This is a genomic window from Methylomonas sp. Uni0011 (genome assembly GCF_056850255.1).
This window is the reverse complement of the sequence record NZ_JBVVNO010000012.1, coordinates 1-57,671: the sequence shown is the minus strand read 5'-3', so window position 1 is coordinate 57,671 and position 57,671 is coordinate 1. Positions and strand designations below refer to the sequence as shown.

50 protein-coding genes and 1 CRISPR repeat array (1 of these 51 running past the window's edge) are annotated in these 57,671 nt (G+C 57.0%); of the genes, 23 read left to right on the top strand and 27 right to left on the bottom strand.

Annotated elements, in window-relative coordinates; translation table 11 throughout:
* The 4 genes from AC0IM9_RS14015 to AC0IM9_RS14000 all read right to left on the bottom strand — a co-directional run.
* On the bottom strand, positions 1–1,927 hold the 5' portion of the coding sequence (locus tag AC0IM9_RS14015; protein ID WP_482804422.1) for a hybrid sensor histidine kinase/response regulator. It extends 1,445 nt beyond the left edge of the window; only the first 1,927 of its 3,372 coding nucleotides appear in the window; its start codon is at positions 1,925–1,927; its stop codon lies off the left edge, out of view.
* Between the two features lie 349 nt (positions 1,928–2,276).
* A complete protein-coding gene (locus AC0IM9_RS14010) occupies positions 2,277–2,816 on the bottom strand; it encodes an REP-associated tyrosine transposase (protein ID WP_482804421.1) in 540 nt (179 codons plus the stop codon).
* A gap of 83 nt (positions 2,817–2,899) precedes the next feature.
* The gene (locus tag AC0IM9_RS14005; RefSeq protein WP_482804420.1) at positions 2,900–3,415 is read right to left on the bottom strand and encodes a hypothetical protein; all 516 of its coding nucleotides are present in this window, start codon (positions 3,413–3,415) and stop codon (positions 2,900–2,902) included.
* A 522-nt stretch (positions 3,416–3,937) separates the two neighbouring features.
* On the bottom strand, positions 3,938–4,657 hold the full coding sequence (locus AC0IM9_RS14000) for a hypothetical protein (protein WP_140912143.1): 720 nt from the start codon (positions 4,655–4,657) through the stop codon (positions 3,938–3,940).
* Between the two features lie 185 nt (positions 4,658–4,842).
* On the opposite strand from AC0IM9_RS14000, the gene AC0IM9_RS13995 reads away from it, so the two are divergent.
* The 3 genes from AC0IM9_RS13995 (at position 4,843) to urtB (ending at position 9,492) form a co-directional block, all read left to right on the top strand.
* Positions 4,843–6,090, top strand: a complete 1,248-nt coding sequence (locus tag AC0IM9_RS13995; RefSeq protein ID WP_505331666.1) for a putative porin — start codon at positions 4,843–4,845, stop codon at positions 6,088–6,090.
* Positions 6,091–6,261: 171 nt separating this feature from the next.
* Positions 6,262–7,563 carry an urea ABC transporter substrate-binding protein gene (gene urtA, locus AC0IM9_RS13990; protein ID WP_278212642.1) on the top strand — a complete coding sequence of 434 codons (1,302 nt, stop codon included), beginning with the start codon at positions 6,262–6,264 and terminating at the stop codon, positions 7,561–7,563.
* Positions 7,564–7,899: 336 nt separating this feature from the next.
* A complete protein-coding gene (gene urtB, locus AC0IM9_RS13985) occupies positions 7,900–9,492 on the top strand; it encodes an urea ABC transporter permease subunit UrtB (protein WP_505331665.1) in 1,593 nt (530 codons plus the stop codon).
* A gap of 678 nt (positions 9,493–10,170) precedes the next feature.
* Here the strand turns inward: urtB and AC0IM9_RS13980 are convergent.
* A complete protein-coding gene (locus tag AC0IM9_RS13980) occupies positions 10,171–10,434 on the bottom strand; it encodes a hypothetical protein (RefSeq protein WP_482804449.1) in 264 nt (87 codons plus the stop codon).
* Between AC0IM9_RS13980 and urtC the strand changes: the two genes are divergently transcribed.
* From urtC to AC0IM9_RS13940, 8 genes are all read left to right on the top strand, one after another.
* Entirely contained in the window at positions 10,411–11,529 is a 1,119-nt protein-coding gene (urtC, locus tag AC0IM9_RS13975; RefSeq protein WP_482804418.1) for an urea ABC transporter permease subunit UrtC, read from the top strand. The two genes, AC0IM9_RS13980 and urtC, sit on opposite strands and share 24 nt — an antisense overlap.
* On the top strand, positions 11,526–12,335 hold the full coding sequence (gene urtD, locus AC0IM9_RS13970) for an urea ABC transporter ATP-binding protein UrtD (RefSeq protein WP_482804417.1): 810 nt from the start codon (positions 11,526–11,528) through the stop codon (positions 12,333–12,335). The genes urtC and urtD overlap by 4 nt, the downstream gene beginning before the upstream one ends.
* Positions 12,335–13,108, top strand: a complete 774-nt coding sequence (locus AC0IM9_RS13965) for an ABC transporter ATP-binding protein (RefSeq protein ID WP_278212864.1) — start codon at positions 12,335–12,337, stop codon at positions 13,106–13,108. Before urtD ends, AC0IM9_RS13965 begins: the two co-directional genes overlap by 1 nt.
* 90 nt (positions 13,109–13,198) lie before the next feature.
* Positions 13,199–13,501 (top strand): hypothetical protein, encoded by a 303-nt coding sequence (locus tag AC0IM9_RS13960; protein ID WP_482804416.1) that lies wholly within the window; start codon positions 13,199–13,201, stop codon positions 13,499–13,501.
* A gap of 18 nt (positions 13,502–13,519) precedes the next feature.
* On the top strand, positions 13,520–14,371 hold the full coding sequence (locus AC0IM9_RS13955; RefSeq protein ID WP_505331664.1) for an urease accessory protein UreD: 852 nt from the start codon (positions 13,520–13,522) through the stop codon (positions 14,369–14,371).
* Positions 14,372–14,434: 63 nt separating this feature from the next.
* Positions 14,435–14,629 (top strand): RelB antitoxin-like protein, encoded by a 195-nt coding sequence (locus tag AC0IM9_RS13950; RefSeq protein ID WP_482804414.1) that lies wholly within the window; start codon positions 14,435–14,437, stop codon positions 14,627–14,629.
* The gene (locus AC0IM9_RS13945) at positions 14,629–14,895 is read left to right on the top strand and encodes a type II toxin-antitoxin system RelE family toxin (protein WP_482804413.1); all 267 of its coding nucleotides are present in this window, start codon (positions 14,629–14,631) and stop codon (positions 14,893–14,895) included. Before AC0IM9_RS13950 ends, AC0IM9_RS13945 begins: the two co-directional genes overlap by 1 nt.
* Positions 14,896–15,187: 292 nt before the next feature.
* Positions 15,188–15,718, top strand: coding sequence for an REP-associated tyrosine transposase (locus AC0IM9_RS13940; RefSeq protein WP_482804412.1), 531 nt, complete (start codon positions 15,188–15,190; stop codon positions 15,716–15,718).
* A 405-nt stretch (positions 15,719–16,123) separates the two neighbouring features.
* Here the strand turns inward: AC0IM9_RS13940 and AC0IM9_RS13935 are convergent, their stop codons facing one another.
* The gene (locus AC0IM9_RS13935) at positions 16,124–16,384 is read right to left on the bottom strand and encodes a Txe/YoeB family addiction module toxin (RefSeq protein ID WP_064028910.1); all 261 of its coding nucleotides are present in this window, start codon (positions 16,382–16,384) and stop codon (positions 16,124–16,126) included.
* Complete coding sequence (locus tag AC0IM9_RS13930) at positions 16,381–16,632, bottom strand: type II toxin-antitoxin system Phd/YefM family antitoxin (RefSeq protein ID WP_071155240.1); 252 nt, start codon at positions 16,630–16,632, stop codon at positions 16,381–16,383. Before AC0IM9_RS13930 ends, AC0IM9_RS13935 begins: the two co-directional genes overlap by 4 nt.
* A 129-nt stretch (positions 16,633–16,761) precedes the next feature.
* Here AC0IM9_RS13930 and ureA point away from each other — a divergent pair, with 129 nt between their 5' ends.
* The 6 genes from ureA to ureG all read left to right on the top strand — a co-directional run bounded on the left by ureA (position 16,762) and on the right by ureG (position 21,199).
* Positions 16,762–17,064 (top strand): urease subunit gamma, encoded by a 303-nt coding sequence (gene ureA, locus AC0IM9_RS13925; protein WP_278212652.1) that lies wholly within the window; start codon positions 16,762–16,764, stop codon positions 17,062–17,064.
* Between the two features lie 129 nt (positions 17,065–17,193).
* A complete protein-coding gene (locus AC0IM9_RS13920; RefSeq protein ID WP_140914403.1) occupies positions 17,194–17,511 on the top strand; it encodes an urease subunit beta in 318 nt (105 codons plus the stop codon).
* Positions 17,508–19,211: an urease subunit alpha gene (gene ureC, locus AC0IM9_RS13915; RefSeq protein ID WP_482804411.1), complete on the top strand. Its 1,704-nt coding sequence runs from the start codon at positions 17,508–17,510 to the stop codon at positions 19,209–19,211. Before AC0IM9_RS13920 ends, ureC begins: the two co-directional genes overlap by 4 nt.
* A gap of 186 nt (positions 19,212–19,397) precedes the next feature.
* The gene (gene ureE / locus AC0IM9_RS13910) at positions 19,398–19,829 is read left to right on the top strand and encodes an urease accessory protein UreE (RefSeq protein WP_482804410.1); all 432 of its coding nucleotides are present in this window, start codon (positions 19,398–19,400) and stop codon (positions 19,827–19,829) included.
* Entirely contained in the window at positions 19,819–20,493 is a 675-nt protein-coding gene (locus AC0IM9_RS13905) for an urease accessory protein UreF (protein ID WP_482804409.1), read from the top strand. Before ureE ends, AC0IM9_RS13905 begins: the two co-directional genes overlap by 11 nt.
* 88 nt (positions 20,494–20,581) lie before the next feature.
* Positions 20,582–21,199, top strand: coding sequence for an urease accessory protein UreG (ureG, locus tag AC0IM9_RS13900; RefSeq protein WP_140914399.1), 618 nt, complete (start codon positions 20,582–20,584; stop codon positions 21,197–21,199).
* A 27-nt stretch (positions 21,200–21,226) separates the two neighbouring features.
* Here ureG and AC0IM9_RS13895 read toward each other — a convergent pair whose 3' ends face one another.
* The 18 genes from AC0IM9_RS13895 to cas3 all read right to left on the bottom strand — a co-directional run bounded on the left by AC0IM9_RS13895 (position 21,227) and on the right by cas3 (position 45,153).
* Positions 21,227–22,693: an N-acetylmuramoyl-L-alanine amidase gene (locus AC0IM9_RS13895; protein ID WP_482804408.1), complete on the bottom strand. Its 1,467-nt coding sequence runs from the start codon at positions 22,691–22,693 to the stop codon at positions 21,227–21,229.
* A 10-nt stretch (positions 22,694–22,703) separates the two neighbouring features.
* Complete coding sequence (locus AC0IM9_RS13890) at positions 22,704–24,068, bottom strand: hypothetical protein (protein ID WP_482804407.1); 1,365 nt, start codon at positions 24,066–24,068, stop codon at positions 22,704–22,706.
* 115 nt (positions 24,069–24,183) lie between these two features.
* Positions 24,184–25,221, bottom strand: a complete 1,038-nt coding sequence (locus AC0IM9_RS13885) for a M14 family metallopeptidase (protein ID WP_482804406.1) — start codon at positions 25,219–25,221, stop codon at positions 24,184–24,186.
* 89 nt (positions 25,222–25,310) lie between these two features.
* Positions 25,311–26,744 carry a glutamate-cysteine ligase family protein gene (locus tag AC0IM9_RS13880; protein WP_140914395.1) on the bottom strand — a complete coding sequence of 478 codons (1,434 nt, stop codon included), beginning with the start codon at positions 26,742–26,744 and terminating at the stop codon, positions 25,311–25,313.
* Positions 26,745–27,041: 297 nt separating this feature from the next.
* Entirely contained in the window at positions 27,042–27,269 is a 228-nt protein-coding gene (locus tag AC0IM9_RS13875; RefSeq protein WP_482804405.1) for a hypothetical protein, read from the bottom strand.
* 287 nt (positions 27,270–27,556) lie between these two features.
* Complete coding sequence (locus tag AC0IM9_RS13870; RefSeq protein ID WP_482804404.1) at positions 27,557–27,796, bottom strand: PBECR2 nuclease fold domain-containing protein; 240 nt, start codon at positions 27,794–27,796, stop codon at positions 27,557–27,559.
* A 413-nt stretch (positions 27,797–28,209) separates the two neighbouring features.
* Positions 28,210–34,712: direct repeats of the CRISPR family, unit length 29 nt; unit sequence CGGTTCATCCCCGCGGGTGCGGGGAACGC.
* 304 nt (positions 34,713–35,016) lie between these two features.
* Positions 35,017–35,316 carry a type I-E CRISPR-associated endoribonuclease Cas2e gene (cas2e, locus tag AC0IM9_RS13865; protein ID WP_482804403.1) on the bottom strand — a complete coding sequence of 100 codons (300 nt, stop codon included), beginning with the start codon at positions 35,314–35,316 and terminating at the stop codon, positions 35,017–35,019.
* Positions 35,297–36,208: a type I-E CRISPR-associated endonuclease Cas1e gene (cas1e, locus tag AC0IM9_RS13860; protein WP_482804401.1), complete on the bottom strand. Its 912-nt coding sequence runs from the start codon at positions 36,206–36,208 to the stop codon at positions 35,297–35,299. Before cas1e ends, cas2e begins: the two co-directional genes overlap by 20 nt.
* A 10-nt stretch (positions 36,209–36,218) precedes the next feature.
* A complete protein-coding gene (locus tag AC0IM9_RS13855) occupies positions 36,219–36,515 on the bottom strand; it encodes a type II toxin-antitoxin system RelE/ParE family toxin (RefSeq protein WP_482804400.1) in 297 nt (98 codons plus the stop codon).
* A complete protein-coding gene (locus AC0IM9_RS13850; RefSeq protein ID WP_140914270.1) occupies positions 36,516–36,785 on the bottom strand; it encodes a type II toxin-antitoxin system Phd/YefM family antitoxin in 270 nt (89 codons plus the stop codon).
* A 219-nt stretch (positions 36,786–37,004) separates the two neighbouring features.
* Positions 37,005–37,280 carry a type II toxin-antitoxin system Phd/YefM family antitoxin gene (locus tag AC0IM9_RS13845; RefSeq protein WP_482804399.1) on the bottom strand — a complete coding sequence of 92 codons (276 nt, stop codon included), beginning with the start codon at positions 37,278–37,280 and terminating at the stop codon, positions 37,005–37,007.
* A gap of 467 nt (positions 37,281–37,747) precedes the next feature.
* Complete coding sequence (cas6e, locus tag AC0IM9_RS13840) at positions 37,748–38,053, bottom strand: type I-E CRISPR-associated protein Cas6/Cse3/CasE (protein WP_482804398.1); 306 nt, start codon at positions 38,051–38,053, stop codon at positions 37,748–37,750.
* 7 nt (positions 38,054–38,060) lie between these two features.
* Positions 38,061–38,678, bottom strand: coding sequence for a type I-E CRISPR-associated protein Cas6/Cse3/CasE (gene cas6e / locus AC0IM9_RS13835; protein ID WP_482804397.1), 618 nt, complete (start codon positions 38,676–38,678; stop codon positions 38,061–38,063).
* Entirely contained in the window at positions 38,665–39,318 is a 654-nt protein-coding gene (gene cas5e, locus AC0IM9_RS13830; protein WP_482804396.1) for a type I-E CRISPR-associated protein Cas5/CasD, read from the bottom strand. Before cas5e ends, cas6e (AC0IM9_RS13835) begins: the two co-directional genes overlap by 14 nt.
* 5 nt (positions 39,319–39,323) lie before the next feature.
* On the bottom strand, positions 39,324–40,451 hold the full coding sequence (gene cas7e / locus AC0IM9_RS13825; RefSeq protein WP_482804395.1) for a type I-E CRISPR-associated protein Cas7/Cse4/CasC: 1,128 nt from the start codon (positions 40,449–40,451) through the stop codon (positions 39,324–39,326).
* Positions 40,452–40,469: 18 nt separating this feature from the next.
* Positions 40,470–40,928 (bottom strand): type I-E CRISPR-associated protein Cse2/CasB, encoded by a 459-nt coding sequence (gene casB / locus AC0IM9_RS13820; protein WP_482804394.1) that lies wholly within the window; start codon positions 40,926–40,928, stop codon positions 40,470–40,472.
* A complete protein-coding gene (gene casA / locus AC0IM9_RS13815; RefSeq protein ID WP_482804393.1) occupies positions 40,925–42,415 on the bottom strand; it encodes a type I-E CRISPR-associated protein Cse1/CasA in 1,491 nt (496 codons plus the stop codon). The genes casB and casA overlap by 4 nt, the downstream gene beginning before the upstream one ends.
* Positions 42,412–45,153, bottom strand: coding sequence for a CRISPR-associated helicase/endonuclease Cas3 (gene cas3 / locus AC0IM9_RS13810; protein ID WP_482804392.1), 2,742 nt, complete (start codon positions 45,151–45,153; stop codon positions 42,412–42,414). The genes casA and cas3 overlap by 4 nt, the downstream gene beginning before the upstream one ends.
* 138 nt (positions 45,154–45,291) lie before the next feature.
* On the opposite strand from cas3, the gene AC0IM9_RS13805 reads away from it, so the two are divergent.
* Complete coding sequence (locus AC0IM9_RS13805) at positions 45,292–46,164, top strand: BrxR family helix-turn-helix transcriptional regulator (RefSeq protein WP_482804391.1); 873 nt, start codon at positions 45,292–45,294, stop codon at positions 46,162–46,164.
* Positions 46,165–46,287: 123 nt separating this feature from the next.
* Here the strand turns inward: AC0IM9_RS13805 and AC0IM9_RS13800 are convergent, their stop codons facing one another.
* Positions 46,288–47,706: an esterase-like activity of phytase family protein gene (locus tag AC0IM9_RS13800; RefSeq protein ID WP_482804390.1), complete on the bottom strand. Its 1,419-nt coding sequence runs from the start codon at positions 47,704–47,706 to the stop codon at positions 46,288–46,290.
* Positions 47,707–47,821: 115 nt separating this feature from the next.
* Positions 47,822–49,429 carry a methyl-accepting chemotaxis protein gene (locus AC0IM9_RS13795; RefSeq protein ID WP_482804389.1) on the bottom strand — a complete coding sequence of 536 codons (1,608 nt, stop codon included), beginning with the start codon at positions 49,427–49,429 and terminating at the stop codon, positions 47,822–47,824.
* 325 nt (positions 49,430–49,754) lie between these two features.
* On the opposite strand from AC0IM9_RS13795, the gene AC0IM9_RS13790 reads away from it, so the two are divergent.
* From AC0IM9_RS13790 to AC0IM9_RS13770, 5 genes are all read left to right on the top strand, one after another.
* Entirely contained in the window at positions 49,755–52,268 is a 2,514-nt protein-coding gene (locus tag AC0IM9_RS13790) for a DUF2339 domain-containing protein (protein WP_482804388.1), read from the top strand.
* Positions 52,265–53,623 (top strand): hypothetical protein, encoded by a 1,359-nt coding sequence (locus AC0IM9_RS13785; RefSeq protein WP_482804387.1) that lies wholly within the window; start codon positions 52,265–52,267, stop codon positions 53,621–53,623. Before AC0IM9_RS13790 ends, AC0IM9_RS13785 begins: the two co-directional genes overlap by 4 nt.
* Positions 53,624–53,658: 35 nt before the next feature.
* A complete protein-coding gene (locus AC0IM9_RS13780) occupies positions 53,659–55,002 on the top strand; it encodes a peptide MFS transporter (RefSeq protein ID WP_482804386.1) in 1,344 nt (447 codons plus the stop codon).
* Between the two features lie 501 nt (positions 55,003–55,503).
* The gene (locus tag AC0IM9_RS13775; protein ID WP_482804385.1) at positions 55,504–56,730 is read left to right on the top strand and encodes a PepSY-associated TM helix domain-containing protein; all 1,227 of its coding nucleotides are present in this window, start codon (positions 55,504–55,506) and stop codon (positions 56,728–56,730) included.
* A 208-nt stretch (positions 56,731–56,938) separates the two neighbouring features.
* Positions 56,939–57,547 (top strand): TonB-dependent receptor plug domain-containing protein, encoded by a 609-nt coding sequence (locus AC0IM9_RS13770; RefSeq protein ID WP_482804384.1) that lies wholly within the window; start codon positions 56,939–56,941, stop codon positions 57,545–57,547.
* The last annotated feature ends 124 nt before the right edge of the window (positions 57,548–57,671 follow it).

Below are 57,671 nucleotides of genomic sequence, written 5' to 3'. Positions count from 1 at the left end.
GTTTCGCAGTCTCCTCGTGGGCGACGCGCCGGCTTTCGCCGTTCAAAATCAGCCACCAGGTGCACAGGCCGATGAAGACCAACAGTGAGGCGTAGATCTTCAGAAAATTATGCAGCAGCAATTGAAACGCACCGGCGTCGCGGCGGATGCTGAGCAAATCCTGGTAATAAATGATGCTGATGAAAATGCCGGTCAGCACCGCCAGAAAGCCGAATAACAAACCGAAACGCAACAAACGCATCCGCGCATGCAGACTCAGAAATTCGGGCAGGCCGTATTTGGCCATCCGTTCCAGGTAATCGTCGAAGCGGAATCCGACCTTGCAGCTATCCAGGCAGCGGGCGTCCAGCGTGCAGCACAGCGAACAGATACTGCCGCCGTAAGCCGGGCAATAAGCCACGTCGTCGTGCTCGAACTCGTTCTCGCAAATCGAACAGGTGTTACGGGCGTAGCGGTTGCGCTCGTCGCGGTCGCGCGCCAGATAATGCTTGCCCTGGCTGAACCAAGCCAGCGCCGGCGCCAGCGCAAAGGCCAAGCCCAGCGCGATCAAAGCCGAGAAGGCTTTGGGCCACTCGCCGAACAGACCGACATAAGCCAGAATCGATACCAGCGACGCGACGAAAGTCGAGACCATACCGACCGGATTCAAATCGGACAGATAAGCCCGTTTGAACTCGATTTCCTTCGGACTCAAGCCCAAGGGCTTGTTGATCATCAATTCGGCGGCGACGGTGCTGATCCAGGCGATCGACATATTCGAAAACAAACCCAGCACCTTCTCCAGCGCGCCGAACACGCCGAATTCCATCAACAGCAGCGCAATCAGCACGTTGAACAACAACCATACCACCCGCCCCGGATGGCTGTGAGTCAGGCGCGAGAAAAAATTGGACCAGGCCAGCGAGCCGGCATAGGCGTTGGTGACGTTGATCTTGAGCTGGCTCAGCACCACAAACAAGGTAGTGGCAGCCAACGCCCATTCCGGATTGTCGAATAGCTCGTTGTAAGCCACCAGATACATCTGGGTCGGCTCGTGGGCATGCTCGGCGGGGATACCGTGGCGGATCGCCAAGTGCGCCAACAACGCCCCCAACAACTGCCGCACCACGCCGAACACCACCCAACCCGGTCCGGCCGCCAACATCGCCGCCCACCAGCGCCATTTGTTTTGCTCGGTTTTATCCGGCAAGAAGCGCAGAAAATCGACCTGCTCGCCGATCTGTGCCACCATCGAACAGGCCACCGTCGCCGCGCTGCCGAACAGCAACCAATCGAAACCCTGGCCGCTGCCGGCGATCCAGAAATAGGTTTCCAGCGTCATCAACGCCTCCGGCTCGGCCCGCGCCACCGCGATATACGGCGCGATCAACAACAATAGCCAGACCGGCTGGGTCCACAGTTGCATCCGGCTGATGGTAGTGATACCGAAGGTGACCAGCGGCACCACGATGACCGCGCTGACCACATGGGCGTAAGCCAACGGAATCTGAAAATACAATTCCAGCGCCAGCGACATGATCGACGCTTCCAACGCAAACAGCGTGAAGGTGAACGAAGCGTAAATCAGCGAGGTAACGGTGGAGCCGATGTAGCCGAAACCGGCGGCACGGGTCAACAGATCGATGTCGATATGAAACCGGGCGGCGTAATAGCTGATCGGCAACGAGGTGATGAAAATGACGATGCCGACGGCGATGATGGCCCAGAAAGCGTTGGTAAAGCCGTAGTTGATCGACAAAAACCCGCCGATGGCTTCAAGAACTAAAAACGAGGTCGAGCCAAACGCAGTATTGGCGACCTGGAATTCAGACCATTTGCGAAAGCTGCGCGGCGCATAGCGTAACGCGTAGTCTTCCAGGGTTTCGTTGGCGACCAGGGCGTTGTAGTCGCGGCGGATTTTGGTGATGTTTTGGTGAATGGTTTTCATGTTTTGGTGTCGCTGCCGCGACGGGGTTTGTTTGAAGTCGGGTCTCGGCCCGACAGCCGAGTGACTTTTCTTTGCTTGGCCAAAGAAAAGTCACCAAAAGAAAGGCCACCCGACATTCCGCCTTAATCCTGCGCTTCTCGCTTTTGGTGAGGGTTTTCGGAAGGGCCATCCTTGGCCCTCCGAAAACGAGCGGCATCCCTGCCGCTCCCCTATCGGGCTATTCTCACCAAAAGCTGCGATGCTCGGGGCGGAATAACGGGACGAAAACCGTCGCGCTATCAAAACGGCTTGGGTTAGACCAAGATTCGTAGGGTGGGCACGGCTTTTTGTGCCCACGCGGACAAACCGTTCACTCCCCCACAACCAATTCATCAACGCCATCACCCCAATCAACCGAATAAACGCCGTCCTTAACATAGCGATGAAACGTCGAATAAGGCCATTCGCTTACCCGCTGGCAATACCCGTGCTTCACCGGGTTGTAATGAATGTAATCCATATGTCGGGCAAAATCGGCTTCATCGCGAATTTGATGCTCCCAATACCGGCGTTGCCATAAGGTTGATTCCCGATGTTTTTGCTTCGACGCATTGATCCATTCGGCCCGCCGATATGCGTCACCACATGCCACGCTCACCTGCCGTTTTATCACGCTCCAACGGGTTGAATAATCCGCGTCGTCGCCCGGCAAGGTCCAGATAGTATGCAAATGATCCGGCAACAGAACCCAGGCATCTATGTTAAACGGTCGTTTGGCGCGAGTTGTTGCAATCGCCGTGCGCAAAGCTTCCCGTATCGGTTCATCACATAAAATCGCTTGCCGCCGATACGTCACCACCGTGAAAAAATACGTTGCACCGGGATTTTGCGAGCGGCGGTAACGGGACATTTCGGTCGTTAATTTTTGATGGTTAAATCAGGGTTTGTGGTTTTCCCCGCGTGGGCACAAAAAGCCGTGCCCACCCTACGCAGCTACGTTGAACATTTGTTGCGATAATTATTACTCAAGCGCACGACAAAATAAAAAAACACAGCGACGAAAAAAAACATAGGCCAAACATAAATATAAGCCTCCTTACTTTTGATATATTTACTTCGTTGATCTAAATAATCAATTACTAGCTTTCCATCAACCTCCAGCTGAAGGAGCCGATTTTCAGTAAAAAATCCATTGATTCTTGCCTCATACCACCATGCTTTCGCTTTTTTGCCTTTAAATTGATTTTTATCTTCGGTAGCGAAGCAATCTTTCACCCCAACACTTGTTATCCAGCAGTTCAATTCGATAGATTTACCTTTGTCGTTAAGCATTAATGAACTACCTCTGCTTAGCGGCGTAAGGTTAAATAATATCGTCCCATCGCCAGTTTCTAATTGATTAAACTCTGGAATTTTTAATAAAAATATATCGAGATCGAATAACGACAATATAAATGTTAATAAAACAAAGAATAAAGCAGTGTTAGCTAAATTTGATTTATTTTTCATAAATGCCTGAAAATCTATTCCGATGGATGTGCCGAACGGAGTGAAGCCCATCGATCGCGAACGATGCTCCTCCTTTCGTCGGCAGCATCCTACAACACAATCAAAATCCTAGCTTTCAAAATCATCTAATAACCTTTCATCTCGCGACGGGGTCGTTCCCGTTATTCCGCCCCGAGCATCGCAGCTTTTGGCGAGATTAGCCCGATAGGGGCGCGGCAGGGACGCCGCGCGTTTTCGGAGGGCCAGGGATGGCCCTTCCGAAAACCCTCGGCAAAAGCGAGAAGCGCAGGATTAAGGCGGAATGTCGGGTGGCCTTTTCTTTGGATACTTTCTTTTGGCCAAGCAAAAGAAAGTATCTCGGCTGTCGGGCCGAAACCCGACTTTAAAACCAGCCGTCGCGCCAGCGACACCTCAATTGATTCTCCGCTCACGGTTCGACAAGCCTCTCGGCACCTGCTCCTGCGTTGCTCTACCTCCTGTATCCATGCAGTCGACCACGCACGGAATCAACACCAAAGCACATCACTTCCTCTCATACCCAAACTGAAAAATCACCGGATTGCCCTGGTTATGAATAATCACCTCCTTCTTCGGCTCGTCGCCTATCGCCGCCGGTTGCGCTGCAGTACTCGCCCCCGCCGCAGCCGGAATCTCCCGAACCTCCACCCGCACGTCCGGCATCCATTTCGGTTTGAACAACTCGGTTCTGACTCGGCCGGGTTGCTTCGGCAGCGGTGCTTGCTCCAGCACGTCCAGGCAGGCGGTGCCGATTTGGTCGACCAGTTTGTCGGCGATCCGCGCCGGGGCAACGTCTTTGTCTAAAGCATGGGCGCTGAAAGTCGATTCGCGTTCGACCAAAACCGCCTGATTGCCGGCATCGCGCAAACTGCAGGTCACCGGCAATACGTCGGCTTTTTGGAAATCGACGGCGCGCGGGTCGGAGTTGCCGGAGGAAAAGGAAAAGCCGACCGGGGTTTCCCGCCGCGCCACTTTACCCAGCCTGGCCTGCAACCGGTGGCTGAACGGCCCGCTGGCGCTGAGCGGAAACTGCCATTCCGCCAGATTGTTCCGTACCCGCTCAGCCAGATTCGCCGGGTCCAATCCAATGCCGAACTGGCTCAGATTATCGTCGGCCAGTTCGAATGCAACCGCTTGTAGCGGCTTGACCGGTTCCGGCTCGGCCGCGCCTGCCGCACCGGCAAAACCCAGTGCGGCGACAGCCAAAACAAAAAAGTTTTTCATAGTCTTCTCTCTCCCAAGTTGCTTGCCACTCTACGGACGCCGCGAGTTGCCGGCCATACGTCAAATGACTGATGAGTCATTCGCCCGATTGTGGCAGGACCGCGCAAAATTTAAAAATTTCCCCGAAGTTTACGAGCGCCACGGCCGCCGGCTCTGGCAAGTTTTAACTAGATAGGGGAATGCAAATGACGGGTTTCAATCGACAAAAAACCGGCAGCCGGGCCATCGGCTTGCTGAGCGGTATGGCCTTGGGTGCCATCGGCCTGAGCCAAGCGCCGGAAGCGACAGCCGGCGCCACCTTCAAGATCGACGACACCAAATGGGTCAGCGTCGGCGCCGGTTTGCGCACCAGTTTCCGCGCCCAGGAAAGCGCCGCCGGTGCCGGCGCGGAAAAATGGAGCAACGATTTCAACCTGGACAACATCCGTTTGTATATCAACGGCCAGATCCATAAATACCTGAAAGTGGAATTCAACACCGACTGCCAAACCTGCGGCAACGGCGGCGAAGTACGGGTGCTGGATGCGATCGGCAAATTCGAGGTCAACCCTTACGCCAACCTGTGGGTGGGCCGGATGCTGGTGCCGGCCGAACGCCGCGAAATGAACGGTCCGTTCTACAGCGCCGTTTATAACATCTTCTCCGCCGGTACCCCGTTCGAACCCTCGGATTACAACTTGACGATCGGACCGGACGGCAACTCGGCCGGCTCCTTCGGCCGCGACGACGGTGTCACCTTCTGGGGTGCGGCATTCGACGGTCGCTTGCAATACGCCGCCGGTTTTTTCCGCGGCTTACGCGGCGGCGCCAACGCCGACCACAACATTCTCTATGGTCAACGCGTCGCTTATAACTTTTGGGAAGTCGAGAAAAACCCAGGTTATTACACCTCCGGCACCTATTACGGCAAAGGCGGCGATATCCTGACCGTCGGCGTGTCCAACCAATACCAGGAAGACGGTGCCGGCACCACGGCTAATCCGGCCAACTTCCGCGGCACCACCGCCGATATCTTGCTGGAAAAAGTGCTGCCGGGCGGCGGCGTGGTGACCTTCAACGGCGAGTACAAGAACTACGGCCTGTCAAACGGCTTTGGTCAGGCTCAGCGCGACGCCGTGACTTCTTTTGCGTCGGGCGTGTTCGACATGTTCGAAGGCAATGCTTACGATGTCAGCGGCATGTACCTGTTTCCGCAAAAGATCGGTATCGGCCAGTTCCAGCCGTTCCTGCGCTACGTCAACGTCTCCCCCAGCACCAGTTCCACCCGCGAGGTGTATGAAGCCGGCGTCAACTACATCATCGACGGCCACAACGCCAAAATTTTCGCTAGCTACCAATACGGCGACCTGTTAACCAAGGGCATCAACTACAAATCCACCGCCACCGGCGACGACGTCAGCCAGATGATGGTCGGCTTCCAGTGGCAAATTTAATGACGGTGGCATACCAACATTTACGCCAACCTGACAAACCGTAGGGTGGGCACCGAATAGGTGCCCACGCGAAGCAGAAGCCTTCACGCGTGGGCACTGTCTGCCCACCCTACCTAGCGAGCAAACGGGCCACGATCGCCCACGATTTCTTCCTGACATAGGACTACTACAATGAAAAGACTGAGCATTTCCTTCCGCAAACTGGCGACCGCCGCAGCGCTCTCCACCGCGCTGTTCGGCGCTGCCGGCTCGGCCCAGGCCGAAGACACCATCAAGGTCGGCGTACTGCATTCGCTGTCCGGCACGATGGCGATCTCGGAAACCACGCTGAAAGACACCATGCTGATGCTGATCGACGAGCAGAATAAAAAAGGCGGTCTGCTCGGTAAGAAACTGGAAGCGGTGGTAGTCGACCCGGCCTCCAACTGGCCTTTGTTTGCTGAAAAAGCCCGCGAGCTGATCACCAAGGACAAAGTCTCGGCCATCTTCGGCTGCTGGACCTCCGTTTCCCGGAAATCGGTATTGCCGGTGATCGAAGAGCTGAACAGCATCCTGTTCTATCCGGTGCAATACGAGGGCGAAGAGTCTTCCAAAAACGTGTTCTACACCGGCGCCGCGCCTAACCAACAAGCGATTCCGGCGGTCGATTACTTGATGAACGATCTGAAAGTGCAACGTTGGGTGTTGGCCGGTACCGACTACGTCTATCCGCGCACCACCAACAAAATCCTGGAAGCGTACTTGAAAGCCAAAGGCGTTAAACCGGCGGACATCATGATCAACTACACCCCATTCGGTCATTCCGACTGGCAAAGCATCGTCGCCGACATCAAAAAATTCGGCTCAGCCGGCAAGAAAACCGCCGTGGTTTCGACCATCAACGGCGACGCTAACGTGCCGTTCTATAAAGAGTTGGGCAACCAGGGCATTAAAGCCGAAGACATTCCGGTCGTCGCGTTCTCGGTCGGCGAAGAGGAACTGTCCGGCATGGATACCAAACCGCTGGTCGGCCACTTGGCAGCCTGGAACTACTTCATGAGCGTAGACACCACCAAAAACGCCGCCTTCATCCAGCAATGGAAGGACTACATCAAGAATCCGAAACGCGTGACCAACGACCCGATGGAAGCGCATTACATCGGCTTCAACATGTGGGTGAAAGCGGTCGAGAAAGCCGGCACCACCGATCCCGACGCGGTGCAAAAAGCCATCATCGGCGTCGAATTCCCCAACCTGACCGGCGGCACCGCGAAAATGCTGCCCAACCACCACATCAGCAAACCGGTGCTGATCGGCGAAATCCAGGAAGACGGCCAATTCGCCACGGTCTGGCAAACCAACAAAGTCGTCGACGGCGACGCTTGGTCCGACTTCCTGCCGGACAGCAAACCGATCATCGCCGACTGGACCGCACCGATCAATTGCGGCAACTACAACACCAAAACCAAGAAGTGTTCAGGACAGAACTACTAACAGCGGATGTTATCCCCGCGAGGCGCGCGACACGGAAGTCGCGGGCTTCGCCCCCCGACAGGAATTACGATGCAAAGCCACCGTTTTAGAACCCGTTTAAAAACGCCGCCCGGTTTACGCCCGGCCGACCGTTCCCCCAAAAACAGCCTCTTGAGCATGATGACTACTACTTCTACTCAGACCGGAATCGAAACCCGCGGCGTTTTTAAACGGCTTTTCGAACTCGTTTTTTTAAATACCGCCCGTCCTGAACCTGTCGCCGGCCTTTCCGCCCAGCCCGGCTCGAACGGAACCACTGCAGTAGATCGATCCGGCTGGCTAATCAGAACCGGACTCGTGCTGCTGATTGCTGCGGCGGCGATGGCCGCCCGGCCGGCACTGGCCGACGAAACCGGCAACCCGCTGGACTTGCTGCGCCAAGGCAGCATGTCCGAGCGGGAGCAAGCGGTGGAACAATTGGCTACCGACAGCGCCAATCTGAAACTGCTGCAGGCCTTGCAGGACGGCAAGCTGTTCGAACTAAAAGCCGAAGCCAAGCTGGCCATCGGCCAGGAAACCCAAACCGGCTACAGCCTGACCGACCCGATCAGCGGCGCCAGCCTCGGCGAACTCGAGCGCGGCGCGGTCGGCAAGATCAATCTGAACAATAAACTGCGTACACTGCTGCGCAAAGCCATCGGCCAGTTGCAACTGAACCACGCCGATCCGGCCGTGCGCCTCGGCGCCGTGCAAGCCATGGCCAAAAACGTCGACGACAAGGCCTTGGCGCTGTTGAAGGACCACCTGGACCACGAAGCCGACGCCGAAATCGTCGCCGCGATCCGCGCCGTATTATTGCTGCAGGACATCAACAGCCCGGACAAAAGCCAGCGCATCAATGCAATCACGACCCTGAAGGAATTGGATAGCCAGGACGCCGTCAACAAGCTGCAAGCCTTGACCGAAAAAGACGCCGACGGCAATTTCGTCGAAGCCGACAGCGACATCCGCAATCTGGCCGAAGCGGCGCTAATCAAAATCCGCGGCCGGATGCAAGCTTACGCCGCCATCGAAACCGTGTTCTTCGGCCTGAGCCTGGGCGCGGTGCTGGTGCTGGCAGCCATCGGTTTGGCGATTACCTTTGGCGTGATGGGCATCATCAACATGGCCCACGGCGAACTGATGATGTTGGGCGCTTACACCACTTACGTGATGCAGCAACTGCTGCCGAATAACCTGGGTACCGCTTTGATTCTGTCGATTCCGATGGCGTTTTTGGTCGCGGCCTTGGTGGGCATTGCCATCGAACGCGGCATCATCCGCTTCCTTTACGGCCGGCCGTTGGAAACCCTGCTGGCGACTTTCGGCGTCAGCCTGTTCCTGCAACAAGCGGTGCGCTCGATCTTCTCGCCGCTGAACCGCAGCGTCTCCACTCCGGAATGGATGAGCGGATCGTGGCAGATCAATGACTTTCTGTCGCTGACCTGGAACCGCTTCTACATCCTGATCTTCTGTCTGCTGGTATTTACCGCGCTGCTGCAAATCTTGAAACGCACCAAACTCGGTCTGGAAGTCCGGGCCGTGGCACAAAACCGCGGCATGGCCCGGGCGATGGGCATTCCCACCTCCAGAGTCGATGCTATGACCTTCGGCTTGGGTTCCGGCATCGCCGGGGTGGCGGGCGTGGCCTTGAGCCAGATCACCAACGTCGGGCCGAATTTGGGACAGGCTTACATCGTCGATTCGTTCATGGTCGTGGTGTTTGGCGGGGTCGGCAATTTGTTCGGCACCTTGGTGGCCGGGTTTTCGTTGGGGATTGCCAATAAGGTATTGGAGCCTTATGCCGGGGCGGTGTTGGCGAAGATTTTAGTGCTGGTATTTATTATTTTGTTTATTCAGAAGAAGCCTAGGGGGTTGTTTCCTCAGAAAGGGAGAGCTGCCGAGTCTTAATGTGACTCGCGTAGGTTGGGTTAGCGAAGCGTAACCCAACACGAAGGCTTTTGGATTATTTGATGGCTTTGGTTTTTGTTGTGTCGCTACCGCGACGGGTTGTTTAGAAGTCGGGTTCACGAAACACATCCATGTGTTTCGCCCTGCGGGTGCTATGCATGCAAATCGGCAATCCTGCCGATTTGTCGGCCCGACAACCGAGATACTTTCTTTTGTTTGGCCAAAAGAAAGTATCCAAAGAAAAGGCCACCCGACATTCCGCCTTAATCCTGGCTTTTACGAAAACCATCCATGGTTTTCGCCCTGCGGGCCAGCCTATCGGCTGTTCAAATTTGCTCCAGGCAAATTTGTCGCTTTTGGCGAGGGTTTTCGGAAGGGGCTTCCCAGCCCCTCCGAAAACGAGCGGCATCCCTGCCGCTCCCCTGCGGGCTGATCTCGCCAAATACCCACGGGGCACAAGAGCTGCGATGCTCGGGGCGAAATAACGGGACTAACCCCGCCACGAAAATTAAGGTGGTCGGCCCATCCTTTCCGACTAGCTTGAGACTCAGTCGTAGGGTGGGCACGATTAAGTGCCCACGCGGAATAGCAGCCAACGGTGGGCAAAGTTGCCCACCCTACGCACATTTGGGCGGCTGATGGTTTTAACCCCGTATGCCGCGCCGAGCACCGAAGTTTTTATCGAGAATAGCCTGAAGGGGTGCGGCAGGGATGCCGCACGGCGGCGGAGGGGCTGGGAAGCCCCTTCTGCCGACCCTCGATAAAAACTTCGGCGCGCAGGATATAAGCGGCATCCGGGCCGCCTTTCTTTTGGACACTTTTCTTTGGCGGAGCAAAGAAAAGTGTCTCGGCTGTCGGTCCGAGAACCGACATCAAAATTAAGTCGTCGCGATAGCGACACCAAACAACGGTAGTCAAATGAATATAAGCAATCTGACTCAAGACAAAACCTACAGCACCGTCCTAACCGCTTTAGCATCGGTTACCCTATTAATCCCCCTCTGTAACCTAATCTTCCCCGAAGATTCTGCTTTGCATTTCTCGGCTTACTCAGTCTCCCTAATCGGCAAATATCTAACCTTCGCCCTCCTCGGCTTATCGCTCGATATGGTCTGGGGCTACGCCGGGATTCTAGTCCTGGGCCAAGGCGCGTTTTTCGCGCTAGGTGGCTACGCGATGGGCATGTATCTGATGCGGCAGATCGGCACCCGCGGCGTCTATGGCAACGCCGAACTGCCGGACTTCATGGTGTTCCTGAACTGGACCGAACTGCCCTGGTACTGGTACGGCTTCGAGAACTTCGGTTTCGCGATGTTGATGGTATTCCTCGCCCCTGGCCTGCTGGCTTTCGTGTTTGGTTGGCTGGCGTTTCGGTCGCGGGTGACCGGTGTTTACTTATCCATCATCACCCAAGCGTTGACTTACGCGCTGTTACTGGCTTTCTTCCGCAACGAAATGGGTTTCGGCGGCAATAATGGACTGACGGATTTCAAAGACATCCTGGGCTTCAATATCCAATCCGAAGCCGTCCGTTCGATGTTGTTACTAATGACCGGCCTGAGCCTGATCGGTGCCCTGCTGCTCTGTCGCTGGATCGTGAATAGCAAATTGGGCCGGGTGGTCACGGCGATTCGCGACCAGGAATCGCGGGTGCGCTTTCTGGGTTACCGGGTGGAATTGTTCAAACTGTGGGTGTTCGTGTTTGCCGCCATGTTGGCCGGGCTGGCCGGCGCGCTGTATGTGCCGCAGGTCGGCATCATCAATCCCAGCGAATTCTCGCCGCTCAACTCGCTGGAAATCGTCATCTGGGTCGCGGTCGGCGGTCGCGGCACCTTGTACGGCGCCATCATCGGCGCGGTACTGGTCAACTACGCCAAAACCGTATTGACCGGATTGATGCCCGACGCCTGGCTGTTTTGCCTGGGCGGCGCCTTCATTTTGGTGACCCTATTAATGCCGGACGGCATCGTCGGCCTGTTGCGCCGGCGGATTAAACCCAAACCCACTCTCAACGCTACCGGAGGACAACCGGCATGATGATCTCGGCTGCAACCACCACCGAAGGCGGCGCCAGCCTGCCGCTGGTCGGGGAAATCGACGCCCGCCACGGCCCGATTCTGTATATGGAAGACGTCAGCGTCAGCTTCGACGGCTTCCGGGCGCTGAACCATTTATCGCTGTACATCGACGACGGCGAACTGCGCTGCCTGATCGGCCCCAACGGTGCCGGCAAGACCACGCTGATGGACGTGATCACCGGCAAAACCAAGCCCGACAGCGGCTCAGTGTTCTTCGGCCAAACCATCGACTTGCTGGAACTGGACGAACCAGCCATCGCCCAGGCCGGTATCTGCCGCAAATTTCAAAAACCCAGCGTGTTCGATGCTTTGACCGTGTTCGAAAACCTGGAACTGGCCTTGAAAACCGACAAACGCACCTGGCCGACCCTGTTTCATAAACTCAACGGCGAGCAACGTGACCGCATCCATGATGTGCTGCAAACCATCGCCCTGCCCGCCCAACAACGGCAACTGGCCGGCGCGCTGTCGCACGGGCAAAAGCAATGGCTGGAGATCGGCATGCTGCTGATGCAGGACCCGAAAGTGATGCTGGTCGACGAGCCTATCGCCGGCATGACCCATCAGGAAGTCGAGCGTACCGCCGAATTATTGTTGTCCCTGCAAGGCAAGCATTCCATCGTGGTGGTCGAGCACGATATGGAATTCGTGCGCAGCATCGCCCGCAAAGTCACGGTGCTGCACGAAGGCTCGGTGCTCACCGAAGGCACCATGGACGAAGTCCAAAACGATACTCGCGTGATTCAAGTTTACCTGGGGGGATGATGTTAAATATCAGCGCATTGCAACAATACTACGGCGCCAGCCACACCCTGTGGGACCTGGATTTGAGCGTACCCGCCGGATCCTGCGTCTGCCTGATGGGCCGCAACGGCGTCGGCAAAACCACGCTTCTGAAAGCCATCATGGGCCTGTTGCCTGTGGCCGACGGCAGCATCCAATTCGACGGCGTGGAACTGGCCAAAGCCAAGGCCGAGTCTCGCGCCGAACTGGGCATCGGTTACGTGCCGCAAGGCCGGGAAATTTTTCCGCTGCTGACCGTGGAAGAAAACCTGAAAACCGGCCTACGCGCCGCCAACAAGCACGGCATCAAAAAAATCCCGGACAGTATCTTCGAGATTTTCCCGGTGCTAAAACAAATGCTAAAACGCCGCGGCGGCGACCTATCCGGCGGCCAGCAACAGCAATTGGCGATTGGCCGAGCCTTGGTATTGAATCCGCGCCTGCTGATTCTGGACGAACCGACCGAAGGCATCCAGCCCAACATCGTCAGCGAAATCGGCGATGTGATTATTCGTCTCAACAAGTCGCGCGGCCAACCTGTCGCCGTGCCCAAACCGGAAACCGGCGAAATCCATCAAGCCATCGATCGCATCCACAAAGAATTGGGCGTCACGGTATTGCTGGTCGAACAAAAACTACCGTTTGCCCGCAAGGTGGCAAACCAGTTTTGCATTATGGACCGCGGCCGCCATGTGGCGGTAGGCGCGATGGACGAATTGGCAGACGATATGGTGAAGCGATATTTGACGGTGTGACCCAACCAAGCCCCTTTCAAAAAAGGGGCTTGGGTAAAAACGGGCATCGGCCATCATTCAAACTCACAGCAGTATCAAGGAGAAATAGACATGAAATCCGAACAATATTGGCTGGCGGTCGGGGCATTGTTATTGGTTTGGTCGATGCGGAGCGAGGCGCATGGCAGTTACGAAGCCGTGATGGCAGGCGGCAACATGATGCAGTTGACCCATGCCGCCCTGCATCCCTTTTTCGAAATCCCTAATTTACCCGCTTTGTTGATTAGCGTATTAATTTTGGGATTTGTATTTGGCCCGGTTATATTGCACCTCGCCCGGCAACGGCACGCTCAAAAATCTGAGCCACCACTGTTGTCGGAAAAATCGGCGATCACGCCAAAATCCAAAAACTGATAACGCCGCCGCTCATCCATGCCCGCAAACCTCGCCGCTTCATCCGTTCCCGTTGCCATCTCAGAGTCAGCAGCATGGGAGGCCGAATTAAGGCTGGGCTTTAGCCAACGCGGCGACAAAACCGTCTTGGCTAACAGCGAGCACCGTGGACCATTGGCCGTGCAGCGCCCCTTCTACCCGGAAGGCGGCGTCTGCCACGTCTATCTGCTGCATCCGCCCGGCGGCGTGGTGGCAGGCGATAAGCTAAGCATTACTGCCGCTGTCGACACCACAGCCCAAGCACTCATCACCACGCCCGCCGCCGGCAAGTTTTACCGCAGCGAAGGTGGCGAAGCCCGGCAAACCGTCAATCTCAAGGTTTCAGAACACGCCAGCCTGGAATGGTTGCCACAGGAAACCATCGTTTATGAAGGCGCGCGCTTAAATTCCAGCATGCATATCGAGTTGGCCGAGCACGCCCGCTTCATCGGCTGGGAAATCTTGGCTCTAGGCCGGCCGGCTGCCGGCGAAGGCTTTGCCAACGGCGCCGCCAGCTTGAATTGGCGTATCAGCCGCGGCGGGCGTTTGTTTTACCTGGAACGCTTGCGCCTGGATGCCGAAGCCTTCCAAGCCCGCTGGGGTTTATTCGGTCATTCGACCTGCGGGACGCTGTTTGTGTATCCGGCCACGCCTGTGCAGTTGGCGGCGGTGCAGAAACTGATTGGCGATGAGCCCAATCGTGGGGTGACTTTGATTGACGGTTTGTTGATTTGTCGTGGGTTGGATAGGCGGGCGGATTTGTTGAAATCGTTTTTTGAGGCGGTTTGGGGATTGGTGCGGGGGGATGTTATTGGGAAAGCGGTTTGTGCGCCGAGGATTTGGGCGACCTAAGCCGGTTTGATTTTTCTCTAGTGGATGGGTATCGTGACCACTCACCTTTCCTGGGAGACAGTTATGGAATTTAAAAGGCAATATATCGTTAACGAAGATAGCCAAAGAGTCGCTGTACAGCTGGACATTGACACCTTCGAAAAGATTGAAAATGTTCTGGAAAATTATGCTTTGGTGCAATTAATAAATGCCGACGACAGCGAAACCTTAAATATCGAGGAAGCCAGAAAATATTACGCCAGCCTGGATAAGGCCTGATGCACGTTGAATATCGCAAAAAGTTTTTAAAACAGCTGGCCGATTTATCGGCATCGGTTCGACCGAAAATTGAGCAATTTGTATTTGACGACTTAGCCCAAGCAAATAGCATTTTTGAATTGGGAAAAATCGAGAAAATGCAGGGTTATGTTGGGTTTTATAAAGTACGGTTTGGCGATTATCGGGTGGGATTGATTGTTAAAGATGATGCGGTGGTTGTTGCGACAGTGATGCATAGGAAGGAAATATATAAATTCTTTCCGTAGGCTTTTTGCTCCCTCGCGATCTGAGATAGAGGAGTTAATTTAGTGTCGCTACCGCGACGGCTTTTTTTAATGTCGGGTCTCGGCCCGACAGCCGAGGTACTTTTCTTTGGACGGCCAAAGAAAAGTACCCAAAAGAAAGGCCGCCCCATGCCGCTTTTATCCTGCGCTCCGAAGGATTTGAACGGGGTTTTCGGAAGGGCTATCCATAGGGCCGTAGGTCCGATTAGCGAAGCGTAATCGGACGAATGTATAAAACTTACAAAAACCCAAATTCTTGAACCTCTAAAAAGTCATGCCCAATTACCGACGAGCGTTTATTCCGGGTGGCACATGGTTTTTTACGGTGAATTTGTTGGAGAGAAAGAATAACGATTTGTTGCTCCGGGAAATCGATTTATTGCGAGACACGGTGCGGGCGGTGCGGAAGCGTTACTCCTTTCAAATTGATGCCTGGGTGGTATTACCGGAACATATGCACGCGGTTTGGACGTTGCCGCCGGGTGATGCGGATTTCAGCAAACGCTGGCGATTGATCAAAAGCGGATTTTCTCGGGCATTGCCAAAAACCGAGTACCGGTCGAATGTTCGAAAGATGGCTGGCGAACGTGGAATCTGGCAGCGACATTTTTGGGAACATTCGATACGCGACGAAACAGATTTTGAACGCCATGTTGATTATGTGCATATCAATCCGGTTAAACATGGGCATGTCGCCAAAGCCGTCGAGTGGCCGTATTCGAGTTTCCATCGATATGTGGAAAAGGGAATTTATCCGCCAAGTTGGGGTGGAAATTTGGATTTGGCGGTGGAAGGGGATGATTAACATGCGTCCGATTACGCTTCGCTAATCGGACCTACCGAGATTGATTTTGAACCTTTAATTTCGGGATGGTTTTGATCCCCTGATGCCGCGCCGAGCACCGAAGGGTTTGGACGGACAAATCGGCAGGATAGCCGATTTGCATGCGCAGCACCCGAAGGGCGAGGTAAATGGATGTACCGAGTGAGCAGCCCGCAGGGGCGATGCAGGGATGCATCGCGTTTTCGGAGGGCTATGGATAGCCCTTCCGAAAACCCCGTTCAAACCCTTCGGAGCGCAGGATAAAAGCGGCATGGGGCGGCCTTTCTTTTGGGTACTTTTCTTTGGCCGTCCAAAGAAAAGTACCTCGGCTGTCGGGCCGAGACCCGACATTAAAAACAACCGTCGCGATAGCGACACAAAACAAGCTCAATACTCATAATGAAACCGCAACTGCGCAATCAACAAGGTATCCCCGGCAACTTTATAAACGATCCGATGCTCGTCGTTAATCCGCCGCGACCAATAGCCGGACAAGCCGTGTTTCAAAGGTTCCGGCTTACCGATGCCCTCGAATGGCTGGCGCTGGATTTCCTTGATCAGTTGGTTGATACGCTTAAGAATGGCCTTGTCGGTGGCTTGCCAGTAGAGATAGCTATCCCAGGCGTCGGAGGAAAAAGTGATTTTCACTCGATTAATTCGCGCTCCGTGCCTTGGCCGGATTCCAGCTCGGCGATGGATTCCAGCAAGCGGCGGGCGTTAGCTGGGGAACGTAGCAGGTAGGCGGTTTCCTCCATGGCTTGGTAGTCTTCCAGAGACAGCATTACCACCGGGGATTCGCTTTTGCGGGTGATGATGATGGGGGCATGGTCGGCGCAAACCTTGTCCATGGTTTTAGCCAAATTGGCGCGAGCGGCGCTGTAACTGATGGCGTCCATTGATGCTCCTGTTGTACAAAAAAGTGTACGATAGCTTAACGTCGACGGTTGGCTACTGCAAATTGGAAACACGCGTGGGCACGATTAAACGTGCCCACCCTACGAAAACGTCACATTAACGAAACGACTATGCAATTAACCCCCAGAGAAAAAGACAAACTCCTCCTCTTCACTGCCGCCCTCCTCGCCGAGCGCCGCAAAGCCAGAGGTTTGAAACTCAATTACCCGGAAGCCGTGGCTTATATCTCCGCCGCGATCATGGAAGGTGCTCGTGACGGCCAGACCGTGGCCGAGTTGATGGCTTATGGTCGGACGCTATTGAGCATCGACGACGTGATGGACGGCGTGGCGGAAATGATTCCCGACGTGCAGGTGGAGGCAACGTTTCCGGATGGCACCAAATTGGTAACAGTGCATGACCCAATTGTATAGTCATCGCGTGGGCACAAAAAGCACGTGCCCACCCTACGAAAATCTGTCAGAAAGCAAAGAAAATCCAACATGTAGGGTGGACACGATTTATCGTGCCCACGCGGAAAACCAAATTTAACAGGAGCCCCCATGATCCCCGGAGAAATCTTCCCCGCCGCTGGCGACATCGAACTCAACGCCGGCCGCGCCACGGTCAAAGTCCTGGTCGCCAATAGCGGCGACCGGCCGATTCAGGTCGGCTCGCATTACCATTTTTACGAAACCAACCCGGCCTTGCATTTCGACCGTAGCGTGGCTCTGGGCTTTCGGCTGGATATTCCGGCCGGCACCGCCGTGCGTTTCGAGCCAGGCCAACAGCGCGAGGTGCAGTTGGTGGCGTTTGCCGGCGAACGTAAAGTCTATGGCTTTCGCGGGGAAGTGATGGGCCCGTTGGAGAAAAGCGCATGAGCAAAATCAGCAGACAAGCCTATGCCGACATGTTCGGCCCCACCACCGGCGACCGGCTACGGCTGGCCGACACCGATTTGATCCTGGAAGTGGAAGCCGATTACACCGTCTACGGCGACGAAGTGAAATTCGGCGGCGGCAAGGTGATTCGCGACGGCATGGGCCAAAGTCAGCTGGGTAACGATCAGGCCGTGGATTTGGTGATTACCAATGCGCTGATCATCGATTACTGGGGTATCGTCAAGGCCGACGTCGGCGTGAAGGACGGCCGCATCTTTAAAATTGGCAAGGCCGGCAACCCGGACGTGCAGCCCGGCGTCGACATCATCGTCGGCCCCGGCACCGAAGTCATTGCCGGCGAAGGCCAGATTCTCACCGCCGGCGGCATCGACGCCCACATCCATTTCATCTGCCCGCAGCAAATCGAAGAAGCGCTGTGTTCCGGCGTGACGACGATGGTCGGTGGCGGCACCGGCCCAGCCACCGGTACCAACGCCACCACCTGCACACCGGGGCCGTGGCATATCCAACAAATGCTGAAAGCGCTGGACGGTTTGCCGATGAACTTTGGTTTGCTCGGCAAAGGCAACGCCAGCCTGCCCGGCGCCTTGGATGAGCAAATCCAGGCCGGGGTGATGGGCTTGAAACTGCACGAAGACTGGGGCACCACGCCGGCGGCGATCGATTGTTGCCTGAGCGTGGCCGAGCGTTTCGACGTGCAGATTGCCATTCACACCGACACGCTGAATGAATCTGGTTTCGTGGAAGACACCATCGCCGCCTTCAAGGGCCGCACCATCCACACTTACCACACCGAAGGCGCCGGCGGCGGCCACGCCCCGGATATCATCAAAGCCTGCGGCCTGAACAACGTGCTGCCGTCGTCGACCAACCCGACCCGGCCCTACACGATCAACACCGTCGACGAGCATCTGGACATGCTAATGGTCTGCCACCACCTCGACCCCAGCATCCCGGAAGACGTGGCTTTCGCCGAATCGCGCATCCGCCGCGAAACCATCGCTGCCGAAGACATCCTGCACGACCTGGGCGCGTTTTCGATGATTTCCTCGGATTCGCAAGCCATGGGCCGGGTCGGCGAAGTGGTGATCCGCACTTGGCAGACCGCGCACAAAATGAAGGTGCAACGCGGCGCGCTGGCCGGCGACCCGGCCACCAGCGACAACCAACGCATCAAACGCTACATCGCCAAATACACCATCAACCCAGCCATCAGCCACGGCATCAGTCACGAAGTGGGCTCCATCGAAGCCGGCAAACTGGCCGATCTGGTGCTGTGGCAACCGGCTTTTTTCGGCGTCAAACCCAGCCTGGTTATCAAAGGCGGCCTGATCGCCGCCGCACCGATGGGCGACGCCAATGCCTCCATCCCCACCCCGCAACCAGTGCATTACCGGCCGATGTTCGGCAGTTTTGGCCGCACCGCCGCCAATACCTCGATGATCTTCCTGCCGCAAGCCGCCGTCTCTGCCGGCGTGGCGGGACAATTGGGTTTGCAAAAGCGGGTGGGCACGGTTCGGAATACACGGAACATCGGCAAATCGGATATGAAGTTGAATGATTACCAACCGGTGATGGAGGTTTGTCCGCAGACCTATCAGGTCAAGGCGGATGGGGTGTTGTTGACCTGCGAGCCGGCGGTGGTGTTGCCGATGGCGCAGCGGTACTTTTTGTTTTGATTCGGACTGGTTCCCAATCTCCGGCTTGGGAATCGAAGTGCTCGAAAGCGCTAGCTTTTGATTTTGTGCCGCTGCCGCGACACAACAAAACCAAAAGACATCAAATAATCCAAAAGCCATCGTGTTGGGTTACCGCTATCGCCTTTTATGCCCTTCGGGTAAACCCAACCTACATAAAATAAAACAATGCTAAAACTCACCGAAACCACCAACACCGAAGACCAGCCCGACGACACCCTGACCCTGCCTTACGATGCCCGCCAAAAATCTCGCCAACCGGCGACTACCAAAGGCGGCATCCAAGTCGGCGTATTTTTACCCAGGGGCCAAACCCTGAAACACGGTGCAATCCTCACCAACAGCCAAGGCTTTAAAGTGCGCATCGATGCGGCACCGGAACAATTATCGGTCGTCAAATGCAGCGACCCACTGTTGTTTGCCCGCGCCTGCTACCACCTCGGCAACCGCCACATCGCCCTGCAAATTCTGCCGGACGAACTGCGTTATCTGGCCGATCATGTACTCGATCAAATGTTGGTCGGTTTGGGCTTGACCGTCGAACATCACACCTTACCGTTCGAACCGGAAGCCGGCGCGTACCATAGCCATGGTCACTAATCTGTCGTTGCTGCGGCTGTTACAACTGGTCAGCCCCAGTTTGCCGATTGGCATGTACAGCTATTCGCAGGGGCTGGAAACGGCGGTGCAGGACGGTTGGGTGACCAACGCCGAGCAAACCGGCGACTGGCTGCGCGGTTTGCTGCACAACGCTTTGGGCAAGGTCGATGCGCCGCTGCTGGCGCGGTTGTACGACGCCTGGCAAGCTGACGATATGCAAGCCGTCGAGCACTGGAGCCAAACTCTCAATGCCTATCGGGAAACCGCCGAATTGCGTGCCGAGGACAAGCAGACCGGCCAAGCCTTGGCGCGTTTGTTGGTCAATCTGGACATGCCGGAAGCGCAGTCTTGGCAGAAACGGCCGGACGCGACCCTGGCGACCTTGTTTGGCTTGGCGGCGGTGCGTTGGCAAATCGACAAGGCGGACGCGGTGAGCGGTTACCTGTGGGGCTGGCTGGAAAACCAGGTGCTGGGCGCGATCAAATTGGTGCCGCTGGGGCAAGTGGCCGGGCAGCAACTATTACAGCGTCTGGCCGGGGAATTGCCGGCTTTGGTTGGGCAAACCCTGACCATGACCGACGACCAGATCGGCGGCAGTTGTTTCGGGCTGGCCCTGGCCAGCAGCCGGCATGAGATGCAGTATTCGCGGCTGTTCCGATCGTGAAATAACAATAATGCCTCGATGCAGCGCAAGCGCAATCGAGGTTTGAGCAACCTTAACCCCGGATGGCATCCGGACTACTGGAGAAAACATGAACGACAAACACGTATTGAGAATCGGCGTCGGCGGCCCGGTAGGCTCCGGCAAAACCGCGTTGGTGGATGCCTTGTGTAAACGCATGCGCGACGATTACCAAATCGGCGTCGTCACCAACGACATTTACACCCGCGAAGACCAGCAGTTTTTGATCCGTAGCCAGGCCTTGCCGGAAGAGCGAATTCTGGGCGTGGAAACCGGCGGCTGCCCGCATACCGCAATCCGCGAAGATGCATCGATGAATCTGGCGGCGGTGGACGAGTTGTGCGAGCGTTTCCCGGAACTGGACTTTGTGTTGGTGGAAAGCGGCGGCGACAATCTCAGCGCCACCTTCAGCCCGGAACTGGCCGATCTGACGCTTTACGTGATCGACGTCTCGGCCGGCGACAAAATCCCCCGCAAAGGCGGCCCCGGCATCACCAAGTCGGATTTATTGGTGATCAACAAGATCGACTTGGCACCTTACGTCGGCGCGTCGCTGGACGTGATGGACCGGGATGCGAAAAAGATGCGCGGCGAGCGGCCGTTCGTGTTCAGCAACATCAAAACCGGCCACGGCCTGGAGCGGATTATCGACTTCATCGTCCGCCAAGGCATGCTGGCCGCAGCCTGAGCCGGCGCAAACCCAGGTTAAACCGCCTCAGGCATTCGGGATTTGCAAGGCCGGCCAATCGAAGGCCGGCCCGATATCCCACTTATCCTGCCGAAAATTGATGTGGCTGGCGATGCCGCTGTAGTTCTGGAAGAAATCCGGATCGCGTTCGAATTGTTTCGCCGTCGGCGGCAAGGTGCGCGGGATATTGAAGCGGGCGCACAAGTCCTGCATCAACAGCCGGATCGATTCGGTTTGCCCGGCCGGAAAGGCGGCGAAATAATGCTCGCCGCGGAAGCTTAGTTTCCGGTATTTTTCGGTCTGACTCAGTTCGCAGTAGCGGGTGCCGAACGGCGCGGTGTCGCCCCGCTTCGGCGGCCACCAGTTCAAAATATCCGGATTATCCGCCGCCGGCCGCAACGGGCCGACGTTGGCGATTTCGATCGCAATCGAGCGCTTGTCGTGGCGACCGCCGCTGCCCTGGACTCCAAGATGGTAGGCCCATTGCGCCGGGTCGAATACTTCGTACACCGTACCGTCCACATCCACTAGATAGGCCGCGCCGATAAGGCCGGCGTCGCCGTTCCAGGTATCGAAGGCCGATTTGGCGCTGGAGCCGGCGGTAAAATGCAGCACGATCAAATCCTTGTGCGGCCGGTCGCTGTAATATTGCCCGGCCGGCAACCGGAAGCGGCTGCGGTTGATCGCCAACGCCGGTGCGGCACTTACTGTTGCCGCTGGCGGCATCGTATCGGTGCTGAGTCCGGCCGGATCGGTAGCCAACAGCGCCCGCGGATTGGGCCGTTCGCTGGCGCCGGCCCAGAAAAAATGCCCGTCCAAATCGCGGTACCAGAAACTATTGCCGGATACCGTTTCGCCAACCGCAAAGCCACTGATCTCCACCCGGCTGCCGGCCGGCAATACTTTGACCAGCGCGCCGCTCAAGGCCGGGCTTTCCCGCAATTTGACGTTCACCAGCAGGCCGATTTGCTTGCCGCTCAGGCCGGCAAACTCAGGTTCCGGTACCGCTGCCGCCAGCAGTTCGGTCAGATTCAACGCCGTCGCCGGACAAGCTGCCGAGGCCCGGATGGCACTGTGCGGCAACACGTGCTCGGTATCCAGCTCGATGCGCCAGCGGTCGGCAATCTCGCGCAACAGCCGGGCGCAAACCGCCTGCTGCCCGGCCGGGAAGCCTTGGCCGGCGGCCATCTCCAACACGATGCCGATCGAATAATAGTTCGGGTTGCTGTTCGGCCGCTGTTGGACCAAGGCCGCGCTGGGATTGACCACCAAGCCGGCGTGAAAGGCGGTGTCTTTCTCGTCGACGTACTGCCTGACCCGGCCGTCGCCGGCGATCGCATAGTGGGTCGAGACCAAGCTGCCGCCGCTGCGATAACCGGTTTCGGCCTGGGCCAGATCGGCGACGCTGTGCAACACGATCGCATCCGGCTTGAATCCGCCGGGCCGACCGGGGCGGAAATTGTCGGCGGCGCAGCCTATCCAGTCGATTTGCATACCGCCCTCCTCAGCCCAACGCCTTCAAATCGCCGCGCTCGCCCTGCAACGGGTTGGCGGCAGTCGGCGACAACGCATCCGCAGTCGCCGCAAGCTGGGAGCTTTGACGGATGGCTTTTTGCTCGTCGTCCTTGCGCGCCAGACCGGAACGCAACTGCAACAGTTTGCTCAACACGTTGTACCAAAACGGCCCGCCCATGCTTAACAGAAACATCGACAACACCACGCCGGGGACACTGGCATTCTGCTGCCAATTGTCCCGCCAGGCTTGCCAATCCTTGGGCCAGGTGATCAGGCCGCGGTCGGCCAGCACGTTCAAGTAATATTTTTCGGTTTCGATGCCGGCGGCGGATTTGACCGGTTCGGCCGACGCATCACTGCTTGCTCCGGTTTTGGGCTGGCTCTTGGCGTCCGCCATCACCTTGGCTTTGATGGTCTCGTCCTGGGCAAAGGTCGGCGCCAATTGCACGAAGGCGCTGCGCATTTGTTCGTCCATGGCCAAGCGATTGATGATGACGAGCGCATCCAGTTGTAATCCGACCGCCAGCAAAGCCGCACTGAATACGCTGACCGTGCGCGCCGTCGACGAGAAACGCACCGCGACCCGATCCAGCAAATTGTCGAAATTCATGTGGATCACCGCCAAAAACTCGCTGGCGGCCTCTTGCAGCAAGGCGTTGGCTTCCCGCACGTCCTGCGCCAGTTCCGGATTGGATTTTTCGAATTGCAGCGCCAGCATTCTCACGTTTTTCAACGTCGCGGTCGGGTTCTCGACCCCATTGCTGCCCAATGCCTGCCCCAGCTTTTCCGCCAAATCGATGTGCTTGGCGATGATGCCTTTCAATTTTTGATAAAGCCGCTTTTGTTTATTGACGCCGAGTTCGGTCTTGACCTGCTGGATCAGCCGGCCGGCTTCCAGGCTCTTCAAAAACGCCGGATACTCGCGCAACTTGTTCTCCAGTGCCGCCAAGCCGACGTTGACGGTAATCGCCCCGTTCGCCAATTCGGCGTTGACCCGGTCGAATTCGGCTTTGATGCCGGCATCGTAGGCTGCGGCCAATTCCAGCAGGCTTTTGACGAATTCTTCGCGGTGGATCACTTCGCCATAAGACAAGAAACGCAGCCGCGGCGGCAGCCAACTGCGAAACCGGCCGCCGATGGTCTGTTGGCTCAACACTTTACCGGCGATCGCTGCCGCGTCGGTCCGTGCCAAACGCGGGTCCAGCACTTCCAGCAGGTCGGTCAAACCGTGGTGCAGGTTGCGGCCGCGGCTGGCGAGCAGCTTGAGTACGGCCTGGCTGATCAGCGTAACGGCCATGCTGGCGATCAACATCACCACCGACAAGCCCAGCAATATATCCAAGGACTTCAACATCAGTTTTCTCCCCTACCCCGTTAGACGGTCCGCTGCAACCGCAACCGAAGCTTTGGTCGGCAGCAGCCCGCAGCATAAACCGTAAAGCTTAGACCATTCGGCCCAATCGCCAAAATCAGCCGCCCTCCAGCGGCAGCCGCTCCATCAGGTAGCACAGGCAATCCTGGCGGATCACCCGTTCGTCCAAGGTTAGCATCGACGGCATCGTCGGCCGCTTCAACACCAACTGCCCGTCCCGAATTTCGAAAAACCGCTCGGTGACCGGTATCCCGGCGTTATCCCTGGCGACCACCGGCACGCGCGCCGTCGAGATGTTACCGAACGCGCTGCCGGCGGCAATTTCGGTGAAGTTCAATCGCTCCAACCCGCTGTCCAGCAGCAAATCGGCGCTGCGCTCGGTAAAGCTGAAACTGGCATCCTCGGCGATACAGACCTGAGCCACGGTGTGGTAGATGTCCACGTCCTGGCGGGCGACCGGATGCGCCGGAAATTCGTGTAAGTGCAGACAGCTATCCAAAAACTCGAGCGCATGTTCGGTGCCGTGCGGCTGGCCGGGACGGCCGCATTCCAGCGTCACGGCCGGGCAAAACTCGGCGAACGCGCCGGATTGGATGCCTTTGGGGTGGGTAAAGTAGACCAGCAAGCGGCCGAACAAAGCCCCCAGATGCAGAAACTCCCGGTCCAGTTTGTTGATGCAGGCGTAATGCGGGTTGCGGCCGGTATTGTTATGCACGTCGACGCTGGCAAACACGCCGCGCCGGCGCATGATTTCGCAAATCTGCGCTGCCCAAGCCGTTTCCGGCGACGGCGCCAGACCGGTACCCGGCCAGATCCGGTTGAAGTCGGGCTGGCCGTCCAGTCGGCGCAGATTGTGGCGGGCGGCCTGGGTATTCCCAAAAAACAGGGTCAGCCCGCGCGGCAAACTTTGGCCCTGGTATTTGCGTAATAACTGTTGCACGGCCAGAAAGCCGGTCGATTCGTTGCCGTGCAGCAGCACCGAGACGAACAGTGTCTCCGGCCGCTTGCCGGGCAGATGGAACAAGGCCGGTTCCGGCACCAGGGTATGCAGGGCTTCGACCGGAATGTCCAGCAGACCCGGCGGCAGGGCGTCGAATTGTTTCAGAGCAGAATGTGCGGAGAGGTTCGATTGCATGGCCGAGGTGTCCAAAGTCCGTTCAGCGACTCAACATGCCTGAATAGTCGGCCGAGAGCAACCGCAATGCGCCGTTCGGCGGCGGACGCTCAGAGCCCCCAGCCCGACACCGGCTCGCCGCCGAGCTGGCGCAGCAAATACTCCCGCGTCATTGCGCTAAATTCGCCGGGATGGGCTTCGATAAAGCGCCGCTGCCACTGGCTGCCGGTTTGCCGGCTGGCGACACGGCGGCGGACGATGCCAAGGTAGTCCAACGCGTCGCGGTTGCGGATGCCGAGCGCGTCCAGCCCCAGGCCGGCGCGCGGCAGCAATTCCTGTTCGATCAGCTTGGCCAGCCGCTGCTTGCGGTTGCCGAACCAGACCACATGGCAATCCAGCCCGTGACGGGCGGCCTGATAGAAATTGTCCTTGGCTTGAGCGAAAGGCAATGCCGCCCCGCCCTCCGCCCGTTCGTCGGCCAGATTTTTTACCAGCCCATAGAAAAACGCGGCATTGGCGACCATATCGATCACGGTCGGCCCCGCTGCCGGCGTGCGGTGTTCGATACGGATATGCGGCGTGCCGTCGGCGTCGAACCCCACCAGCGGCCGATTCCAGCGCCAGATGGTACCGTTGTGCAGGCGCAGATAGCGAAACGCTTCCGGCGCATCGTCGAATTGTTCCGGCAACAGCACCGGAAAATGCTGCAAATTCTCGATAAAACATTCCTGGATCGAGTGCCGGGCGTAATCCGAACCGAAACCGACCCGGTGCAACGGCCCGTCCGCCGCACCGCTATAACCGCCGGCAGCGATGGCCTGCTCGAACATCGGAATCCGGGTCTCGGCCCATAAATCCTTGCCGAACAGATACGGCGCATTCGCCGCCAGCGCCACCATCGCCGCCGAGGCGATGATGGAGGCGTTGTAAATGTGGTGGGCCTGACTAAGCGGACACTGGATATGCAACTGCAGCGAGGTAGTGGCCGCTTCCAGCATCACGTCGTGGTGTTCCAGTTTCAGATGCTCGTGACCGCATATATCCAGACAAATCGGCCGGCCGCGGTTTTGCAAAATCTGCTGGTTCAAAGCCCGGTAACGGTTCATGTCCGACATATTGCCCAGATGCAAATCGCGCTGTTCCAAGGTCGGCAGCGTACCGATCGCCAACAGGTGCAAATCCATTTGCCGGGCATGCCCGGCCGCGTCTTGCCAAGTCTGTTGCAATTGTTTGTGCATCGCGCCGAACGCAGCGCCGGTCAAGGCTTGCGGCGGCGTGTTCAGTTCGATATTGAACTTGGCCAGCTCCGGACCGGCCAGCAGCGGCTGACCGAAGGATTGCAAATACGTCTGGTTAGCCGGCGCCGGCCGCATATCGCCGTCCAACAACCAAGCTTCTATCTCGAAACCGGCCACCGGCGCAGCTTCCGCACAGGCTTTGTCGCGGATCAAACGACCGAGCAATTCGGTCTCGGTCTGCAAACGCCGGCAAAACCGGTCGAAATCGGCTTCCTGATACGCAGCGGCGCGGGTTTCTTGGCCCATAGTTAAGTCCGGCGGTGTGGCGGAAGATACAGATAGTAAAGGCCCCGGCTCGCGCCGGTCAATCTCGAACCGAACGCGCGAGCCGAGGCCACCCCATCGGGCCGGACTGGCTTGCCGTTTTTATCCTCTCTTGGATACGGACGGGCCGGGGCGTCTTGCGGTAGCCATAGCCGGAGTTTTATCCCCGACGCCGTTAAGTTATTAACCCGGCCCTTGAATCCACTGGATTCGTCATTCCCGCGAAGTCGGGAATCCAGTATAACCGCCGGGCTCCTGCCTTCGCGGGAGCGACGATATTTAAGGACCGGGAATAGGTCGGCTTAACCGCCTTGGGTTCCTCCCTGCGGGTGCGGGGAACGCACATCCGGCCGTTTTTTTCAGCGGCCCGCCCTTGGGCTTATCCTCGGCCAACTTCATCGCCGACAGCGGCTTCCACTCCTTGCCCTCGGGTGAGGCAATCTCACGCCTGGCGGCTGCCAGAATATGTTCTAAATGACTGGCTTCGAAGTCGATCTCAAATTGCATAATGCACCACCCCCTTTATAATCAAGGCGTGAATCGGTCAGACTGCGCCTTGCGCGCTACTGCCCAATATCCGATCCACAAAACGCGACCCCTAAAAAGGCCGCGTTTTTTTCTTGAACAACAGCCTGCCGTAATGTGGTTTATCGAAATAACCCAGCTTGGCTTTCTCGGGTTTGTGCGATGCCATAAACACCGTCGCGCCTTTCCAGCCCGTACAGGCCCATTCAAAAATACCCACGCCGAACACCCCAGCACCATCCAGTTAGAACGCACGCAGATAGCGCCGTTTAGCCGCCAACGACCTTTTTCCCGCGATCGTGCTCCCAATACCACCAAATTTCATCGGGCTCGATCAGAGACATGGCCAGCAAGTTGAGATACTGCAACCGTTGTTCCTGATCGGCGTCAGCCAGCCACTTGAACTCCCACTTACCGTCCTGAAACAACGCCTTGGTCAAACAAGCAGCATCGGTAAACGCCACCTCTTCCTCCATCGCCGCGCCGAAAATCGACAAAAACTCCGCCACCGCTACTTCCGGCGCGATATCAGCCGGTAGCAAAATAGCCGGCGAAACGGTTCATCCCCGCGGGTGCGGGGAACGCCTTGACAAGGCCATCGCGCGTAATTAAGCTCCTTGGCATTCCGATGTTGTGGCCATTGGAAACGTCCCAACCTGCCACCGGAATAAAAGCCTTTGCCTCGGCAAGGGCTTTTTCGTTTCTAGCATATGCCGATTGAATGCTCTGAACCGCGCTCCACAATCCTTGTTACCTAAGATTCATTCCCCGCGGGTGCGGGGAACGCGTGCCTGAGCGGTACCTGCGAGCACAAAAAGACGGTTCATCCCCGCGGGTGCGGGGAACGCTTCAGGCGGGGCAGCAAAGATGAGCGCGGGTGCGGGGAACGCTGTTGATTTGCTAACTACGATATTCCCTCTATCGGTTCATCCCCGCGGGTGCGGGGAACGCGCCGGTTACACTGGATCAGCCGGAAACAATTTCGGTTCATCCCCGCGGGTGCGGGGAACGCTTCAAATGCGACTGGTTGAAAGGGGAAATGGGCGGTTCATCCCCGCGGGTGCGGGGAACGCGCCAGCTCTGCACCGCCGCCGCGCGTGTGACTCGGTTCATCCCCGCGGGTGCGGGGAACGCTATCCGGTGGTGCGCTTGGCAAAGGACGCCAGCGGTTCATCCCCGCGGGTGCGGGGAACGCCTGAGCAAATCGAGCTAGCGGTTATGGCTATGCGGTTCATCCCCGCGGGTGCGGGGAACGCTCGGAGGTGCCACCGGACAGAACACAGGCGGGCGGTTCATCCCCGCGGGTGCGGGGAACGCTTTACCCTCGCGAATCTCCCCGGTTTCCCTGTCGGTTCATCCCCGCGGGTGCGGGGAACGCTATTAATGCCCAATTTTGCCGCCTGCCTTGCTCCGGTTCATCCCCGCGGGTGCGGGGAACGCAACGGCCACCCATGCCAACGTAGGACGGCTGGGCGGTTCATCCCCGCGGGTGCGGGGAACGCAAAGCCCCACGGTTGTGAGGAACGTGATTTGCCGGTTCATCCCCGCGGGTGCGGGAAACGCGAACAAGACGGGTTCAGGCCGCAGGGTGTAGGCGGTTCATCCCCGCGGGTGCGGGGAACGCTTTAGCGACCAGGCGAGCACCAAAACGGCGAACGGTTCATCCCCGCGGGTGCGGGGAACGCGTTAAAGTAAGAGCCCCATTCAATTTCGAGGTCGGTTCATCCCCGCGGGTGCGGGGAACGCTGGACGTAGAGCGGCCTCCCCTCCTTAAGCACCGGTTCATCCCCGCGGGTGCGGGGAACGCGCTGGCACGAATGGGCCTCACCCGGCGATATCCGGTTCATCCCCGCGGGTGCGGGGAACGCTTAACCCTCGCCCCGTAGACTCTGTGCAACTTCGGTTCATCCCCGCGGGTGCGGGGAACGCGCCAGAATCCTGCCGTGGAAGCGCTCCCATTTCGGTTCATCCCCGCGGGTGCGGGGAACGCGGCCGCAGTCTCACGCTGGACAGGAACGGGGCTGGTTCATCCCCGCGGGTGCGGGGAACGCCGCGTTTTCTTATCATTGATAGTGTTGTTTGTCGGTTCATCCCCGCGGGTGCGGGGAACGCAAGTTCGTCCGAGATTTCGGCGCGAGTAAAGCCGGTTCATCCCCGCGGGTGCGGGGAACGCCTTTGCGCTTTCGTAGTCGCTGCCGGTTTTTGCGGTTCATCCCCGCGGGTGCGGGGAACGCCTCATGGGCGCAGAGATCGCGTTATTTTATGGCGGTTCATCCCCGCGGGTGCGGGGAACGCTTGAATAAGGCGCTTGCCTTTAACATCTTCGCCGGTTCATCCCCGCGGGTGCGGGGAACGCTTAAGCGACGAAACAGCGGTGAAAATGGCCGACGGTTCATCCCCGCGGGTGCGGGGAACGCGGCGCAAAGGCTCTTACCCTCCCCCCTAACGCCGGTTCATCCCCGCGGGTGCGGGGAACGCCAAGGTGATGTAGTCAATGGCTGAATTTATTACGGTTCATCCCCGCGGGTGCGGGGAACGCTAATGATATTAGGCCGCTTTGGCAGCATTGGTCGGTTCATCCCCGCGGGTGCGGGGAACGCCAACCGGGCCGTGCAGCCATCAACCCCTGCCCCGGTTCATCCCCGCGGGTGCGGGGAACGCGAGCGTGATCGGTTTGATCAGGTCCGGCAGGGCGGTTCATCCCCGCGGGTGCGGGGAACGCGTCTAACGAAAACCCTAAGTTTTTACTGATGTACGGTTCATCCCCGCGGGTGCGGGGAACGCGGCCGCTTTATAGGTTGCACTGTAAATCGCGTCGGTTCATCCCCGCGGGTGCGGGGAACGCAGGAGTTGCCACAAACGGCGCGTGATGTTTTCCTGGTTCATCCCCGCGGGTGCGGGGAACGCCGCGTCAAGTTTGTCGATAAGACCGGCAACGGCGGTTCATCCCCGCGGGTGCGGGGAACGCTCGATAGAGTTCGTTCTAAGGCCCGAACCCGTCGGTTCATCCCCGCGGGTGCGGGGAACGCGGTTAAAGAGGTTTAACAGATGGGGCGGCATCCGGTTCATCCCCGCGGGTGCGGGGAACGCGCCGCGCAGATAAAATTCGGCGGCGTTTTTGGCGGTTCATCCCCGCGGGTGCGGGGAACGCGGCGGCATCGGCCGGCACAACGGAGTCGTAAAGGGTTCATCCCCGCGGGTGCGGGGAACGCGGCAATTTGGGCCTCCACGTCGCTGGTCATGTCGGTTCATCCCCGCGGGTGCGGGGAACGCCGCTCGATAGTATCGTCGTCATGAGAATCGAGCGGTTCATCCCCGCGGGTGCGGGGAACGCTTTGGCGTACAAAATAAAATCGTCAACAAATACGGTTCATCCCCGCGGGTGCGGGGAACGCACCTTCTCGCATTGCTCAAGGATCGCCATTGCCGGTTCATCCCCGCGGGTGCGGGGAACGCCGCTCGATAGTATCGTCGTCATGAGAATCGAGCGGTTCATCCCCGCGGGTGCGGGGAACGCTTTGGCGTACAAAATAAAATCGTCAACAAATACGGTTCATCCCCGCGGGTGCGGGGAACGCACCTTCTCGCATTGCTCAAGGATCGCCATTGCCGGTTCATCCCCGCGGGTGCGGGGAACGCTAAACCCGGGTCGAAAAAATGCGGTTGATTCTCGGTTCATCCCCGCGGGTGCGGGGAACGCGCTTTTGCACATCTTTAGCGCCCTGTTTCAGTGCGGTTCATCCCCGCGGGTGCGGGGAACGCGTTACTAAATGGCAGGAAAGCTTATTAGGCTGCGGTTCATCCCCGCGGGTGCGGGGAACGCGGTGTTGATCTTGGGATACGCCGAAGACGGTACGGTTCATCCCCGCGGGTGCGGGGAACGCTCCATCTGTTTGATCGCAGCCCTAACCGCGTTCGGTTCATCCCCGCGGGTGCGGGGAACGCTTAAACACTATCCGGCAGGAGTCCAGCGGCGCCGGTTCATCCCCGCGGGTGCGGGGAACGCCGCGGCTCTGCAAAAAACTAATCGCGATCGGTCGGTTCATCCCCGCGGGTGCGGGGAACGCGATGGACACTACCTCAAATTGGTCGGCAATTTCGGTTCATCCCCGCGGGTGCGGGGAACGCGAGGCTGTTGTTGATTCGCTGCTGCAGGCTGGCGGTTCATCCCCGCGGGTGCGGGGAACGCGAAAATTCGGCGAGATTAAAGGTGACGGGCCGCGGTTCATCCCCGCGGGTGCGGGGAACGCATCTCTAGCGATTTTTTTGGCATCCTCGACGGCGGTTCATCCCCGCGGGTGCGGGGAACGCCGCCGGCGATCAGATAAATTTGCAGCATTAGTCGGTTCATCCCCGCGGGTGCGGGGAACGCACTGGTCTGGATTAGATTCGGATTGCGTCATGCGGTTCATCCCCGCGGGTGCGGGGAACGCCACGTCGTCGACTATCCCAACATGAACCAACGCGGTTCATCCCCGCGGGTGCGGGGAACGCCATGCCGAAGAACTGCAGCGGCACCGTGCCCTCGGTTCATCCCCGCGGGTGCGGGGAACGCGACGATTTGGGTAATGGCCTTGCCGGTGATGTCGGTTCATCCCCGCGGGTGCGGGGAACGCGTTGCGATTTTTAGTGTTGATGCGGCTCTGATCGGTTCATCCCCGCGGGTGCGGGGAACGCATCAGCACTGGTTGAAGAACTGACCGAGCCGCCGGTTCATCCCCGCGGGTGCGGGGAACGCAACAACTGGGCAAAAACGGACGGCCTAAATTACGGTTCATCCCCGCGGGTGCGGGGAACGCTTTTTACCCCCTACCCCCTTCGCCAATGATGCCGGTTCATCCCCGCGGGTGCGGGGAACGCATAACGAAGGCGCTCCGGTAATGGCCGAGCGCCGGTTCATCCCCGCGGGTGCGGGGAACGCCGATGCCTATCTCAAGGCCGTGGCAATGCTGCCGGTTCATCCCCGCGGGTGCGGGGAACGCCGCAGCCGGGCGGGCCTTTTTTCATCCCGGTACGGTTCATCCCCGCGGGTGCGGGGAACGCCTGGTCTTTGCCATCGGTTAGGAGTTTTACAGCGGTTCATCCCCGCGGGTGCGGGGAACGCATTTGCTTGCCCTTTTCGTAGACGCGCAGAAGCGGTTCATCCCCGCGGGTGCGGGGAACGCAACGCCCTCAAATTTCAAACCCATTTTTTTACCGGTTCATCCCCGCGGGTGCGGGGAACGCCGGCGCCACCAGCGCGGACAGAGCAACCTCAGCGGTTCATCCCCGCGGGTGCGGGGAACGCGGAATTTTGCAGCTTATACCGATACCCGGAGGCGGTTCATCCCCGCGGGTGCGGGGAACGCGTGTGTCTTTGGTATTACCGATAGTGCCGCGCCGGTTCATCCCCGCGGGTGCGGGGAACGCCAGATTGATTGCCAGGCGCAAGCTGTTGCGCTCCGGTTCATCCCCGCGGGTGCGGGGAACGCATTTGGTTTCGTTTTCTTATCATTGCTAACGTACGGTTCATCCCCGCGGGTGCGGGGAACGCAAAGGAGCAGGGCGCATGACTTACGAATCAGACGGTTCATCCCCGCGGGTGCGGGGAACGCGTTACATGGCTAACGGCGAGTGCTACGCCGACCGGTTCATCCCCGCGGGTGCGGGGAACGCCGCCATCGGATAAGCCATTTGGCAATCTGAATCGGTTCATCCCCGCGGGTGCGGGGAACGCTTTGTTTGACTTCTGATTTAACGAATTTTTCCCGGTTCATCCCCGCGGGTGCGGGGAACGCCTTCATCGGAATATTAGTAACCACAACGCGGCCGGTTCATCCCCGCGGGTGCGGGGAACGCCTTCGTCGCTCATCGCGTCGCGTTTCCTGATGCGGTTCATCCCCGCGGGTGCGGGGAACGCTTGTGAAAAAAATATCTTGACAACATTAGGCGCGGTTCATCCCCGCGGGTGCGGGGAACGCACACTACGAGGGGCCGCGCATTATCCCGCAGCCGGTTCATCCCCGCGGGTGCGGGGAACGCTGCCGACCGGAAACGCTTTGCGGCCGCGCTGCTGGTTCATCCCCGCGGGTGCGGGGAACGCGTTACACGTAACGGCCTGACATTGACCGGTAACGGTTCATCCCCGCGGGTGCGGGGAACGCAAAAACCCGGCGAACGGCCAGACGTATTGTGCCGGTTCATCCCCGCGGGTGCGGGGAACGCAACTGCGTCTACCGGGTCTTGTCCGGCGTTTTCCGGTTCATCCCCGCGGGTGCGGGGAACGCCCCCGTGCCTATGTGACTCCGAACGCAAACGGCGGTTCATCCCCGCGGGTGCGGGGAACGCCGATACAACAAATTCGCGCAAGCGCCCCTCCCCGGTTCATCCCCGCGGGTGCGGGGAACGCTTTTCGTGATAGCCCTTGGCTATTTGCTTGCCCGGTTCATCCCCGCGGGTGCGGGGAACGCCAGCGCGGTAACAATGTCGTCGTTGGTAAGGGCGGTTCATCCCCGCGGGTGCGGGGAACGCAACCGTTAACGATAAAAACGGTGAGCCGGTTACGGTTCATCCCCGCGGGTGCGGGGAACGCGCTAGGCAATGTTCTCTTGGCGCTTTTCAATGCGGTTCATCCCCGCGGGTGCGGGGAACGCTGTTGGCGTTAAGCCCGCTGCCTAATGTCTGCCGGTTCATCCCCGCGGGTGCGGGGAACGCGCAATGCACCACGGCCACGCCGATTGAATCGGCGGTTCATCCCCGCGGGTGCGGGGAACGCGTTTAAATGCCTGATCTGGTTTACTGGGCGATCGGTTCATCCCCGCGGGTGCGGGGAACGCCCATGCGACTGCGGTCAAGAGTCGGTGCCAGCCGGTTCATCCCCGCGGGTGCGGGGAACGCCCGAAAAACGCCTCGCCCTGCGGGAATAATCTCGGTTCATCCCCGCGGGTGCGGGGAACGCTAATGCGCTGCCCTTCAATGGTCAATTGCCAGCGGTTCATCCCCGCGGGTGCGGGGAACGCCGAATGTCGAAATTGGCCTCATGTCGCTAGGTCGGTTCATCCCCGCGGGTGCGGGGAACGCTCGGTTTGGTCTTTCATAAAGCCCCCTCTTGTCGGTTCATCCCCGCGGGTGCGGGGAACGCGCGAAGCCGCTGGAGATATGGATTCTCGGGGTCGGTTCATCCCCGCGGGTGCGGGGAACGCAATATTTTTTGCAACGGAGTCATTTAGAGCGGCGGTTCATCCCCGCGGGTGCGGGGAACGCTTTCCGGCGGGTGGTTTGGATAGCCGCCAGGACGGTTCATCCCCGCGGGTGCGGGGAACGCTTGGTTTTGTTCTCTCAGAAGTGTTACAGACACGGTTCATCCCCGCGGGTGCGGGGAACGCCAGCTTGCAGGCGTCGATCCTCTCCTGAATCGCGGTTCATCCCCGCGGGTGCGGGGAACGCACTAATCCTAACTTATTGTTAGTTAAACGGAAATAACCCGTCTAATTTTCTACCGATTTTTTCGGCCTTTTCCAAGTTGTTAAAAAGCTGGCTAAAGCCTTGACAGCATCCTCTGCAGTAATAGGAATTTAGCGCACATTCACCCTCAACCCGGCCCCCTCCCTGAGGGCGAATGTCGTTAAGTTCAGGATGGTAGGTGGGGGCCACGCCCGCGATCAAACGCCTTCGGTCGCTGGCATGGCCTGCTCCTACAGGATTTGAAACAGCCGGTCGCTTCCTTAACTTAACGACATTGCCCTGAGGGCTAGGGAGACAAATCGGCATCGTCTGGTGGATAAAACGACACCAGTTTCAGGCCATCCAGTTCCACCGGCAGGCGGCGGTTTTTGCCGAGCGTTAAAAAATCAAAACCCGATTCGGTGTTGGTACTCCACACCATGACCGCGTTGCCCTCCTCTACGCCTTTTTCGATTTGCGCCCAAATCATCTCCCGCACTTTGGCCGACAAGTCGCCGACATAAACCCCGGCGCGGATTTCGATCAACCACACCGCCAAGCGGCCGCGCAGCCTGGGCGGAACGTTTTCAACTACGATGACCAACATCGCCGATGCTCTCCGGGTTGGGGATGGCCGGGGCGATGTTTTCCTCGGCCGGTTTGGGCAGTTCCAATTCGCCGGCCGCCAGTACCTCTTCGATGGTGGGGATGATTTTGCGCAGGATTTTGGATTGGCGGAACACGTCGCGGCACATCAGTCGCACTTCGCGCTCCGGGTTGGGATAGTTCTTGGCGGCGATTTTGAAGGCATGGGGGACAATGTCGTCGAATTTGAACAGGTCGGCGATATCGTAGACAAACGACAGCGGCTTGCCGGTGTGGATAAAGCCGATGGCTGGCGCGTAACCGGCGGCCAGCACCGCCGCTTCGCAGATGCCGTACAGGCAGGCGGTGGCGGCGCTAAGACAACGGTTGGCGGTGTCGCTGTTGTCCCATTGGGTGTAGTCGTAATTGCGTCCGCTCCATTCCACCCCGGCCTGTTTGGCCAGCAATTGGTACAACTTCCTGACTCTGGCGCCTTCGATGCCGCGCAGTTGTTCGACGCTGCGGCGCTCGGGCGGTTTTTCGCCGAAACGGATTTCGTACATCTTGCGCACCACTTTCAAGCGGGCAACGTCGTCCAGCGCCAATTTGGCCTGATACAGCAAGCGATCGGAACGCGCTCCGCCCGGCTGACCGGCGGCGTAAAGCCTGACGCCGGCTTCGCCGACCCAGACCAGCAAGGTCCCTACTCTGGCCGCCAGCGCGGCGGCGTGATGGGAGACGCGGGTGCCGGGTTCCAGCATGATGCAGGCGATGGAACCGACCGGGATGTGGGTGCGGATGCCGGTTTCGTCGATGACGACGAAGGCGCCGTCTTTGACGTCGATCTGGCCTTTTTCGATGAAGACCATGGACACGCGTTCTTTCATGGCGATGGGTTTGAGGGGTGGGAGCATGCCGCAATTTTTAGTTTAAGTCAGGCAGTTGCAACAAGCGCTCGCTACGCCAGACCCTGATGACATGGATAATCTGATTGTCCAACCAATAGACAACACGAAAAGGTGGATGAATCAACTCGCGAATATGGGGTTCGGAAAATTCAGGAACTGTGCGGCCAATCTCAGGATACTCCGTCAGGATTTCGAGATGGGAAATGATCTCGGTGACAAACTTATCGCCGATGTGTCCGACGCCTTGCTCCAAATAATAGGTTTTAATATCCGCGAGGTCATTGAAAGCCGAATCAGCAATCAGTAGCTTCATTTAGCCGATACCCAGCTTGGCTTTGACCTCCGCCAGCTCCATGACGCGACCGTTTTTGACATCCATCAAGCCTTGAGCAACCGCTTTCATGAAGGCGAGTTCTTCCTGATTCTTTTCATAGTCATCCAGATCCTGAACCACTGCTACGCCCCGGCCTCTGCTAGTCAACAACACGGGCCGGTGCGTTTCTTTTACCTGATTAACGACTTTGCCCGGATTGACTTTCAGATCGCTAAGGGGAATGACATCTTCGGAAAATTTGATGTTCATGGTGTTTAATCGGAGTGGTTTTTATGAACTGATTTTAGCACCTGTTAACAGGTGCTGTTATATTCTGTATATTGCCAAAAATCCATCGCCAATGGACTTAGATTGTCCCAAGTCTTGTATATCTCTGCGGCCATCCAATAGCGCGTGAACAACCATTTTGTTCTTATTGATCATCAATAAACCGGATTCGGCAGGTTTTCGGTCAGCAGTACCGGTATTTCATGCCAGGCCGCGCCGTTGCCGCAAACGGGCAAAAGCCTCTTTGCTGGAAACCGTTTTACCTTCCGCCAAACGCTGCTGGTTTTGTGCCAGCATTTTCAGCAATGCCAGGGTTTCCTGGGTCTGCTCGTAATCGGCAACCGACTGAACCACCATCGCCGCCTCCCCATTTTTAGTGATGACCAGCGGCTGGTGGTCGGTTTTTAACTTTTCGATCACCTCGGTCGCGTTGGCTTTTAAGTAGCTGATGGGTTTTATGTTTTCCGATAGTTTCATGTAGCCTTAGTCGCAATAGAATAAATTCAGACTGAATTAATAGGCAACCCAATAAGTCAGACCAACAAGGCTTATTCGCCAGCCTTTGCCACTTACTCGCAAGGCTTCTAGGGTTAAACCCAAGCCAAAAAAGGCTGGCCCGCAAGGTTCTCCGGCTTGCGCGCGAACTAAAAAGGCTTGCGCACATGGACTTTAGGTTTAAACACAAGCCAAAAATGCAGACTCGCAAGCTTCGGCGGTTTGCGTGTAATGCAAACCGCCTTAGCCGCAAGGCTTTTAGGTTTGAACGCAAACCCCAAAGGCTAGCTCGCCAGAATATAAGCCTTGCGCGCGAGGCAAAAAGGCTTGCACGCCAAGTTATCCGACTCAAACGACATCCCCAGAGGCTTGCCGCCAAGGCAACAATTCAAGAGAGTCCGGCAAGCCTCGTGAACGTGATTGCACAATGCTCGAGATTCCCTTTGCCGCTATTGCACATAACTCCGGCGCACCATCAGCAAACCGCAACCGAATGCCTTAGCCCGGCCCAGGCCGGTGAATAGGGTGTGACGGAATTTGTCGGCGTCGGTGATTTGCAATTCGCCCGTGAAATCGACGGAGCTGAAGCCGGATTTTTCGCCTTGTCTAATCTGACCCCACACGCTAATCGCTTCCTGCAAATTGGTGTGTAACGCCTCCAACGTTTCCCCTTGCATCAAACGACCTGGAATTTCCGGCACTTCGGCCCAATAACCGGTTTCTTCGGCGGGAGGGGTTATAGATTCGAATAGCATGGCTGTTTCACACTTTGGCGACAGATAGAAGGCCACAGCCAAAGGCTTTGGCCGGGCCTATACCTTGAAAAACTTGGGCTTCAAATTCGGCTGTATCGGTGATCGTCATAATCCCGTCGAACAGCACCGTTTGTATTTTGCCGCTACGGCCTTCCTTCGCTTTACGAAAATACGTGACCGGTTCCGGTTGGACGATCACGGTTTCCAACTGCGCGAAATCCTGTAATTTGCGTTCCAACCAAGCTTGTTGTTGCTCTTCGTGCAATAGCGGCACCCGGACAGTTTTGGTAAAGGTCTTGCCCTTTTTCTCGACCGTACCTTTGCTGCTGTCCTTGATGGTTTTAATCGGGTTGGCTCGCAAGCGAAAGCGCAGGCGTTGGCCGTTGGGAATATTCAATGCGAATTCGCGCTGCGCAAACAACATCGGACTTTGCTCGTTGCCCTCAGGCTTGATTGCCGATTGCAGCAACACTTGAGCGCCAACACCGGATTGAAATTGCTCGACACGAAATAAAAAGTCCCGTTCGGCGTCTTCATATCCGGGAAACAATTTCCACAGCGCTTGATGGAATTGATATGGATTTTTGGCTTGCTGCCAGGGAATATGCGCCTTACTCAGAAACATTTTCGCCTCCTTGACCATTAGACATGTACAGCGTACGGCTGGCGAACTGCCGGGGTTGGTGAATAATCGGCACGTCGCGCTTTTTGATGGGGATTGCCTTATCGCTGAACTCTTCGCTGTAAACCGTACCGCCGGTTTCGCCGCTTGAAGACAATGCAGCCATTGCCGAATCGGCAGACACACGAACATCGAATAACGGCCGCGCCAATGGACAACTGCGTCTGCCAAGCACCGGCGTGAATAACGGCTTTTTCAATGCCTGTTCGATTTTTCCCAAGCTAATTGATGCGTCGCCATTGTTCCAAACCACCACGGTATAAAAGGCGTCTTGCCAGTATTCTCGCCAAGTTTGAATGGTGTCGTGGCTTTTCAAGCCCCGGTAATCCTCGCGGGCGTTTTTGACCGTGTGATAGTCCGTCATTTTTTGGCCTTGCTGATCGACGCGAACGGCAAATGAAACGCTGGAAGCAAGCGCCTGCAAGCCTTCGCGGTCTATTCGGTCTATCCCCAGACACGCGCCGATTAAACCCAGCAACGCGCTGCGTCCCGGAAACAGTTCCGAAGGCCGCAAGCCCTCGAAACTTTCCCGTCCCCAAGCCTGCAGCGGCCCTTGTAGTTTTAGAATCAAATAATCGCGCATGGCGTTCATCCTTGGCCGTTGCTTTTGACCCAGTTTTCCAATTGCGGCAAAGACGGTTTTGCGATGACATCGTTCGGCAAACTCACGTCATCCAGCGCAAACTCGGCGCAACGTTCTTGCAAACCGTAGCCGCGATGGATTTTATCCCAATAGCCGTTCAAAGCCGTGATCGACGGTTCGCGGAAACCGCCGGTTCTGAAATCAGCCTGAACCGGTTTTTCGAAGGCGTTCGCCAACGAAACCGGCTGATTCGAGAAACTGACCAAAGCCAAGTCGGCCAAGTTATGCGCGGCAAAACTTTGCTGCTTGGCGCTCGGCACTTCGGTTGCCAGCATGTGCAAGACATGGGCGGCAATTTCCAGCGCTTTGGCGCGGCCTTCGGCGGTTTCCTCGGCTTTGATGTCGGACAGCGAGCCCAGATTGACCTGTAACTGTTTCAGGTTAAGGCTGGCGTAGCGATAAAACACGCCGGAAGAAAATTCCTGAGTATCCAAATGGCCGGAACCCAATTCTTGCAGATCATCGACGGCGGTGAACCAATCGATGTCGGCATCGACGGCGTGGGTGGTGATGGCGTGGGCAATGGCCAAGGCGCCGTCGATTTTGCCGACTTCGCTCATCAAGCCGGAAGTTGCCATGCGGCCAGATAACGCAATATCCAAGCCTTTGGACAACGCTTGCTTAAAGGCTTGGCTGTCTTTTTCGATTTGTTTTTGCAATTTCTTGGCATCGACGCCTTCGGCTGTCAATGCTTTGATTTGCTCGCAAAAATACGCGACTTCCTCCAATACCCAAGGCGCAACAGCATCATCCTTGGCATCAGCGGCACTGGCGTCTTTTCCGGAAATGTAATCGATCGCTTGTTTGATCAAGGCTTCATCGTAACGATCAGATAACGCGGCGACGGCTTGGATTTGATAGTCGGCCAAATGTTTGGTGCGAGTGCTAGGTTCGCCCAAATGTTCCCGGTAGTAATCGCTATGTCGCATCGTCCGTTTCAAGCTTTGACTGGAAACCCTCACCCGACGCTTGCCGCCGAATATCGCCGACTTTTGCATGTTCATATCATCGCGGTTCAGGCAAGACGGGCTGTGCGAAATTAAAACGTGGAAGTTGATAAAGTTTTCGTTCATGGCTTCGATTCCTTTGAATTAAGCGGATTCTTTCGTTTTGGTGTTTTGGTAGAAGAAAAAATCTTCCAGCAATTGGCGTTTGGCGCGGTCGTTCCAGTAATACAGCATTTTGGCCGCGGATAACCAATCCAGCTTGGGTTGGATTTGTTTAAGCAAGCGCCGTAGTTGAATCAAATCGTTCGGTTCCTCGGAGCGAATCACCATAAACAAGCGTTTTTCATTGATGTCGGCCCTTGCCAATGCTTTTCCCAAGGAATCGCCGCCATCCTGATGGGTAATCAGCGGCAGGCAATACACCAGTCGCTGCATACCTTTGCCGGCATTTGTGTCATGTAATAATCGGTAAAAAGCCGGTATTTCTAATAAGCCGTCAGGCTGAGCTACCCGTTTCAATTCGGCCTGCGGCCCAGGTTTCAATTTTTGATAGCGCTCGTAGAGGCCAAGAAAATCAGGCCCTTGGTTGTGTCCTTCACTCATGCTTCAACTCCTTGGGGTTCCAGTCCATTAAGCGATTTATGTAGCGAGCGTCTAGCCAATGCCAACGCTTTCAACATTTTGGGTTCTTGCCGGTAAGGATCGGTGGCTTGCTCAAATAATTTGAGCGCAATCGTTTTAAGCTTCTGATTCAACGCTTGTAAGGTCGAATCGGGTTCAGCAAATTTTACGTCTGCGAAAATTTGATGCAGAAGGTGTTCAGTTTGCTGGTAATAATTGGCTTCTACCGGGTCGCACAGATTAACCCCGGAGCCGTGAACTTTATCTTTCAAGCCAACCGCAAACAGATAGAGCGCTTTGCGCAACGCGGTTTTATAAGCCAAACCGCCTTCGATGATTTTATGAATCACCAAGCCATGCTCCGCCCAACCTTGCGCCAAACTAAACAGTTCGTGACGGCGCTCCAACACGGTCGCTTGGTTGTTGCGGTAACCGCCGACGATCAACTGAATTTTGTCGGCTGCCATGAAAGTTCTGGCCTGTTGCAATACCGGCGCGGCTTGTTGACCATCTTTATCGCTCAGTTGGTCGACCACCAATTTACTCAAATGCGTCCAGGTCGGCGCGGTAGTCGTGAACGACGGAAACTTCTCTTCTTTTTCGCCTTTTTTTATGGTGAAGGACCGCGAAGACAATGGATGTGGCCAGACGCCTTCTATCGTGTAATTGAATTTGGCTTTGTTGAATCCACGATAAACCGGCTCTTGGCAGCCGCAACAGCTACATGTCGCCGTATCCTCGACAGGCAACAATTCGAAATGAGCGGGTTGCCAGAGCAAACCGCGAATTAAACCGATCGATGAAGTCGAAATCTTCTGTTCTGCCATGACGGTGTCGATGTAATTCGGGCGTTGAACTTTGGTCTCTTGATACCAGGGCATGACCGATTCGGCAGTTTCTTCAGTCAAGATGTTGAGCCAAAGCGTCTGCCTTAGGTTGCTGCCTTTGATCAGCACGGTAATCGGCGTACTGCCACGCAAACTGCCCTTAAAGCCGCCTCCCATACTCGGTGCATTATTGGCGACGTTGAACAATGCAATCGCCGCGCAGCCTGCGCATAACGCTTGACCCAAGTCCGGTGGATTGACAAAAGCTTTGTTGGTGCCGTCGGCAACCCCGGCCAACAATTTATCCATGCCGGTCGGCTCTTTGGCATTGACACCGCGAATTTGCATGAACGGGGTTTCCGGATGATCCAAATCGAACCAATCCATTTTGTCCTTGCAAACTTCGACATAGACTTCCGGCGTCAATGGCTGCTGAACGAATCGCCCTAAATCCTTTTTATCTTTGGGCGAAAACAAGGTTTGCGTGATCGCGCAAAGCAGTTGCAAGCATGCCAGTTCCATATCGTCGCGCGGTAAACACAGTTCGCCGTCGGCTTCGCCGCACAGCAATTGCTGCAAGCCAATTTTTTGATAACGGCCATGGTATTGGATGGGTATCCAGGCGTCGGTCAATACATTCATGCGCTCTCCTCGGTGATTTCGGTGATTTCGATACGGATTAAGCCGGTATCGGCATGGTAGCGATAGGTGTCGTTGGCATGACAAGCGATAAAACTGCCATCGTGTTGTTGCTGCATTTGCAAACGGATCAAGCCATCCAGGTCGGCTTTGGGCAAGCGATCGCGATTGGCCCAGCTATGTGGAACGGCTACCGTGTTTAGGTTCAGGGCCTCCGCTTTGTTGCTGTCGTCAAGTTCGGTCAAACTATCGCCGTTCAAAAGTCGCTCGCGACCTTCAGCATCGAGATAGGTCGGTAAAACGTTTAAACTCATCTCGCCATCACGAGTTAGCGCCGCAACAGTGGAATCGTTGTCCGATAATTCCTGCATCGAGCTTCTGATCAACTGAATTGCCGACATATGGGCAGCATGACAAAGGTTTTTATGGGTTTCGTAGCTTTTTGTCACGGCGTCCGGCTCATCGCTCCAGGCTTCTTCACCATAAACTGATTCAATCCAACTTCTATAAACATTTGGAAATGTCAGCCTAGAACCACTCTCTCGTTCGGCTCGTTCCAACAATTGCTGCGTCCGCCATAACGCCCGGCTGTTGCCGTAAATCACCGCATGCAAGTCGTAATTGATGTCTTCCGGCAGCAAGACACTGCAAACGGGCTCGGTAAATCCAGCCGGCCGGCTACTTTGGTTTTTGGCGTGACGATGCAAGCGCCCAATGCGTTGAAACAGCAAATCGACCGGACAAATCTGAGTAATCAGCCAATCGAAATCCAAATCCAGAGACTGCTCGACGACTTGGGTCGCGATTAGCAAACGTCCTTGTTTAGAGCGTTCGGCAGATTCCGGGCCGAACCATTCGAGTGCGGTTTGCTCTTTTTTCTGGCGGTCGGCAAAGATGAAACGGGAATGGAACAACAGGAGTTGCGCTTCAGTGAGCGTCGGCGATTGTTGGATGCGCCGCCTTAATGCTTGGTAAATCTGCTGGGCCACGGCAACCAAATTGCACACCAGGCAGACTTGCGCGCCCTGCTCCACGGCATCCAGCATGCGTTGCAATAGCTTTTCGTCCGGCAACAATTCCGCCGTTCTCAATAATTCAATGCCAACTGTTGTTGGTTTGGGTTGCTGTTCGGGCAGACTGGTCAGGTCGAAAAATTCTGTTCGCTCGGTATGGCAATGGCTGATCAGCGGATAATACTGGTTGTCGTTCGGCATGGCGCAATTCCACGCAGCCGCCAACTGGCGTTTTTGTTCGAACGGCAATGTTGCCGACAGCAAAATCGCGCTGCCGCCAGCCAGGCGCTGTTGTTCCAGCACCGCTTCCAACAGACCGTACATATAACTGTCATAGGCGTGAACTTCATCGACGATCAACACGCTGCGGCCAACACCAAATCCGCGCACGAACTTGTGCTTGACCGGCAACACCGAAACCAACACCTGATCGACGGTACAAACGCCGATTTGGCCGAGAAATACCCGTTTGCGGCTTTGCGCCAACCAGTTGCCGCATTGCACCCAGGCTTCTTCTTCGCCTTGCGCGGTTTGCGGCAGGCAAGCTTGTTTTAAATCGATGAAATCCTGTTGGTATCTGGCGCGGCCATGCGCCAACACCAAGTTGGTTTGCTCGGCAAACAATATCGGCGCGGCTTTTTCAAGGCGGCTTAACATCGCGTTGGCAGTAGCTTGTGTTGGCAACGCAAACACGATGCTGTCGGCCAAACCGGCTGCCAATAGTTGCCAAGCGTAAGCCAGCGCGGCTTCGGTTTTACCGGAACCGGTGGAAGCTTCGATAATGGTCAAACCGGACACTTGCGGGAGTTTGTCGACCAGACATTGCACCTGACGTGGCTTGCTATCCAGATCGAGCAATGAATTCATACCTTGATAAGGTTTAACTTGACCGATCACGCCGACATCAGCCAAGGTTTTTTCGGCAATGGTTAGACGCTTGGCGTACCAGGCTTTTAGCGCATCGATGCCGTCGCAAGGTTGGTCATCGTATGCGAAGCATTCCGAAGAACCCAGCCAATCGCACACCGAACAAAAGCCGGCCAGCATGGTTGCAGGCGACTGGTTATTTTTGCTGGTTTTCAAGTCGGGAGGATTGACGCTCAGCGTTAAACCGGCAGGCGTCAAAAATAGCTGCTCCAAGACTTGCAGCCATTCCAATCGGTTTTGCCTTATGGCTACCTTCAACTCTTTAGACACACATAAATCATATTCAAGAGAGTTCTTGACATGCTCTTCCGGCACAATGCCGTGATGCCCAACGACAGGCGCCAACCAGCTACACCAAGCACTCCAAATTTCGTTGTCACCAAAATCAAAGTCACCATCGCCAGCGGAAAAATGCTCTTCCAAATCGCTGTAGAACCAATACAAACCGGCTGGACCGTGATTGTAGATCTTGATCTCCAAACCATTTAGCTGAGCCGGCATTGCGGACAACTGAGGATTGGCTACTTTCCATGCTTCGCCTGCTTTACGCTGAAAACGCAAATCGAACTTGCCGTAATCGTGCAATGCAATGAAGAACAGTAACCAAGCGCGAGTCTGCTGTTCATTCAATCCGGTCATCGCCGCAAAACACCGATTAAGATTTTGGCTGGTCTTCAACCAAACATCGGCCACCGCCGCCACATCCAAACAATGGTAAGGCAGTAAGTGATACGCCGGATCGTCGCCGGCCTCGGGTTTGGCTTTGCCCCAATAGCGGAAGTACGCCGCTGGTTCTGTCATTTTTCGCCTCGTTGAAACGTTAGTCTTTCGCCCAGGATCAGCCGACAGGGTTTTCGAATTAACGCTGCGGGTTTGACCGGTTCGGAGTAGACTTTAACCTGAAACAAAGTTTACATGCAATAATTTTTAGCATATTTTATGAGCGACGCCGAATCCGTTATAACCTCGTTAAAGTGGGACGTCCGCCAACGCTTGACCTTTTTGGAGGCGACCGTGTTCTGGACCGGGGAGCTGGTGACCGGTTTTTTGACCAATACTTTTGCCATCAGCCGGGTACAGGCCACCAAGGACATTGGCCTGTATTCGTCGTTACGCCCCAGCAACTTGCGCTACGACCTATCTTTGAAGCGCTATCTGATTACCGAGCAATTCGTGCCGTTGTTGATTAGCGGCCAGCCGCAGGAATGTTTGCAGGTATTGCAGGCCAGCCGAGACTCGCCACCGCCGCTGCTGGCTCTGGTCGGCAATTTACCGGCGGTCGAGACGGTCAATCCGCCGGCGCGGCTGGTCGATATCGCCGTTTTGAAACCGGTATTGCAGGCCGCGCGTTTCGGTTCTTTGCTGGAGATCGGTTACCAATCCATGTCCACCCCGGAACCGGCCCGGCGCCTGGTTCAGCCGAAAACGCTGGTATTCGACGGTTTGCGCTGGCACATGCGGGCCTATAGTTTGAGCCACGGCGAATACCGCGATTTTGTGTTGGCGCGGATTCACTCCGCGGTGGCGGCCGGAAAACCGGATGCGCCGATTCCGCCGGATAGCCGCTGGGAACAACTGCTGACAGTGGAGATCGGCCCCCACCCCGGCTTGAGCGATTCGCAAAAGCGGGCGGTGGAACGCGATTACGGGATGGTTGACGGCCGGCATGCGGTTCAGGTCAGAGCGGCGTTATTGCCGTACTTTTTGTTGGCGGCGAGAATCGGCGCCGACGATTTACAGCGCGAGGCCATGGCGCAACAAATCGTCCTGTTGAACCGGGCCGAACTGGAGCCTTACACCGAATTCGGTTAATGCGTTAATGCTGGGGAACAGTTCGAATTCCGGGACGTTTTCGATGGCCCTATCCTAACCAAACCGTTGATGCCTTGCGGCCGCGGGTTTGACCGGCGGCGCGCAAGACTCGGGGTGCAGCCGTTACGCGGCGACTTTGCGCTTGGCGGTCAGACGCAACATGCCCAGAGCGCCGCTGCCGAACAACCACACCGCGGCCGGGACCGGCACCGGCGCCGCGTAATTGCCCAAGTCGGCCGCGGATACTTTATAGGCATGCAGGACGCCGGGCAGCAGTTGGTACTCGGCGCTCAGCGTCGCCGCGCTGCCGTTTGCGGTCCAGACGCAGGCCTCGGTCTGGCCCAACGGGCATTGAATCGAGCCGGCGTAAGGGTCGGCATCGCTGAAGCGGAAATAGACGTCGAACTGGGTGCCGCCGGCATTTTGGGTGACGCTGTAATCGTTGTCGGTGCCGGCCAGCAACAGGTAGCTGCCGTCGGCCAGTTTCGGCCCGATCGCCAGGCCTTCCCATTTTTCCGGAGACTTATTGCCCAGTTCGGCCAGGGTATTGGCGTCCAGGTCCAGGAATTGGCTGGATTTGGCGACCTTGGTGTAAACCGCGCCGACCGCATCCAGATCGATACCGGACACATCGGTGGCTCCGGCCAGATCGATTTTATAAACTTCCTTGTCGGCGGTCGCCAGATCGGCGCCGACGCCGATGCCGCGGTTGTTACGCTCCAACACCAAAAACTCGTGGTCGTTCAGGGCCACCAGCGCCGACACGCCCTGGCCTTGGCCGGAGCGTTTCATTTGGTAGGCGTATTGCGCCACGGCCTCGCCGGTCGCGGTATCGAATTTGACGATACGGTTAACGGAACCGCTGCTGGCGCCTTCGTCCAACATCGCACTTTGCAACATTGCAAACGCATATTTGCCGTCCGGGCTGACGGCCAAGCCTTCGAAGCCGCGATTGTTGCGTTTGCCGGCGTTGTTGCCGGTATCGGCGGCGTAATTGGCGACGCCGCTGGCGGCATTGCGCGGCATCAGATTGGCCGGTGTGGCGTAGGTTTTGACGACGGCGCCGCTATTGCGGTCGATTTCGTACAGCGACGGGCCGTACTCGTCGGACACCAGTAAATTGCCGTTTTTGGGATTGACCACAATGCCTTCCGGATCGAAAGCATTACCCAGTGCGTTGGTCGGATTGGGCGCCAAGCCGTTCAGGGCAGCACCGTTTTTGCTGAATTTCAAAGTCTGCGCAATCTGGAAGTTCGAAATCGCACCGGATACCGGATTGATGTCCAGCGTGAAGCGCTGCACCCGAGTTTCGTAATTCAAGCTGCCGCCGCCCGGACCGCGATCGGACAGGCCCCACCACTCGTTGCGGTGGGTGTCGTAATAAATGTCGGAAAAGAAGCCGACCCGGCCGTCGTTGACGCTGCTGCCGAACTGGTCGGCGGTAGCGCCGGAAATTGCCAAACCGTTGACGAAGGTCGGCGCGGCGGAAACGGTATCGGCCAGCAGTAAACCGGCCATCAGCAAACTGGGTGTAACACGCATAACGGATTCCTGAATGGTTGAAAATCTTGTGATCGGATTCTCAACTTTATCCGGCGTTTGTTACATCGGCGTGACGAGTTCCGCCCCCGGACTGCGCACACCGACACTTAGACTGTCAACGTTTAAACTGCCCGACCAATTGGTTCAATTGTCCGGCCAGTTTCACCAGTTCGCCAATCGCAGCGTTGGTTTGCTCGGCATCTCGCGAAGTACGTTCGGTTAGTTGGCCGATGTTGCCGACGCTCTGGCCGACATGCTGCGCCATCCGGCTTTGAATGTCGGCCGCTTCCGACATTTTCGAGTTCAGGTGGCGGATTTGGGTGACGCGCTCGGCGATGGTACTCAAACCCTGATCGGCGCTTTGTACCTGCTCGCGACGCTGCTCGGCACTGATTTTGGCCTTGCTCATCACGTTCACCGCATCTTTGGCCTCGTGCTGCAGTTGCTCGATGATTTTATGGATTTCCTCGGTAGCCTGATGCGAACGGGTGGCGAGGGTCCGCACTTCGTCGGCAACCACGGCAAAGCCCCTGCCCTGCTCGCCGGCGCGCGCCGCTTCGATCGCCGCATTCAAGGCCAACAAATTGGTCTGCTCGGCCAAACCTTTGATCACATCCAGCACCGCGCCGACGCCGTTGCTGCGTTGGTCCAGCCGTTTGATTACCTCGCTGGCCCGTTCGATTTCGTTGACCAAACCGTAGATGCCGTCGATCGCGTTTTTGGTGGTTGCCGCCCCCTGCGCTGCGTGCTGGTCGGCTTCGACTGAAGCTTGCGCCGCACCGTTGGCGCCGCTGCGGACTTCGCGCACCGAAGATTCCAACTCGTGGATCGCGCGCACCACCGATTCGGTCTCGCTCCGCTGCTGGCTGGCGGCCTGGGCGGTTTGACGGGCGACGTCGGCAATGCGATCGCTGGCCGTGGCCAATTGCTGGCTGACGGTCGAGACTTGTTCCAAGCTGTCGGCAAAATGCGCCAACATGGAATTGAACGATTCGCTGACCTGACCGATTTCGTCGCCCGATTCGACGACCAGGCGTTTACGCAAATCGGACTGGCCGGCAATGGCATTCACGGCGTTGCGCATCGCCACCAACGGATTGACCACGATCTTGCGCATCAACACGTTCACCACCAACAGGCCGGCGGCAAACATCACCAGCGAAATCGCCGACGCAGTGACCAGATGGCTGTTGATTTGCGCATCCAGATTGGCGAGCGAATACGACACCCGAACCGCACCCAACACGGTACCTTCCGGCACCGCATGGCAGTTCAGACAATTGGTGCCGCGAAAATCGGCGCTAGCCTTGATCGGTTCCAGCACCGTGATCAGCCGACCGGCGTCGTTATTGCCGTAATCGGTAATGGCTTCTCCGGCCAATGCGCGCTGGTCCAGGCTATCGTTCGGGCGTTGCTCGGCTTTGCCGGGTCCGTAAGCATCGGTGATGGCCTTGCCCCGCAACAGGCGGACTTCGGCGATGTCGGCATGGGCACGGGCCTTGTCGCGCAACAGGTCGCTCTGCGCCATGGCGCCGGTCAACATCAGAGTATTCAGGCCGTCGAAATAACTGTTAGCGGTGTCCTGCGCTTTACCGGTAGCCAGACTGGCCACCATGTCTTTCTGCCGGTCGGCCATAAACAAGGTACTGACGAACATCAGCAACAGAAACACGCTGGCGATACTGAATATAATTTTGGCTTGAATCGTAGAGTGATTAGTCATAAAACGGGCCGGCTACTGGGTTGGTGGGTGGGATTCGAATTGTTCTTTATCGCACGGCTATAACGACTTCAAGTTTGGTAGCAAATCGGCCCCTGAAAAGCATAACGCATGTATTCCAAAATGAGTGGCGTCGGCACACCAATTATAGGCGACCTGAGCCGCTTAGCCCTGAATGCGCCGCAGCCGGACCCGCATCGGGCTCGGGCCAAGCCGGCCGAATCCCGATGCCGGCCGGATAGCGTTGGCCGGATTAATAATTAGCATTCCGCCGCACGAGCCGCTATGCTGCCGACCGTCAAAGTTTTGGATTTCCAGGAGCGTTACCGTGGACGATTTTTGGGGGTTTATCGCCGTCTTACTGCTGGCACTGCCTATTGCCCTGTTTGTGCTACTGGGCATGCTGCTGTCGCGGCAGCGGCAGGCGCGGGAGGAATTGAGTGTCGCGCTGGACAGCATCGAACGACGTTTGCGCGAGCAGCAACACTTGCTGGAACGGCTGAGCGCGCATCAGCCGCAACCGGTGTTAGCAGCCGTGCAAGCGCCCGCTGCGGTAGCCGAAACCGCGTCCGAATCGGCCGAGACCATTGCGCCGCCGCTGATTGCAATGGCCGATATGCCGGAACCGATTCCCGCCGCCACACCCACAGTCCAACCTGAGCCAGCCGCGGCCGATCCCTGGCAAACCGCAGACTGGCAAGCGGCCGAACCCAGCCGGTTCGAGCTGGCCGCCCAGAAAATCCTGAAACAAATCTGGAACTGGATCATCGTCGGCGAAGGCCACCGCCCGCAAGGCGCAGCGATGGAATACGCCGTGGCCAGCAACTGGCTGCTGCGGATCGGCGTGTTGATCCTGGTCACCGGTATCGGCTTCTTCTTGAAATATTCGATAGACAACGGCCTGATCGGCGAACAGGCGCGGGTCGCTTTGACCCTGTTGGCCGGGGTCGGCATGGTGGCCGGCGGCGTCAGACTGGTCGGCGGCCAATACCATTTGTTCGGCCAGGGCTTGCTGGGCGGCGGCATCGCCGTACTGTATTTCGGCGTGTTCGCCGCCTTCGCCTTCTATCACCTGCTGGGCGTGTACCCGACGTTCGCGTTGATGGTCCTGGTCACCGCCAGCGCGGCCTTTCTGGCAGTACGTTTGGATTCGATGCTGGTGGCAATCTTCGCCATCATCGGCGGCTATTGCACGCCGCTGCTGCTCTCGACCGGCCAGGTCAATTTCCCCGGCCTGTTCGGTTACATGCTGCTGCTTGGCGGCGGCATGCTGGCGATCAACTGGTACAAGCAATGGCACCTCCTGAATTTCCTGAGTTTCGCTTGCAACTACCTGCTGTTTTTCGGCGCGATGCAGAAATACCAAATCGAGCATTTCTGGCAGGTGTTACCGTTTCTGACCGGTTTTTTCGTGCTGTATTCGACCATGGTGTTCTTGTTTTGCCTGGTCAATCGCAGCAAATCGACCTTGCTGGATTTGATTGCGTTGCTAGTCAACGCCGCGATTTTCTTCGCCACCGCCTACCAACTGATAGACGAGGCTTACGGCCAAATCTGGACCGCGCTGCTCGCCGTCTTGCTGGCTGGGTTTTATGTCGGCCACGCTTATTACTGCCTGGCGCGAAAAATTGCCGACCGCGAATTGCTGGTCAGCTTCATCGGCCTGGCGGCGTTTTTCCTGAGCGTGACGCTGCCGCTGTTATTGTCGGCGCCGTGGCTGACCGCGAGTTGGTCGTTGCAAGCGCTGGCCATGGTATGGATGGCCGGCAAGGTCAACAGCGCCTTTCTGCGCCAAGCCGCGTATCTGCTGTATCTAATAGTGATCGGCCGCTTCTGTTTGGTCGACTTGCCGGGCCAGTACGCCGCAGCCAGCGACTACGGCGCCAGCCTGGGCGGGTTTTTGTTCGGCTTGTTGCAACGCCTGGCCAGTTTCGGCATTCCGATCGCGTCCCTGGCGGCCGCCTACCGCTTGATCGAGCAGCCGGCCGCCGCCTCGCCGTTGGCCTGCACCCCGGAAACCGACACGCCGCTGTGGATCAAGGATAACTGGCTGCTGCAGGCCATTGCCATCGCCGGCGCCGGTTTGCTGTTCGTGGCGTTGCAACTGGAGCTTTACCGCAGCTTCGCCTATCTGTACCCGCCGCTGCAACTGCCGATGCTGAGCCTGGTCTGGCTGGCGATGTGCTGGTTGCTGCTGCAGCGTTTTCTGGCCGGCTCCGGCGCCTGGTTGCTACCGGCGTTAAAGTGGTTTTTGGTTGGCGTTGCCGTCAAGTTGTTGTTGTTCGATTTGCCGTCCTGGGATCTGGCCTTGGGCGCCATCGGCGGCGGCGACGATTTATTCACGCTGCGTTATGCCGGCGACTACCGCTTCGAATCGGCATTGATGCGCCTGTTCGACTTCGCCGCGATCATCGCCTTCTTGCTGTTTGCGCTCAGCCGCTTGGCCGGCGCGGAGCGGGATGCCGGCAATTTCCGGCTCTGGCTGGGCGGCTCGGCGCTGGCCTTGCTGTTTACCTTCCTGAGTCTGGAGATCAACTCGATTTTGTATCAATATGTGCCGGGTTTGCGCTCCGGCGGCGTCACCATCTTATGGTCGATATTCGCGCTGGCGCTGGTGTTCAATGGCATCAAGCGGCGGATACCGGCTCTGCGTCTGGTCGGCCTGGGCCTGTTCGCGCTGGTGGCCTGGAAGGTGTTTTTCGTCGATTTGGCCCGGCTGGAGCAAATCTACCGGATCGTCGCCTTTATCGTACTGGGCATGCTGGCCCTGGGCGGCGCGTTTTTTTACATGCGTTACCAACAAACTTTTATCGGCAACGATACTGCAGAGAAATCGCCATGATCGCCAAACTCGTTATCTTGTTCTGTCTGACCCTGTCGGCCACCGCGGCCGAGCGGTCGCTACCGCAACGTTTCAGCCGCGCAGTGATCCATACAGAGCAAGCAGACCAGACCTTGTTGGCTGTAACGCTGGATAGTGCGGTTTACGCCGCCAGCGCCGCCGACTTCCGCGACCTGCGCCTGACCGACCAAAACGGTGTCGAAACGCCCTATTTATTGCAAAAAATTGCCGAACAAAAGGCTGTGGCCCGGCGCCTCCCCAGCACCGGCAAAATTGTCAGCCTGAACCGGACCGGCGAGAACGGCATCGAACTGATCGTGGCGCTGGACAAAACCGCCGCCGGTGCCGACGGCCTGAGCATCGTCACCGCGCAACGCGATTACGAATACGGCTTACACGTCTTCGGTTCCGCGGACGGCAAAACCTGGCAGCCGCTAGTCGATAACGGCCGGATTTTCGATTACTCGCGCTACGCCCAGATCGGCAACAACGACATCGAGCTGCCGGCCAACAACTACCGCCAATTCAAGCTGGTCGTGGCCCAGGCCAGCCAAACCCGCAGCAGCGGTTTGACCGAACTGACCCGAACCATGCAAAACGGCTCCGAGCAAGAACGTAGCGAAAGCATAGAACTTCGCAACGAGCCCTTACACATCGATCGCATCGAATTCTGGCAAAAACTTACGGAAACCTTGGCCGACGCAGCGCAACGCTTCGACTATCCCGTCGCCTTCAAAATCAGCCAGGATGTCGAGCTCAAGGCCAGTGTGATCGATATCGACAGCAAACGCCTACCCCTGATCGGATTCAGCGTACAAAGCTTCAGCCCCAATTTCAACCGCCGCACCGAGGTACAGATCGACGAAAGCCATGGCCTGGAAACCCGGACCCGAACCCTAGGTCTGGGGTATTTGCAAGCCCTGCACTTCCAAGGCTTCAATCGCGACCAAAACACGATCGAATTCGCCGAAACCCGCCGCGAGCATTACCGGATCCTGATCTACAACGAGGATAACCCGCCGTTGCACATCAACTCGGTGGCCGGCATCGGCCACGGCTACCGCTTGTTGTTTCTGGCCCAGGCCGGCCACAACTACCAGCTCGGCTACGGCGCTGATAAAGCCGAAGCGCCGAATTACGACATCGCGCCGATCCAGGAACTGTTGCGCCGCGGCTACCAAAGCAGTAGCGCAGAATTGGGCGAAGCAATCGCGCTAGCTCAGCCCGAACCGGAATTCGACTGGGCGGGATGGGTCAACAGCCGCTGGTTTCTGGGTCTGGCAATCGCATCGGTCGCGCTGGTACTGGCCTGGAGCTTGTTCAAAATCGGCAAACGCATCGGCGATTTCGAGTGAGGGTAGCCGGTCCCAAGGCGGCAACACTTAGCCCGATGCCGCAAAAACGCTTTTTCGGCCATCCGGCCGGCCTGTTCGTGCTGTTTTTCACTGAAATGTGGGAGCGCTTTTCCTACTACGGCATGCGCGCGCTGTTGGTACTGTACATGACCGAACACTTGCTAAAGGCGGCGCAAAACGGCCGGCCGGTGTTCGGCTTGCCGCAGTTGAAACGGGTTTTGCAAGCTGCTTTCGGCCCGCTCGGCGACCAAGCTTTGGCCTCGCAGATTTACGGTCTTTACACCGGCTTGGTCTACCTGACACCGTTGTTCGGCGGCATGCTGGCAGACCGGGTGCTGGGCCGGCGCCGCGCCGTGCTGTTGGGCGGCAGCCTCATGGCGGTCGGCCATTTTCTGATGGCCGGGGAAAGCTGGTTTCTGTTGGCCTTACTGTTTTTGATTGCCGGTAACGGCTGTTTCAAACCCAATATTTCCGGTCAGGTCGGCGACTTGTATCCGCCCGGAGACCCCCGCCGCGACAGCGCTTTCACCATTTTTTATATGGGCGTCAATCTGGGCGCGTTTTTATCGCCGCTGGTCTGCGGCACCCTGGGCCAGCGCTACGGCTGGCATTACGGCTTCGCCGCCGCCGGGGTCGGCATGTTACTGGGTTTGCTGGTTTACGGATTGGGCCGACCTCATTTGCCGGCGACAGAAGCGCGTCTGTCATCAACGTCCAGCGCTGACGGCACGCTATCCGGCAAAGATTACCGAGCCATCGCGGCGCTCGGCGCCATCGCGATACTGAACGTGATGTTTTGGGCGGTCTACGAACAGCAAGGCAACACCCTGCAACTGTTCGCCGAACACGAAACCGATTGGCACTTGTTTGGCTGGGAAATGCCTTCCACCTGGTTTCAGTCCCTGAATCCGGCCTTCATTTTCATACTGGCGCCTTTGCTCGACACGCTATCCCGTTGGCAGACCGCGCGCGGCCGCCAGCCGTCCAGCATCGGCAAAATGGCACTGGGCGCCGGCTTGTTGGGTGCATCGTTTTTCGTGCTGATTTATGCCACCAACGCTAGCGATCCGTCAGTCAAAATCAGTTTCTTGTGGCTGGCGTTATGTACCTTGATTTATACCTTGGGCGAGTTATACCTGTCGCCGGTCGGTTTATCGCTGGTCAGCAAAATCTCGCCGCCCGGACTGGTCGGTTTGTTGATGGGGATTTGGTTCCTGTCGTCCTTCTTCGGCAATTTACTTTCGGGTTATATCGGCAGCTTTTATCAGACCATGCCCAGACAAGCATTTTTTCTGCTGTTGGCCGGCCTGGGCATCGGCACCGGCTTGGCAATTTTGGCAATGAAACCGCTATTGCGTAAAGGCTTGGGATCGGTCTGATGCTTCGCTAGTGCGGCCAGGGAACAGCCGGCGCCGTTGGCCTGCCCCGACCGCAATCCCGGTTCCAGTCGCGGCAACGTGCCGTTATATTTTTACCCTACGCACTTTGAAGTGCCGCGTTTTGGCTCTGTCGTAACAGGCATGCTCGGCGGGGTGCCGATCAGGTCACTTTCCAGCACGGTATTCTGCAAGCCAAATAAGGCTTGAGGCTTCGCTTTGATCGGGCTAGGGATTTTATAGAGGTAGCGCACTTCGGCGCCTAACTGGCCGGGCGGCGGTTTTTTTTAATGCCACTGGGTAAAGGTCGTCACCCCGTTTAAATCCACAAATAGGGTATTTCACACACCGCAAACCGAATGGTGTGTGAAATAACCCACTCTACTTAAGTCCTAGCCGATTTAGCGCACAGCAAATCACTGAGATAGTTTGTTTTTTTAGTTATGGCACAGACCTCGCTCAATTGGCACACCCAAGTTGTGCTGATTCCTAAGGGAGCTTGTTATGTCTGTCATCGATCCGTTTACCGCGAAGGAAATCCCAATCGTTCGTCGTCCTGTTGCCTCTGTAAAACGTTTAGACTGGCTGCAGAAAATCACCTTACGCAAGGTCTTGCTCAAACTGCATTTATACATCTCGCTATGGCTGGGTTTGTTTCTGGCCATTGCCGGCTTGACCGGCAGCATACTGGTTTACGGCGAAGAGATTGATCATTGGCTGAACAGCGACATCCTGGCCGTAGCAGCCGGATCATCCCGACAACCCTTGCAAAACATCCTGGCCACCGCCGATCAAGTCTCCCCCATCAAGCACCCAGCCCACCATATTCAACTTCCCAAACATCCCGATGAAGCCCTGATTGTGCGTTACCAAGTGCCCCACGCGGGCCCCGGACACAATCATCACTTCCACGAAGTCATGGTGAATCCCTACACCGGCCAAGCGCTGGGCCATCGCGACCGCAACGACTCACTGATTAACTTTATTTTACGCCTGCACTACAAGTTGTTGGTGGACCCGTTCGGCAAATGGCTGATGGGCATTACCGCCCTGCTGACCTTGGTTTTGACCATTACCGGCATTTACCTTTGGTGGCCCAAAACCGGCAAATGGCTGCAAGCACTGGTCATTAAACGCAATGCCAGCTTTACCCGCTTCAATTTTGATCTGCACAAAACCGTCGGGCTTTATACCGCCGTCGTCTTATTTGCCGTATCGCTTTCCGGCTTTTACTTCAATTTCCCGGACGTCTTCAAGCCGGCGGTCAATGTGTTTTCCAGTGTGCACGAAGTCCCGCGTGCCGTTAAATCCAAAACCATCGGCTCCGAGGTGCTGGCCTACGAAACCATTTTGAGCCATGCACTACTGCGCTTTCCCAATCTGCAACTACAGCGCTTGTACCTGCCTGCCGACGCCAATGGCAGTTTCATGGTCAGCGGCAAACAAGCCAACGAAACCCGCAGTAAAGGCGCAACCATGCTTTGGCTGGATCAATACAGCGGCGAAGTACTCATGGTCCGCGACCCCAATCAATTTGCCGCGGGCGATGCGTTTATCAATATCCAGTTACCTCTTCATAACGGCGAAATCCTCGGTACGCCCGGCCAAGTGGCTGTCCTGATTGTTGGCTTTGCGCCACTGGCCTTATTGATTACCGGCATCATCCATTGGCTGAAAAAGCGCGCATCCCGACGCATGCATAAGCAGCGACTCACCGCAAAAGCACCGTAAAAGGCGCTTACTGAAAATGTCCCACAAATACTGGTTGCTTATCACCAAACGTTTGTCGCTGCGGCACACTCTCGGGTATTCGCGAAGTCAGCCATCAAAACCTAGGTCAAATTCTAAATAAACCCCACCCTGTACTGTTATGAACAACCCTATGCAATACCATCCACTGGCGGCTGCCATTAGTCTGGCATTATGCTGCCAGGTCAGTTTGGCCGAGCCGGAAACAAACGCTTCCAAAGACCAGCCCGTTGCAACATCAGAAGCGCCCAAAAAAGACCAAGCCACCGAGCTGAGTACCATGGTGGTTTCAGCAACCTTATCGGAAAAATCAATCGACGAAGTGCCAGGCACCTTGCACTTGATTGACGATAAACAAATCGCACTCCGCGATGTACGTCGTATCGGTGACATTGTGCGAGAAATGCCCGGCGTATACATGGCGATTGGCGCCACCAGTGCGTTACCGCCTGCCGCCAACCGCGCGGTACGCCAGTCCATCCGCGGCATTAGCGGCACGGCGCGCACCGTTGTCCTGCTCGACGACCAAAAAATGAACGATCCGAGTTTTGGCACCGTTAACTACGGCGCGATCTTTTCAGAGGATGTCGAACAAGTCGAATTGGTGCCCGGAGCCGGCTCAGCACTGTATGGCGGAAATGCGTTTGCAGGCACCATGCGCATCGTCACCAAAAAACCCACCAAACGCGAAGTATTGGTGAAAGGCACCTATCAGTTTGATGCCGCCGAGGGCATGACTGCCAGCGGCATCTACCGGGATGTGTTCGACAACGGCTTGTCCATCAGCTTGGGCCACTGAAATGGTTTAATGAACCCGGACACTTCAAAAGGCAGACTTTATACTGTCAGCAGAGGTGACCATGACAAACGAGCAAAAACACAAACGGCCCAAATACAGTCTGGAATTTAAGCAAGATGCCGCC

Coding starts and splice junctions, on each gene's coding strand:
- AC0IM9_RS14010 (WP_482804421.1), bottom strand. CDS start 2,816: ATGTCCCGTTACCGCCGCTCGCAAAATCCCGGTGCAACGTATTTTTTC.
- AC0IM9_RS14005 (WP_482804420.1), bottom strand. CDS start 3,415: ATGAAAAATAAATCAAATTTAGCTAACACTGCTTTATTCTTTGTTTTA.
- AC0IM9_RS14000 (WP_140912143.1), bottom strand. CDS start 4,657: ATGAAAAACTTTTTTGTTTTGGCTGTCGCCGCACTGGGTTTTGCCGGT.
- AC0IM9_RS13995 (WP_505331666.1), top strand. CDS start 4,843: ATGACGGGTTTCAATCGACAAAAAACCGGCAGCCGGGCCATCGGCTTG.
- urtA (WP_278212642.1), top strand. CDS start 6,262: ATGAAAAGACTGAGCATTTCCTTCCGCAAACTGGCGACCGCCGCAGCG.
- urtC (WP_482804418.1), top strand. CDS start 10,411: ATGAATATAAGCAATCTGACTCAAGACAAAACCTACAGCACCGTCCTA.
- urtD (WP_482804417.1), top strand. CDS start 11,526: ATGATGATCTCGGCTGCAACCACCACCGAAGGCGGCGCCAGCCTGCCG.
- AC0IM9_RS13965 (WP_278212864.1), top strand. CDS start 12,335: ATGTTAAATATCAGCGCATTGCAACAATACTACGGCGCCAGCCACACC.
- AC0IM9_RS13960 (WP_482804416.1), top strand. CDS start 13,199: ATGAAATCCGAACAATATTGGCTGGCGGTCGGGGCATTGTTATTGGTT.
- AC0IM9_RS13955 (WP_505331664.1), top strand. CDS start 13,520: ATGCCCGCAAACCTCGCCGCTTCATCCGTTCCCGTTGCCATCTCAGAG.
- AC0IM9_RS13950 (WP_482804414.1), top strand. CDS start 14,435: ATGGAATTTAAAAGGCAATATATCGTTAACGAAGATAGCCAAAGAGTC.
- AC0IM9_RS13945 (WP_482804413.1), top strand. CDS start 14,629: ATGCACGTTGAATATCGCAAAAAGTTTTTAAAACAGCTGGCCGATTTA.
- AC0IM9_RS13940 (WP_482804412.1), top strand. CDS start 15,188: ATGCCCAATTACCGACGAGCGTTTATTCCGGGTGGCACATGGTTTTTT.
- AC0IM9_RS13930 (WP_071155240.1), bottom strand. CDS start 16,632: ATGGACGCCATCAGTTACAGCGCCGCTCGCGCCAATTTGGCTAAAACC.
- ureA (WP_278212652.1), top strand. CDS start 16,762: ATGCAATTAACCCCCAGAGAAAAAGACAAACTCCTCCTCTTCACTGCC.
- AC0IM9_RS13920 (WP_140914403.1), top strand. CDS start 17,194: ATGATCCCCGGAGAAATCTTCCCCGCCGCTGGCGACATCGAACTCAAC.
- ureC (WP_482804411.1), top strand. CDS start 17,508: ATGAGCAAAATCAGCAGACAAGCCTATGCCGACATGTTCGGCCCCACC.
- ureE (WP_482804410.1), top strand. CDS start 19,398: ATGCTAAAACTCACCGAAACCACCAACACCGAAGACCAGCCCGACGAC.
- AC0IM9_RS13905 (WP_482804409.1), top strand. CDS start 19,819: ATGGTCACTAATCTGTCGTTGCTGCGGCTGTTACAACTGGTCAGCCCC.
- ureG (WP_140914399.1), top strand. CDS start 20,582: ATGAACGACAAACACGTATTGAGAATCGGCGTCGGCGGCCCGGTAGGC.
- AC0IM9_RS13895 (WP_482804408.1), bottom strand. CDS start 22,693: ATGCAAATCGACTGGATAGGCTGCGCCGCCGACAATTTCCGCCCCGGT.
- AC0IM9_RS13890 (WP_482804407.1), bottom strand. CDS start 24,068: ATGTTGAAGTCCTTGGATATATTGCTGGGCTTGTCGGTGGTGATGTTG.
- AC0IM9_RS13885 (WP_482804406.1), bottom strand. CDS start 25,221: ATGCAATCGAACCTCTCCGCACATTCTGCTCTGAAACAATTCGACGCC.
- AC0IM9_RS13880 (WP_140914395.1), bottom strand. CDS start 26,744: ATGGGCCAAGAAACCCGCGCCGCTGCGTATCAGGAAGCCGATTTCGAC.
- AC0IM9_RS13875 (WP_482804405.1), bottom strand. CDS start 27,269: ATGCAATTTGAGATCGACTTCGAAGCCAGTCATTTAGAACATATTCTG.
- cas2e (WP_482804403.1), bottom strand. CDS start 35,316: ATGTTGGTCATCGTAGTTGAAAACGTTCCGCCCAGGCTGCGCGGCCGC.
- cas1e (WP_482804401.1), bottom strand. CDS start 36,208: ATGCTCCCACCCCTCAAACCCATCGCCATGAAAGAACGCGTGTCCATG.
- AC0IM9_RS13855 (WP_482804400.1), bottom strand. CDS start 36,515: ATGAAGCTACTGATTGCTGATTCGGCTTTCAATGACCTCGCGGATATT.
- AC0IM9_RS13850 (WP_140914270.1), bottom strand. CDS start 36,785: ATGAACATCAAATTTTCCGAAGATGTCATTCCCCTTAGCGATCTGAAA.
- AC0IM9_RS13845 (WP_482804399.1), bottom strand. CDS start 37,280: ATGAAACTATCGGAAAACATAAAACCCATCAGCTACTTAAAAGCCAAC.
- cas6e (WP_482804398.1), bottom strand. CDS start 38,053: ATGCTATTCGAATCTATAACCCCTCCCGCCGAAGAAACCGGTTATTGG.
- cas6e (WP_482804397.1), bottom strand. CDS start 38,678: ATGTTTCTGAGTAAGGCGCATATTCCCTGGCAGCAAGCCAAAAATCCA.
- cas5e (WP_482804396.1), bottom strand. CDS start 39,318: ATGCGCGATTATTTGATTCTAAAACTACAAGGGCCGCTGCAGGCTTGG.
- cas7e (WP_482804395.1), bottom strand. CDS start 40,451: ATGAACGAAAACTTTATCAACTTCCACGTTTTAATTTCGCACAGCCCG.
- casB (WP_482804394.1), bottom strand. CDS start 40,928: ATGAGTGAAGGACACAACCAAGGGCCTGATTTTCTTGGCCTCTACGAG.
- casA (WP_482804393.1), bottom strand. CDS start 42,415: ATGAATGTATTGACCGACGCCTGGATACCCATCCAATACCATGGCCGT.
- cas3 (WP_482804392.1), bottom strand. CDS start 45,153: ATGACAGAACCAGCGGCGTACTTCCGCTATTGGGGCAAAGCCAAACCC.
- AC0IM9_RS13805 (WP_482804391.1), top strand. CDS start 45,292: ATGAGCGACGCCGAATCCGTTATAACCTCGTTAAAGTGGGACGTCCGC.
- AC0IM9_RS13800 (WP_482804390.1), bottom strand. CDS start 47,706: ATGCGTGTTACACCCAGTTTGCTGATGGCCGGTTTACTGCTGGCCGAT.
- AC0IM9_RS13795 (WP_482804389.1), bottom strand. CDS start 49,429: ATGACTAATCACTCTACGATTCAAGCCAAAATTATATTCAGTATCGCC.
- AC0IM9_RS13785 (WP_482804387.1), top strand. CDS start 52,265: ATGATCGCCAAACTCGTTATCTTGTTCTGTCTGACCCTGTCGGCCACC.
- AC0IM9_RS13780 (WP_482804386.1), top strand. CDS start 53,659: ATGCCGCAAAAACGCTTTTTCGGCCATCCGGCCGGCCTGTTCGTGCTG.
- AC0IM9_RS13775 (WP_482804385.1), top strand. CDS start 55,504: ATGTCTGTCATCGATCCGTTTACCGCGAAGGAAATCCCAATCGTTCGT.